33 protein-coding genes, 2 tRNA genes and 2 pseudogenes are annotated in these 40,525 nt (G+C 73.5%); 23 read left to right on the top strand and 14 right to left on the bottom strand.

All coding sequences use genetic code 11. The annotated features are described in order from the left end of the window. Positions 1-422 precede the first annotated feature (422 nt). Positions 423-2,951, top strand: a complete 2,529-nt coding sequence (locus tag D450_RS0121665) for an alpha-L-arabinofuranosidase C-terminal domain-containing protein (protein WP_026128696.1) — start codon at positions 423-425, stop codon at positions 2,949-2,951. Between the two features lie 60 nt (positions 2,952-3,011). On the opposite strand, the gene D450_RS0121660 is transcribed toward D450_RS0121665, so the two are convergent. After that, positions 3,012-3,824: a hypothetical protein gene (locus tag D450_RS0121660; RefSeq protein ID WP_017540740.1), complete on the bottom strand. Its 813-nt coding sequence runs from the start codon at positions 3,822-3,824 to the stop codon at positions 3,012-3,014. A gap of 208 nt (positions 3,825-4,032) precedes the next feature. Between D450_RS0121660 and D450_RS0121655 the strand changes: the two genes are divergently transcribed. Then, on the top strand, positions 4,033-4,596 hold the full coding sequence (locus D450_RS0121655; RefSeq protein ID WP_017540739.1) for a dihydrofolate reductase family protein: 564 nt from the start codon (positions 4,033-4,035) through the stop codon (positions 4,594-4,596). Positions 4,597-4,661: 65 nt separating this feature from the next. On the opposite strand, the gene D450_RS0121650 is transcribed toward D450_RS0121655, so the two are convergent. Then, positions 4,662-4,737, bottom strand: a tRNA-Arg gene (locus tag D450_RS0121650). A gap of 441 nt (positions 4,738-5,178) precedes the next feature. On the opposite strand from D450_RS0121650, the gene D450_RS0121645 reads away from it, so the two are divergent. Beyond that, on the top strand, positions 5,179-6,255 hold the full coding sequence (locus D450_RS0121645; RefSeq protein ID WP_017540738.1) for a M15 family metallopeptidase: 1,077 nt from the start codon (positions 5,179-5,181) through the stop codon (positions 6,253-6,255). Between the two features lie 60 nt (positions 6,256-6,315). Here D450_RS0121645 and D450_RS0121640 read toward each other — a convergent pair whose 3' ends face one another. From D450_RS0121640 to D450_RS0121620, 4 genes are all read right to left on the bottom strand, one after another. Then, complete coding sequence (locus D450_RS0121640) at positions 6,316-6,744, bottom strand: MscL family protein (protein ID WP_017540737.1); 429 nt, start codon at positions 6,742-6,744, stop codon at positions 6,316-6,318. A 107-nt stretch (positions 6,745-6,851) separates the two neighbouring features. Further along, the gene (locus D450_RS0121635; RefSeq protein ID WP_017540736.1) at positions 6,852-7,502 is read right to left on the bottom strand and encodes an SAF domain-containing protein; all 651 of its coding nucleotides are present in this window, start codon (positions 7,500-7,502) and stop codon (positions 6,852-6,854) included. Between the two features lie 184 nt (positions 7,503-7,686). Beyond that, positions 7,687-8,085, bottom strand: coding sequence for an FmdB family zinc ribbon protein (locus D450_RS32715; RefSeq protein ID WP_083932736.1), 399 nt, complete (start codon positions 8,083-8,085; stop codon positions 7,687-7,689). A gap of 163 nt (positions 8,086-8,248) precedes the next feature. Next, positions 8,249-8,833 (bottom strand): 5-formyltetrahydrofolate cyclo-ligase, encoded by a 585-nt coding sequence (locus tag D450_RS0121620; protein WP_026128695.1) that lies wholly within the window; start codon positions 8,831-8,833, stop codon positions 8,249-8,251. 160 nt (positions 8,834-8,993) lie between these two features. Here D450_RS0121620 and galU point away from each other — a divergent pair, with 160 nt between their 5' ends. The 9 genes and pseudogenes from galU (at position 8,994) to D450_RS0121575 (ending at position 16,298) form a co-directional block, all read left to right on the top strand. Beyond that, complete coding sequence (gene galU, locus D450_RS0121615; RefSeq protein ID WP_026124460.1) at positions 8,994-9,926, top strand: UTP--glucose-1-phosphate uridylyltransferase GalU; 933 nt, start codon at positions 8,994-8,996, stop codon at positions 9,924-9,926. Positions 9,927-9,948: 22 nt separating this feature from the next. Then, positions 9,949-11,156, top strand: a pseudogene (gene glp, locus D450_RS30880) (molybdotransferase-like divisome protein Glp). Positions 11,157-11,286: 130 nt separating this feature from the next. After that, entirely contained in the window at positions 11,287-11,841 is a 555-nt protein-coding gene (moaC, locus tag D450_RS0121605) for a cyclic pyranopterin monophosphate synthase MoaC (RefSeq protein ID WP_017540730.1), read from the top strand. After that, the gene (locus tag D450_RS0121600) at positions 11,838-12,362 is read left to right on the top strand and encodes a MogA/MoaB family molybdenum cofactor biosynthesis protein (RefSeq protein ID WP_017540729.1); all 525 of its coding nucleotides are present in this window, start codon (positions 11,838-11,840) and stop codon (positions 12,360-12,362) included. The genes moaC and D450_RS0121600 overlap by 4 nt, the downstream gene beginning before the upstream one ends. Before the next feature lie 141 nt (positions 12,363-12,503). Further along, on the top strand, positions 12,504-13,139 hold the full coding sequence (locus D450_RS0121595; RefSeq protein ID WP_026124461.1) for a GNAT family N-acetyltransferase: 636 nt from the start codon (positions 12,504-12,506) through the stop codon (positions 13,137-13,139). 622 nt (positions 13,140-13,761) lie between these two features. Further along, entirely contained in the window at positions 13,762-14,547 is a 786-nt protein-coding gene (sepX, locus tag D450_RS0121590) for a divisome protein SepX/GlpR (RefSeq protein WP_026128694.1), read from the top strand. A 77-nt stretch (positions 14,548-14,624) separates the two neighbouring features. Further along, positions 14,625-14,698: transfer RNA gene (locus D450_RS0121585), tRNA-Ala, on the top strand. A 574-nt stretch (positions 14,699-15,272) separates the two neighbouring features. Further along, a complete protein-coding gene (locus D450_RS0121580; RefSeq protein WP_017540726.1) occupies positions 15,273-15,494 on the top strand; it encodes a hypothetical protein in 222 nt (73 codons plus the stop codon). A gap of 237 nt (positions 15,495-15,731) precedes the next feature. Continuing rightward, complete coding sequence (locus D450_RS0121575; protein WP_017540725.1) at positions 15,732-16,298, top strand: hypothetical protein; 567 nt, start codon at positions 15,732-15,734, stop codon at positions 16,296-16,298. 90 nt (positions 16,299-16,388) lie between these two features. Here the strand turns inward: D450_RS0121575 and D450_RS0121570 are convergent, their stop codons facing one another. Next, the gene (locus D450_RS0121570) at positions 16,389-16,697 is read right to left on the bottom strand and encodes a sec-independent translocase (RefSeq protein ID WP_026128693.1); all 309 of its coding nucleotides are present in this window, start codon (positions 16,695-16,697) and stop codon (positions 16,389-16,391) included. Positions 16,698-16,939: 242 nt separating this feature from the next. Between D450_RS0121570 and D450_RS0121565 the strand changes: the two genes are divergently transcribed. Further along, positions 16,940-17,830, top strand: a complete 891-nt coding sequence (locus tag D450_RS0121565) for an ion transporter (protein WP_017540723.1) — start codon at positions 16,940-16,942, stop codon at positions 17,828-17,830. Here the strand turns inward: D450_RS0121565 and D450_RS0121560 are convergent. Further along, positions 17,827-18,030 carry a cold-shock protein gene (locus D450_RS0121560; protein ID WP_017540722.1) on the bottom strand — a complete coding sequence of 68 codons (204 nt, stop codon included), beginning with the start codon at positions 18,028-18,030 and terminating at the stop codon, positions 17,827-17,829. The two genes, D450_RS0121565 and D450_RS0121560, sit on opposite strands and share 4 nt — an antisense overlap. 330 nt (positions 18,031-18,360) lie before the next feature. After that, positions 18,361-19,992, bottom strand: a complete 1,632-nt coding sequence (locus D450_RS0121555) for a dolichyl-phosphate-mannose--protein mannosyltransferase (protein WP_017540721.1) — start codon at positions 19,990-19,992, stop codon at positions 18,361-18,363. A 163-nt stretch (positions 19,993-20,155) separates the two neighbouring features. On the opposite strand from D450_RS0121555, the gene rsmI reads away from it, so the two are divergent. Next, positions 20,156-20,983: a 16S rRNA (cytidine(1402)-2'-O)-methyltransferase gene (rsmI, locus tag D450_RS0121550; RefSeq protein ID WP_017540720.1), complete on the top strand. Its 828-nt coding sequence runs from the start codon at positions 20,156-20,158 to the stop codon at positions 20,981-20,983. A gap of 347 nt (positions 20,984-21,330) precedes the next feature. Here rsmI and secD read toward each other — a convergent pair whose 3' ends face one another. Both secD and D450_RS0121540 read right to left on the bottom strand, forming a co-directional pair. Further along, on the bottom strand, positions 21,331-23,979 hold the full coding sequence (gene secD, locus D450_RS0121545) for a protein translocase subunit SecD (protein WP_026128692.1): 2,649 nt from the start codon (positions 23,977-23,979) through the stop codon (positions 21,331-21,333). Between the two features lie 97 nt (positions 23,980-24,076). Further along, on the bottom strand, positions 24,077-24,502 hold the full coding sequence (locus tag D450_RS0121540; protein WP_241483237.1) for a hypothetical protein: 426 nt from the start codon (positions 24,500-24,502) through the stop codon (positions 24,077-24,079). A 138-nt stretch (positions 24,503-24,640) separates the two neighbouring features. Here D450_RS0121540 and metG point away from each other — a divergent pair, with 138 nt between their 5' ends. Both metG and D450_RS0121530 read left to right on the top strand, forming a co-directional pair. Then, positions 24,641-26,458, top strand: a complete 1,818-nt coding sequence (metG, locus tag D450_RS0121535) for a methionine--tRNA ligase (protein ID WP_017540717.1) — start codon at positions 24,641-24,643, stop codon at positions 26,456-26,458. Between the two features lie 124 nt (positions 26,459-26,582). Then, the gene (locus D450_RS0121530; RefSeq protein WP_017540716.1) at positions 26,583-27,509 is read left to right on the top strand and encodes a TatD family hydrolase; all 927 of its coding nucleotides are present in this window, start codon (positions 26,583-26,585) and stop codon (positions 27,507-27,509) included. Positions 27,510-27,850: 341 nt separating this feature from the next. Here D450_RS0121530 and D450_RS0121525 read toward each other — a convergent pair whose 3' ends face one another. Beyond that, positions 27,851-28,951 (bottom strand): CaiB/BaiF CoA transferase family protein, encoded by a 1,101-nt coding sequence (locus tag D450_RS0121525; RefSeq protein WP_017540715.1) that lies wholly within the window; start codon positions 28,949-28,951, stop codon positions 27,851-27,853. 394 nt (positions 28,952-29,345) lie between these two features. Here D450_RS0121525 and D450_RS0121520 point away from each other — a divergent pair, with 394 nt between their 5' ends. The 3 genes from D450_RS0121520 (at position 29,346) to D450_RS0121510 (ending at position 32,421) form a co-directional block, all read left to right on the top strand. Further along, positions 29,346-30,596 (top strand): ubiquitin-like domain-containing protein, encoded by a 1,251-nt coding sequence (locus D450_RS0121520; protein WP_449289478.1) that lies wholly within the window; start codon positions 29,346-29,348, stop codon positions 30,594-30,596. A 185-nt stretch (positions 30,597-30,781) separates the two neighbouring features. After that, a complete protein-coding gene (gene rsmA / locus D450_RS0121515) occupies positions 30,782-31,660 on the top strand; it encodes a 16S rRNA (adenine(1518)-N(6)/adenine(1519)-N(6))-dimethyltransferase RsmA (protein WP_017540713.1) in 879 nt (292 codons plus the stop codon). 164 nt (positions 31,661-31,824) lie between these two features. After that, positions 31,825-32,421, top strand: a complete 597-nt coding sequence (locus D450_RS0121510) for an HDIG domain-containing metalloprotein (protein ID WP_017540712.1) — start codon at positions 31,825-31,827, stop codon at positions 32,419-32,421. A 452-nt stretch (positions 32,422-32,873) separates the two neighbouring features. On the opposite strand, the pseudogene D450_RS35280 reads toward D450_RS0121510, so the two are convergent. Continuing rightward, a pseudogene (locus D450_RS35280) lies at positions 32,874-34,864 on the bottom strand (serine/threonine-protein kinase). Between the two features lie 231 nt (positions 34,865-35,095). Here D450_RS35280 and D450_RS0121500 point away from each other — a divergent pair. Then, positions 35,096-36,085 (top strand): 4-(cytidine 5'-diphospho)-2-C-methyl-D-erythritol kinase, encoded by a 990-nt coding sequence (locus D450_RS0121500; RefSeq protein WP_083932735.1) that lies wholly within the window; start codon positions 35,096-35,098, stop codon positions 36,083-36,085. A 336-nt stretch (positions 36,086-36,421) separates the two neighbouring features. Here the strand turns inward: D450_RS0121500 and soxR are convergent, their stop codons facing one another. Continuing rightward, positions 36,422-36,883: a redox-sensitive transcriptional activator SoxR gene (soxR, locus tag D450_RS0121495; protein ID WP_026128691.1), complete on the bottom strand. Its 462-nt coding sequence runs from the start codon at positions 36,881-36,883 to the stop codon at positions 36,422-36,424. Between the two features lie 76 nt (positions 36,884-36,959). On the opposite strand from soxR, the gene D450_RS0121490 reads away from it, so the two are divergent. From D450_RS0121490 to D450_RS0121480, 3 genes are all read left to right on the top strand, one after another. Continuing rightward, positions 36,960-37,652 (top strand): hypothetical protein, encoded by a 693-nt coding sequence (locus tag D450_RS0121490; protein ID WP_017540709.1) that lies wholly within the window; start codon positions 36,960-36,962, stop codon positions 37,650-37,652. Positions 37,653-37,741: 89 nt separating this feature from the next. After that, positions 37,742-38,641 carry a transketolase family protein gene (locus D450_RS0121485; RefSeq protein ID WP_026128690.1) on the top strand — a complete coding sequence of 300 codons (900 nt, stop codon included), beginning with the start codon at positions 37,742-37,744 and terminating at the stop codon, positions 38,639-38,641. A 107-nt stretch (positions 38,642-38,748) separates the two neighbouring features. After that, the coding region (locus D450_RS0121480) for an ABC-F family ATP-binding cassette domain-containing protein (protein WP_017540707.1) at positions 38,749-40,525 on the top strand (1,777 nt) is incomplete at its 3' end.

The raw sequence follows: 40,525 nt of genomic DNA, 5'->3' as shown, positions 1-40,525 counted from the left end.
TATTACCCCGACTTTCCCGAGATCAACGGCAAGGAGGGGGCGCGCACCCGGTGCGGCGCCCCCGTGGCTCACTCGCGCACCACCTCTTGACACCCCCCGCGCTCGGTCGGCAATCTCGAGGAAATGTCCCCGATCGGCCGGCCCGTTCAACGACGACGCAGAATGTTAGCGCTAACATCCAAATAGTGGAAAACTGGAGCACTGGGGTGGTGGGCCTTTCCGTCCCCGCGAAGGAATGGTGGCGGGCGGCGCCGCGGATCGGAACGCGGTGACGCTCCCGCCGTTCGCTCGAATTCCGTGCTCCGTTGTGCGCGCACTCGGATGCGTACGGAAACCCTCTGGCCACCGTACGCATCGCCCGGTCCCGTCCGATCCCCTCCCCGGAACCCCCACCGGCGGAACACCCCCCAATCGGAGGAGACGTGCCAGCGAACGCGAACCGAAGGAGACCGGCCGCCGCGAGCGCCCTGCTCGCCGGGGTCCTGTGCATGACGACGGCGGCGCCCGCATCGGCCGCGGCCGACTACACCATCGACGTCGACACCGCCGCCTCCGGGCCGCAGATCAGCGACCGCATGTACGGCATCTTCCTGGAGGACATCAACCACGCCGCCGACGGCGGGCTGTACGCCGAACTCGTGCAGAACCGGTCCTTCGAGTACAGCACCGCCGACAATGAGGACTACACCCCGATGACCGCCTGGGAAGAGGTCGCGACCGGCAACGCCGACGGAAACGCGGAAGTGGTCGACGACGACGGCCGGCTCAACGAGCGGAACCGCAACTACCTGCGGTTGGCCCTTCCCGCCGACGGCGGTGAATACGGTGTGGCCAACAGCGGGTATTCCACCGGAATCACCGTCGAGGAGGGGAAGGGGTACGACTTCTCGGTCTGGGCCGAGGCGCCCGGGAACCGGTCGACGCCCCTCACCGTCCGCCTCCGGGACGAGCAGGGCGAACCCCTGGCCGAGCCGCTGAGGATCGAGACCGAGAGGGGCGGCTGGAAGAAGTACACCGGCACGCTCACCGCCACCGCCTCCAGCACCACGGGCAGGCTCGCGGTCACCGGCAGCGGCGGCGGCTCGCTGAGCCTGGACATGGTCTCGCTGTTCCCGCGCGACACTTTCAAGGGACGTGAGAACGGCTTGCGCGCGGACATCGCTGAGAAGGTCGCCGCCCTCGACCCCGGCTTCGTGCGCTTTCCCGGGGGCTGCCTGGTCAACACCGGCAGCCACGAGGCCTACGAAGGGCCCGACTGGCCGCGCGAGCGCTCCTACCAGTGGAAGGACACCGTCGGCCCGGTCGAGGAGCGCGCGACCAACCACAACTTCTGGGGCTACAACCAGTCCTACGGCCTGGGGTACTACGAGTACTTCCAGTTCGCCGAGGACCTGGGCGCCATGCCGCTGCCCGTCGTCCCGGCCCTGGTCACCGGCTGCGGTGAGGACGAGGCCACGGACGACCCGGAGCTGCTGGAGCGGCACGTCCAGGACACCCTCGACCTGATCGAGTTCGCCAACGGGCCGGCCGACTCCGAGTGGGGCGGCCTGCGCGCGGAGATGGGGCACCCCGAGCCCTTCGGGCTGACCCACGTGCAGGTCGGCAACGAGGAGAACCTGCCCGAGGAGTTCTTCGAGCGCTTCGTGCGGTTCCGCGACGCGATCGAGGCCGAGTACCCGGACATCACGGTGGTCGGCAACTCCGGCCCGGCCTCCGGGGGCGCCGTCTTCGAGCGCGCCTGGGAGCTGAACCGCGAGCACGGCGTGGAGCTGGTCGACGAGCACTACTACAACTCGCCCGCCTGGTTCCTGGCCAACAACGAGCGCTACGACTCCTACGACCGCCAGGGCCCCGACGTCTACCTGGGCGAGTTCGCCTCCCAGGGCAACCGCTTCTCCAACGCCCTGGCCGAGGCCGCCTACATGACGGGGCTGGAGCGCAACGCCGGCGTGGTGAGGATGGCCTCCTATGCGCCGCTGCTGGCGGCCGAGTGGGACGCCCAGTGGACCCCCGACATGATCTGGTTCGACAACGCCCGCAGCTGGGGGTCGGCCAACTACGAGGTCCAGCGGCTGTTCGCGCGCAACACCGGCGACGCCGTGGTGCCCAGTACCGCCTCCGGCACCCCCGGGGTCGGCGGGCCGATCACCGGGGCGGTGGGGCTGTCCACCTGGAACACCAGCGCCGAGTACGACGACGTGCGGGTGACCTCCGCCGGCGGCACGCCCCTGTTCAGCGACGACTTCTCCTCCGGCGCCGACCGGTGGACCCACGTCACCGACGCCGGGAACTGGGCGGTGGAGGACGGCGCCTACGTCCAGACCGCGACCTCGGGCGAGAACACGATGGTCACCGCAGGCGACCCCGGTTGGACCGACTACGACCTGGAGGTGACCGCGACCAAGCGCGAGGGGGACGAAGGCTTCCTCATCGGGTTCGGGGTCCAGGGGAGCGACGACCACTACTGGTGGAACCTGGGCGGCTGGGGCAACACCCGGTCGGCCGTGGAGCACACCTCCGAGGGGGCGAAGAGCACGGTGGTCTCGGACGGGACCACGATCGAGGCCGGGCGCGAGTACGACGTCCGCATCGAGGTGCGCGGACGCGACGTCGCCCTCTACCTCGACGGGGAGGAGTGGAACCGCTTCACCGCGCCCGCACCGGAGCCGTTCCGCCAGGTGGTGACCCGCGACGAGCGGACCGGCGAGTACATCGTGAAGGTCGTCAACGCCCAGGGCGAGGCGGCCCGCACGTCGATCGGCCTGGGAGGCGCCCGGGTCGCGCCGACCGCCGAGGCGACGGTCCTCGCGGCCGACCCGGACGCCGAGAACACCGCGGACGACCGCCCCGTCGAGCCCGAGACCTCGACCATCGACGGGGTGGACTCCTCGTTCACCCACACGTTCCCGGCGCACTCGGTCACCTTCATGCGGATCAAGCCGCAGGGCTGATCCCCGAGTTCCCCGATCACCCTCCGGGCGCCGGCACAGGGGCCGGTGCCCGGAGGGCCCTCACGCCGACTTCTCGCCTCCCGGGCCTTCGCTTCCCGGCCCGTCGACCAAGGGCCCCAGCCGCTCCACGATCAGGGCGCCCAGGGCCTCCGGGGCCTCGAGCCAGGGGTACGCGGTCCTGGTGGAGCCCTGCACGACGCGCGTCTGCGGGGCATCGTGCGCCAGCACGGTGCGCAGCGACTCGCCCAGGGCGGGGAGGTCCCCGGAGTAGACCGTGAACCGCTCTGGGGCCGCGCGCAGGCGGGCGAACCAGTCGGGGCCCTCGGCCTCGCCGCTGAGGGCGTCGGAGATGTCCAGGGGCATCGCTTCGGTGAGCCTCTTGGAAGCGATGCCGCGCAGCAGGTCCCGGTCCTGCTCGTCCAAGGAAGTGTTGCGGCCCACGGAATGGTCGACCATGACGGCGATCCCCTCCTCGGACAGCATCCCGGTCTCGCGGAACCGTTCATCGAAGGGGGCCATCGCGAGCAGGAAGTCGGCGGTCTCCTCGCCCAGCTCGGGCATGTGGAAGTCGGGATGGCCGACCAGGACGGCGGTGTCGGGGTCGACGAGCAGGGCGTGCGCGGCGGTGCCGTCGGCGGCCAGCTCCGCGGCGGCCCGGGCGGCGATGCCGGCGCCGACCACCAGGTCCACCCCGGTTTCGGGGAGGAGGGGCCGGGCGGAGGCCTCGATGTGCTCGGCCACACGGGCCGGAGCCAGCCGGCCGGTGGGCGGCTGCTCCACCACGATCGCGCGGACGCGGGGAGGCAGCACATCGATCAGGCGCTGCCACACCCGTCTGTCCCCGAGATCATGGACGAAGCACACGGTGGGCATGCGGATCCCGACCTTCCTTCGGCTGGGGAGAGAGGACACGCTGATCCTTGCCCGAAGCGATGCCGCTCACACGAACCCCAGGTCGGCACGGCTTAAGGCGCCGATACCTCCGGCAGGGGCGTCCGCGCCCTCGGCGCGGCCCGACCGATGATTTCTGCGCGCCGTGCCGGTCTGTACGCCGAGTACCGACTCACGGGAGGCCGACGCCATGCGGAAACTGACCTACGGCATGAACCTGAGCCTGGACGGCTACATCGCCGCGCCCGGCGGGGACCTCGACTGGAGCGTGCCGAGCGGCGAGCTGTTCCAGTGGTGGTCCGACCGGGTGGCCGCGACGGGCCTGGCGCTGTACGGGCGCCGACTGTGGGAGACGATGAGCTCTTACTGGCCGACCGCCGACGAGCAGCCGGGCGCCACACCGGCGGAGATCGAGTTCGCCGGGCGCTGGCGGGAGATGCCGAAGGCGGTCTTCTCCTCGACGGCCGGAGCGGTCGACGGGAACGCCCGTCTGGTCACCGGCGACGCGGTCACCGAGATCACCAGGCTCAAGGCCGAGGACGGCGGTCCCATGGACATCGGCGGTGCCACACTCGCCGCGGCGGCCATGCGGGCCGGGCTGATCGACGAGTACGCGGTCGTCACCCACCCGGTCCTGGTGGGCGGCGGCACGCCGTTCTTCACCGCCTTGGACGACCGGGTGAGCCTGAGCCTGGTGGAGACCCGGACGTTCCCCGACGGCGTGGTGCTGAACAGGTACGAGACCAAGCGCTGAGTTCCCGACGAGCACCATCGATCCGGGATCGCTCCTTGGCAAGGCCGAATTTTCGCCCGTTTGCCTGGCGGCCCCAGCAGGATTCGAACCTGCGACACCGGCTTTAGGAGAGCCGTGCTCTGTCCCCTGAGCTATGAGGCCTTGCGTGCCCCAGGGTAGCGGAGGGTGCGGCGTGTTCGGGTGGTGGATGCGGGAGGAGGGGCCGATGCGGCCCTGTGGGCGGTGGTCAGGGGTTCCCGGCTTCTGGGTTGAGTACTCTTCTCTCTATAGGGTTGTCACGCCTTCTGTGTGACATGCGCCACATCCCGCGTGTGGTCCTTCCCGGTCGTGGTCCGCCGTTGTGGCGGCGGCCAGGGGTGACGGCGCGGTCCGGCCCAGGGGCGGGATCGCCGATCGCTGGCCGGATGTGGACTTTGCAGTACCCTGCCATGCGGCCACATCCACGGCCCGTGCACGACCGTGACCGAAAAAGGTAGCCGGAGGACTCACGTGCCGTTCTCTCTCGCATCGACGCGGCGGACGTCCCGCGCCCGGAGAAGCGGATCGGCGCCCGGCTCTTCCCCGGCGGCGGGCCTGTCGGCGGTGTCGCTGCCGCGCCCCCTGCGGTCGCGGCTGGCCCAGGGCATGGTGACCGTGCTGCTGCTGGGCGGTGTGCTCCTGCCCGCCGGAGAGGCGGCCGTCGCGCCCGTCACCGCCCCCGCCCACGCCGACGAGGACCTGGACGCCCTGGCCGAGAAGGCGGAGGAGGCCAAGGAGGAGTTGGAGAAGGCCACCGAGGACTACACCGACCGGGAGAAGGACCTCGACGCCGCCCAGGAGGAGCTCGTCTCCACGCTGCACGAGCTGCAGCAGACCGAGCTCGAGCTCAGCGACATGCGCGAGCCGCTGTCCCAGATGGCCAGCACCCTCTACCAGCAGCCCGACGCCGGTGCCATGGGGATGATGGCCTCCGGGAGCATCCAGCAGGACCTGCGCGTCGACTCCTACGTCAGCAAGCTCTCCGAGGACAAGGACTCCCTCATCGAGGAGGCCAACGAGCTGCGCGACCGGCAGGTGGAGCTCACCAACGAGGCCCAGGGCCTGCAGGCCGAGACCCAGCTCGCCCGCGTCGAGCTCAAGGGCGACCTGGAGGACCTCAAGAAGCAGTCCGAGGAGAGCTCTGAGGCGCTCACCAAGGAGCTGGAGGACCGCGGCCTGGACGTCGACGCCTACATGGCCGGCGTGGAGTGCGACCCCAGCAAGGGCGAGGAGGCCTCCGGCTACCCCAACGGCCTGCTCCCGCAGGGGGCGCTGTGCGAGCTGCCGCAGGGCGGCGAGTTCCTGCGGGCCGACGCGGCCGTGGACTTCATGGAGATGAACAAGGCCTACACCGAGCAGTTCGGCAGCCAGATGTGCCTCACCAGCTCCTACCGCGACTACCCGAACCAGCAGCGCGTCTACGCCGAGCAGCCGCCCGGCAACGCGGCCGTCCCCGGCACCTCCAACCACGGCTGGGGCCTGGCGATCGACATCTGCGGCGGGGTGCAGAACCAGGGATCGCCCCAGTTCAACTGGCTGGAGGAGAACTCCCGGCAGTGGGGCTGGTTCCACCCGCAGTGGGCCTACTCCAACCCGTTCGAGCCCTGGCACTGGGAGTACGAGGCCGAGTTCGCGGGATAGGCGCGATGGTGGGCCCGGGAGGGCCCGGAGGGCGGGGCCGTGTGGACCCCGCCCCTCCGCTCAGGTGGCGGCGGGCTGCTCCGGCCCGAGCGTGTCGGGGGTGACCTGCGAGGTGCACTGCGGGCAGCGCTCGGCCTTGCGGCTGATCTCGCTGAAGCAGTGCGGGCAGTCGCGCGTGGTCGCCTCTTCGGCCTTGCTCATCCGCTCCATGAGCTTGGCGACCGGCATCACGACGAAGAAGTACAGGATCGCCGCGGTCAGCAGGAAGCTGATCAGCGCGTCGATGAACCTGCCGTACAGGAACCGGCTGCCGTTGATCTCGAAGTAGAGCTCGCCGAAGGCGGGGATGCCTCCGAAGATCCCCAGCAGCGGGGTGATGAAGCCTTCGGTGAAGGCCGTGATCAGTTCGGAGAAGACGGCGCCGATCACCACGGCGACCGCCAGCTGCACCAGGTTGCCCTGGAGCAGGAACTTCTTGAAACCATCCATCGGTCGGTCGTCCCATCCCGTTCACATCTGCGGCCCTCGTCTGCGGCGCCCGGGGGCTCGGGGCGCCGGAACCGCGCGGAACAGGATTCACTACGCCAGGTCATCGGTCAACTGCGGATCGTCAGGGCCACCCCGCCGCGCGCGGACGCCGCCGCCAGCCCCGCGGCCTCGTCCTCGGCGGCGGCGACCACGATGAGCGCCCCGCCCGCGGCGTCCGGGCCGCCCTCGGGGACGGCGACCACCGGCCGGTCCTCGGCCAGTACGGCGGCCTCGGGCGGGGGCCCACCGCCAGAAGCCGCCCAGCCCTGGTCCGGTGCCGTGGCGGCCGGCTCAGCGGCGACCAGGTCGACCCGGCTGCCGGGGGCGACCAGCGCCGCCGCCTGCGCGTCGGCGACACGCACCGGCACCGCCACCGTGCCGGGCCCGTACCCGGCGGCGGGCGGGCCGGACAGCCGCGCGTCGGTGAGCACCTCCCCGCGCCGGACCGGACCGGTCAGTGCGCCGCCCACCGGTTCCTCGCCTGGCCGCAGCGCCCCTGCGGGCACGGCCGAGGAGGGCAGCGCGCCGACCTCCACGTCGGAGGCGGAGACCGGGTCGAGCGGCGACAGGTCGCGTGCGGCGACGACCACCGCGGTCGCGTCGTCGGGGACCGGGCGGAGCAGCAGGACGGCCCCCGCCAGTGCGAGGGCGGCGCACAGCGTCCCGAGGGCGCCGCGGTGGCGGGCCAGGGCGAGGGCGGTCCGTCGCCGGAGCGTCATGCGGGCACCCTAGGCCGCCCGCCGGGGCGGCGGGGGAGCGCCCACAGGGCTGTGGACGGCCGGGCCTGAGGGGGCGGGGCGGGGGAGACGGCGAAGGCCGGGACCCGCGAGCGGGTCCCGGCCTTCGGAGCCGTGGGCGGCGCGGCGTACCGGTCGGGACGTGGCCGCCGGGCCGCGCGGCGGATCAGGTCGAGGCGGCCTTGGCGGGCGCGCTGCTCGACGACGAGGAGGTGCCGGAGCCCGCGGAGGAGCCCGAGGAGCCGTTCGGCGACGAGCCGTTCGACGAGGGCGAGGACGGGGCGGACGACGTGCTCGGCGCCGCGCTCTCGGAGGAGGATTCGTTCGAGGAGGACGACGCCTCGCCGTTCGAGGACGAGGATCCCGTGATCGCCGAGCTGTCGGAGGTCTTGGCGCTGTCGGTGCGGTAGAAGCCCGAGCCCTTGAAGACGATGCCCACCGCCGAGTACACCTTGCGGAGGCGCCCCTCGCACGAGGGGCAGGTGGTCAGCGAATCGTCGCTGAACTTCTGCACGACCTCCAGCGGTTCGTCGCACTCGGTGCAGACGTACTGGTATGTAGGCACGTGATCCTCCTTGCTGGCACTCTCGCCCGTCGACTGCTAAATAGTACGCGGTTGATCAGCACGCCCGCGACCTCGGGGGCCGACACGCCCGGCTCCGTGTCGCCGGTGGATGCAACGCGGCCCCGCCTCCGGGTGTTCCGCTCCCCGCCTGCGTCCCGCCAGGTCACAGTCGGCGGAGGCCGTCCTGCGGGGTGAGGATCCCGTCCACGGGCCGGTCGTGGGGCTCGGCCGGAACCGCGTCCACGAACTCTGTGTCGTAAATCACCCCGAGCGTGAGGGTGTTCGGCCCGACCAGGGAGAGCGCGCGGTCGTAGCATCCCGCCCCGCGCCCCAGCCGCAGCCCCGCCCGGTCGACCGCCAGCGCCGGCGCCAGCACCACCGAGGCCCGGGCGATCGCGTCCGTGCCGTACCGGGGCCCTGTCGGCTCCAGCAGCCCGAAGCGCGCGGGGGCCACGCTCTCGGGCCCGTCATAGGCGGCCCAGTCGAGCGAGCGGTCGGGGAGGAAGACCGGCAGCAGCACATAGGCGCCGCGCTTCCACAGCATCGTCACCAGCTTGCGGGTGTCCGGTTCGTCCTCCACCGAGTAGTACACCGCCACCGTCCCCGCGGTGGCGAGCTCGGGCACCTCGGCCGCCGCGTCGCGCAGCTCCGACCCCGCGCGGTCCCGCCGCTCCGGGGACAGGCCCGCGCGCGCGTCGAGCAACCGCCTGCGCAGCCGCTCCTTCTCCGCCTTCGCATCAGCGTCCATGCCCGCAAGTCTGGCAGGAAGCGCCGGTGTGAGAAGGGGGGAAAGGGGCGGTGAACGCCGTACGGCCGACACCCGCACGACCGGGCGTTTCGCCCGGATCCCCAGGTCAGCCCGCGCGCTGCGGCCCGGGAGCGGCCTTTCGGTGTCCTAGAGTGCGCTCATGACGGATACGCGACACTCCCTGCCCCGGGTGACCAAGGCCGTGGTCCCGGCCGCGGGACTCGGCACGAGGTTCCTTCCGGCGACCAAGGCCACCCCCAAGGAAATGCTGCCGATCGTCGACAAGCCCGCGATCCAGTACGTCGTCGAGGAGGCGGTCGACGCCGGCCTGAACGACGTCCTGATGGTCACCGGCCGCAGCAAGCGCTCCATCGAGGACCACTTCGACCGCGCCTACGAGCTGGAGGAGGCGCTGCGGGCCAAGGACGACGCCGAGCGGCTGCGCTCGGTGCGCGAGTCCAGCGAGCTGGCCCAGGTGCACTACGTCCGCCAGGGCGAGCCGCGCGGGCTGGGCCACGCGGTGCTGTGCGCCGACGCGCACGTGGCCGGGGAGCCCTTCGCCGTCCTGCTCGGCGACGACCTCATCGGCGCCAGCGAGGGCCTGCTCAAGCGGATGATCGACGTGCAGGCCGAGCGCGGGGGCAGCGTCGTGGCCCTCATGGAGGTCGAGCCCGAACAGGTCTCCCTCTACGGCTGCGCGGCGATCGAGCCCACCGAGGACCCCGACGTGGTGCACGTGACCGACCTGGTGGAGAAGCCGCCGCAGGAGTCGGCCCCCAGCCGCTGGGCGATCATCGGCCGCTACGTGTGCGCCCCGGAGGTCTTCGGCGTCCTGCGCGACACCCCGCCCGGGCGCGGCGGCGAGATCCAGCTCACCGACGCCCTGCGGGAGCTGGCCCGGCGCAAGCCGGACGAGGGCGGCCCGGTGCACGGCGTGCTCTTCCGGGGCCAGCGCTACGACACCGGAAACAAGGTCGACTACCTTCGCACTGTGGTGGAATTCGCGTGTGCGCGGCCCGACCTCGCCGCGGAGTTCGTTCCGTGGCTGCGGGAGTTCGCGGCCGCGCAGGACCCCGGCGCGCAGCCGGGGTGACACCGGTGGCGAAAGGGGACCGATGAAGAGCGTCGAGCGGCACATATCCGACATCCTCGGGCTGGTGCGACCGGTCCCGCCGATCGAGCTGGACCTGCTGCGCGCCCAGGGCGCGGTGCTCGCCGAGGACGTGACGGCCCCGGTCTCGCTGCCGCCGTTCGACAACTCCGGCATGGACGGCTACGCCGTGGTCGCCGNCCCGCGGGGGGGGGGGAGCCGGTGCGGCTGCCCGTGGTCGGCGACATCGCCGCCGGGGACCCCGGGGCGTACGCGGTGCGCAGCGGGTACTGCGCCCGCATCATGACCGGCGCCCCGATGCCCGCCGGCGCCGACGCCGTGGTGCCGGTGGAGTGGACCGACGGGGGCCGCGCCGAGGTGGCCGTGCGCCGCCCCGCCACGGCCGGCGACGCGGTCCGCCGGGCCGGTGGGGACGTGCGCGAGGGGGACACGGTGCTGCGCGCCGGCGCCCGCCTGGGCGCCGCCGAGCTGGGGGTGCTCGCCTCGGTCGGGCGGCGCACGGTCCCGGTGCGGCCGCGGCCGAGGGTGGCGGTGCTCTCCACCGGCGAGGAGCTGGTCGAGCCGGGCAAGCCGCTGGCGCCAGGCCAGATCTGGGAGTCCAACGGCTACATGCTCACCGCGGCGGCGATCGAGGCCGGCTGCGAGGGCCACCGGCACGCCTTCGTGGGCGACGAGCCGTCCGCCGTCCTGGACGCCATCGACGACGTCCTGCTCCAGGCCGACATCGTGGTCACCACGGGCGGGGTGAGCATGGGCGCCTACGACCCGGTCAAGGAGTCGCTGTCCGCCCTGGGCACGGTCCGCTTCGAGCAGGTGGCGATGCAGCCGGGCAAGCCGCAGGGGTTCGGAACCGTGGGCGAGGACGCCGTGCCGATCGTGACCCTGCCGGGCAACCCGGTGAGCGCGTTCGTCTCCTTCCACGTGCTGCTGCTCCCGGCGCTGCACCGCATGCAGGGACGGGACCCCGACCCGCTGCCCTCGGTCGCCGCGCGCCTGACCGCGCCGGTCTCCTCGCCCCCCGGCCGCCGCTCCTATCTGCGGGTGCGCCTGGAGGAGGGGGAGGAGGGCCTGCTCGCGGTCCCCGCCTCGCGCCAGGCCTCCCACCAGCTGTCGGCCCTGGCCGACGCCGACGGCCTGGCCGTCGTCCCGGAGGACGAGGAGGGCCTGCCCGAGGGGGCGCGGGTCGAGGTCCTGCGGCTGCCGCGGCCCTGAGGGCCGCCGCGCCGGTTTCCGGGTCCTGCCCCAGGGCGGTGCGGGGCCGGGGCGCGCCGCCTGCCGGGGCCTGCCGCTCCGCCGACCGCGGGACCTGCACGGCGGGCACCGGTGGGATACCTTCGGACCCATGTCCGCATCGACTCCCCACCCCTCCGGGTTCACCCACCTCGACTCGGCGGGCGCCGCCCGCATGGTGGACGTGACCGCCAAGGACGTCTCCGCCCGGTCCGCCACCGCCACCGGCCGGGTCCGAGTCTCGGCCGAGGTGATCGAGGCCCTGCGCGGCGGCACCGTCCCCAAGGGCGATGCGCTGGCGGTGGCCCGCATCGCCGGGATCCAGGCGGCCAAGCGCACCCCCGACCTGGTGCCGCTGTGCCACCCGATCGCGATCCACGGGGCCGACGTGGACCTGCGGGTCCGCGAGGACGACGTGCTCATCACCGCCACCGTGCGCACCGCCGACCGCACCGGCGTGGAGATGGAGGCCCTCACCTGCGTGACGGCCGCCGCCCTGGGCCTGGTCGACATGGTCAAGGCGATCGACCCGGCGGCCGTGGTCACCGACGTGCGGGTGGAGGAGAAGACCGGCGGCAAGACCGGCCACTGGACCCGCCCCGCGGACGGCCCCGCCGACGGCCCGGCGTCCGCCCCCGGGGAGGCCGAGGGCGAGGGGCGCCGGTGAGCGGGGAGGCCTACCGCGCCGTGGTGGTGACCGCCTCCAACCGCGCCGCCGCGGGCGTCTACCCCGACCGCTCCGGGCCGGTGCTGGCCGAGGCGCTGCGCTCGGCCGGGCTGGAGGCCGACGGCCCCTGGGTGGTCCCCGACGGCGAACCCGTGGCCCAGGCCCTGCGGCGGGCCCTGGACGCCGGGTACGACGCCGCCCTCACCACCGGGGGGACCGGTCTGACCCCCGGCGACGCGACCCCCGAGGCCACCCGGCCGCTGCTGGCCCGCGAGATCCCCGGCATCCCCGAGGCGATGCGCGCCGCGGGCCGGGAGAAGGGGGTGCCCTCGGCGATCCTGTCGCGCGGGCTGGCGGGCATCGCCGAGCGCCCCGGGGACGGCCACCGGATGCTGGTCGTGAACCTGCCCGGCTCCAGCGGCGGGGTCCGTGACGGCATGGAGGTGCTCGCCCCGGTGCTGGCCCACGCCATCGAGCAGATGCGCGGCGGCGACCACCCGCGGTCCGCCACGGGGGCGTGAGCGGCGGCGCGCCGCTCCGGGGCCGGGGTGGAATACTGGGACGTGTCGCCCGGGACCGACCGGGGACCCCAGGCCCGGGGGCGGCCGGCGCGGCGCCCGGAACCGGACAGGCCCGCGAGGCGCCGGAAAGGACGAGCGACGTTGAGTCGGATTCGCGGCTGGCCCGTCACGCTCGCTGAGGGGCCCGTAGGGCTTCGGCCGCTGCGCGTGCGGGACGCGCGCGCCCTCAGGGAGACGCGGGTGCGCAACGCCGACTGGCTGCGCCCGTGGGAGCCCACCCACCCCGAGATGCCGCTGCAGACCTCCTCGCTCACCCCTTACGTGGCCATGCTCCAGGCGATCCGGCGTGAGGCCCGTCAGGGGCTGTCCATGCCCTGGGCCGTCACCTACGAGGGGCGGTTCGCCGGGCAGCTGACGGTGAGCGCCATCGTGTGGGGGTCGGCGCGGTCGGCGCAGGTGGGCTACTGGATCGACCGGGAGGTCGCCGGCCGCGGGGTCACCCCCACGGCGGTCGCCCTGGCCGTCGACCACTCCTTCTTCACCGTCGGACTGCACCGCATCGAGGCCAACATCCGCCCGGAGAACCGGGCGAGCCGCCGGGTCGCCGAGAAGCTGGGCTTCCGCGAGGAGGGCGTGCGCCGCCGCCAGCTGCACATCGACGGGGCCTGGCGGGACCACATCTGCTACGCGCTGACCGTCGAGGACGTCCCGAACGGGCTGCTCACGCGCTGGCGCAGCCGGGACGGCGGAATGACCTCCGAGGGCCGCTCCTCCTGACAGGGGCGGCGGCCCCGGGAGGCGGCGCCGGTCCGGCGCCCGAAAGGGTGCCGACGGGCGGCTCCCGGCCGGGCACCGGGCGCGAAACGTGGCCGGAAACCCCTGGCATGTGCCGAACGGCTCGCCCGCAGCGGTGCCGGGAACCGGAAGCGTCCGCGCTGTGCGACCATGGCGACGCCCCGCGTAGCCGGGGGCGGTGGACGACCTCCCGGCCGCCTCGCCGAAGCCCTGTCGGCGGCGGGCCGGGCGCGGGATAATCACCGGAACCGGCGCCGCGGTCCCTCGACGGGCCGGGCGCGGGGCGCCGGGGGCGCGGCGGCCGCCGCGCCCGCTTTCGTTTCTCCTCGCGGAGGAGGTGGCCGAGGAAGAGGAAGACTGCAATCTCACGACACTCCGGTCCGAATATTGCGCATTTACGGACACTCGGTCGTACCGTGCGGAACGTAGACGCATCAACGATGTCGGTAACACGTGCATACGGCGCATGGGGGACGGCGCATGGAACGCTGAGCCGCGCAGCCGGCTGCGGACGGGCCGCGGTGCCGGAGCCCGGCCGTATGCGGGGAGCGGCGTCGCCGGGGCGTCTGGGAGTGTCCGGTGACCGGCGGTGCAAGGAGGGGCCATGAACAGCTCTGCCTTGTACTTGGCCATTGTCCTCGTCTGGCTGATCGTCCTGGTCCCCATGCTGCTGCGGCGCGACGGCGCCGGCCCCGAGCCTGGCGCCGAACCCGACACCGACCTGGGCGCCGACCCCGGCGAGGAGGACGGCGGCCGCGAGGACGCCGACGACGACGAGGACCCCGACCGCACCCGGGTCCTGTCCTACGACGAGTACCTCCCGGGGCCGCGCGACGGTGACGACGGCGACGCGGACGGTCCCGCCCCCGGTCGCGGCGGCCGTGACGGCGGCGGGGGGGCCGACGACGCCGACGGCGCCGGTGCCGGGGACCCCGACGGCGACTCCGGCGGCGAGGGCGCGGACCGCGTCGGCCGGCGGGAGCGCAGGGCCGGTCCCCGCGGCGCACCGGCCCGCCGGGGGGCCTACCCCGCGGCCGGGCCCTCCCGGGCACGGGTGATCGCCCGGCGCCGCCGCCGCACGCTCGCGCTGTGCACCCTCCTGGCGGGGACCGGGACCGCCGTCGCGATGGGGCTGGGCCCGTGGTGGGTGCTGGCCCCTCCGGTGCTGCTGCTCGCCGGGCACCTGGTGCTGCTGCGCGAGGCCGCCAAGGCCGACGCCGAGCGCCGCGCTGCCGAGCGGGATCGCCGCAGGCGCCGGGCCGCCGCGCTCCGCCGCGCGGAGGAGGCCCGCAGGGCCCGCACGGCCGAGGTCATCGACATGCCCGCCCCTCGGGAGCAGGAGGTCTACGACCAGTACGCCGACGCCCACCAGCGCGCCGTCGGCGACTGAGGGCGCGCGGCGCCCCGCGCGCCCCCGAAGGCGTTCGGAGCACTCCTGCGGAGCTGCTAAGGTTGAGAACGTCTTGAGGGGCTGTAGCGCAGTCCGGTAGCGCACCTCGTTCGCATCGAGGGGGTCAGGGGTTCAAATCCCCTCAGCTCCACAGCAGGTGAAAGCCTGGTTTCCGAATCCCGGGGACCAGGCTTTCGTCGCATCCGGGGCCGCCCGCGTGTCGGCGGAGCGGTTCCGGTGCGCGCAGGGGACGATGGTCCCGCACCGGGCGCCTCCGCAGGCCCTCCGGGCCGATAAGAGGGATCTTTCCCGGTGAGCACCCCTCCCGAACGCCGCGGGTGCGATAAGTTCGGGACATGCGCTGAATTTACCCCGGGAAGCGGGGGAATTCACCGTCCGCCGGTCACCGGCGCCGGTCGACGAAAGTCCCGGCACCGACGGGCCGGCACCACGCGCGGACGGTCTTCAGGGGTGGCGGAGTTTCCCACCCTCCGGCGGGTCCGGATCCGTGCGAAACGCTGTTCATGCCGGTCACAGAGGTGATCGAGGGTCCAGAGGCGCCCACGCGGCCGACCGGGAGCCATTGTCGTTCCGGACTATTCGCCACATGGTCTGAAATAGGGCCTAGGTCGACATTAATATTTGCATCTGGGTCTTGTGCGTGCTGTGACCGATAGGTCATCTTATTTACGGGGATGGATGACGAGACGAGTGAAAGGTGTGTTGTGCTCAAGAAGATCTGCGTGATCGCGGCCATAGCCGGAGCCGCCGTCACGGGCGCCTCACTCCCCGCGTCCGCGGACGAGGCCGCCTCCTCGGAGGTCGGCGTCACCCGGTACGCGGCGGCCGGCTGGAGCTGGTGGTCGGGGTGGAGCTGGTGGAGCACCGACACCATCGGTGACGCCTCCATCGACATCGTCGAAAGGCTCCTGTCGGACGAGGAGTGACCCGGACGGCGCAGGGGACGCGGCGGCGCGCGCGCACGACCGACCGGCGGAGGCCGTGAACGGCGCCCCGATCCCCGTGTCGGAGCCCGGCCCGGACCAACCGGGCCGGGCTCGGCCGTTTCCGGGCCCGGTTGCCCCCCGCGCCCCGGGGGTAGGGAGCAGACGAGGACGCCCGCGGCCGACCGCCGATCGGAGTCGGGCCGCCGCAGACCGCGTGAGCCGTCAGAGGAAGGCACCGTGACCGATCGCCCCCACCCCGCGGGCGGTGCGGACCGCCCGGAACGCCCGCAGTACCCGGGCGGGACCGAGTACCCCGAGACCGAGGCCCTCCCCGGCGGCTACCACCTCCCGGGCGCCGACGCGCCCCGGTGGCGGGCCGTGCCGGAGCCGGCCGGGGACGGAACCGCCGAGGAGCCGGTGGCCGGCACCCCGTTCCGCCGCAGCACACCGGCCCGCCGCAAGCGCATCCCGGAGCTGCGCGGCGGCGGCCACGCGCGGCTGGTCGCGGTGACGGTGCTGTTCGTGATGGCGGCCGGCAGTGCGGCGGACTACATCGACCCGGCCACCCGGGCCTTCTGGCACCTGCTGTTCTGGGCGGGCGTGGGCACCGCGGCGGCGGTCTCCCTGGCCCGGGAGCGGCGCAACGGCTGGGAGCCCGGCCCGCGGTGGGTGTGGCCGGCGGCGGCGCTGGGCGGGACCCTGCTGGCCGAACTACTCATCGCACTGTTCGGCTCCCCGGTGATCCTGGTGGCCTCGGTCGTGCTGGGCGGCCTGTTCCTGTTCATCGTGCTGCTTTTCGGCTGACCGCCGGCCGAGCCTGTGACGGCCCCCGCGCGGAGGCCTGAGCGGAGGTCCGGTGGATCAGAGGAATCGGGGGAACCGGAGAATTCGCCCTCAGGTCGCCTCGTCGTCGAACGGGGGGCGCCGCCCGTTCAGCTGGGAGACGGGGCGGCGGTTCTCCTCCTCGTCGTCCTCGGCCTCCCAGAAGTGCTTCTGCACGAAGCGCTTGGGGTTGAGGTCCTGCACGTCGAAGTCCTTGAACTCCGGGCCCAGGCCCTCCTGGATGTCGCTCTTGGCGCTGTCGGCCATCCGGCGCAGCTGCCTGAGGACCCGTCCGACCTGCTGGGCCGCCTTGGGGAGCTGTTCGGGGCCGAAGACCAGGATCGCGAGCAGGCCGAGGACGAGGAACTCCCCCGCTCCGATGTTGNAACATGCCCTTCCTTCCGTCGGNCCCCCCGGCTCCCCTGCCGGTACCCCATGCAGGTTAGCCCCTCTGAGAGAGAGGTGTTACGGCCCACCCCCCTGCCTCCGACCCCGCCCCGAGTGTTGCGGTCGGTCCGGTAAGGGCGGAATCGTCGTCCTCGCACCGCTCGGCTCCCGCCGGACGGCTAGGGTGGTGCCCCGTCCGGTGAAGCCGAAGGCGCCTCGGGGCGGGGGAGACAAGGGTGAGCGAGCCGACACTGGGCGAGCCGACACTGCGCGACCGCGCGGCCGGGATCGTGGACGCCGCGTGGTTCCAGAACACGGTCATCGTCCTCATCGTCCTCAACGCCGTCTCCCTGGGGCTGGAGACCTACGACGGGCTGTTCCGCGCCTGGGAGCCCTGGTTCCGGGCCGCCGAGACCGCGTTCGTCGGCCTGTTCGCGGCCGAGCTGCTGCTGAAGGGGTACGCGCGGGGCGCGCGGTTCTTCCGCGACCCGTGGAACTGGTTCGACATGCTCGTGGTCGGCATCGCGCTGGTCCCCGCCACGGGAGGCTTCTCGGTGCTGCGCCTGCTGCGGATCCTGCGCATCCTGCGGCTGGTCAGCGTGGTGCCGCAGATGCGCCACATCGTCAGTGCGCTGTTCCGCGCGGTGCCGGGCATGGGCACGGTGATCGGGCTGCTGCTGATCACCGTCTACACCTCGGCGGTGCTGGCCGAGAAGCTGTTCTCCCGCACCGCCCCGGAGTACTTCGGCGACCTGGGCACGTCACTGTTCACCCTGTTCATGGTGATGACCACGGAGGACTGGCCGGACGTCGCCGACGCGGTGATGGCCGAGCACCCCGCGGCCTGGGTGTTCTTCGTCGGCTACATGGTGGTCACCGCGTTCGTCATCCTCAACCTGGTCATCGGCGTGGTCGTGACCGCGCTGGAGCAGGAGGTCAACGCCGAGCGGTGGCGCGAGGACCAGGAGCTGGAGCTGGAGCAGCACCAGGACGTGGTGGCCCGCCTGGACGCGCTCACCGAGCAGGTCGCCCTGCTGCGGGCGCAGGTGGCGGGGGAGGCACAGCAGAAGCCCTCCGCCCGGAGACCGGGCGAAGGGCCGAGTTCAGGAGCGTTCGGGAGCTCTTAGAGCGACCGCACGTTGGAGGCCTGCGGCCCCTTCGGCCCCTGGGTGATCTCGAACTCGACCGACTGGTTCTCTTCCAGGTTCCGGAAGCCGGTACCCGCGATCGCCGAGTAGTGCACGAACACGTCCGGGCCGCCGCCCTCGACGGCGATGAACCCGAAACCCTTCTCAGAGTTGAACCACTTCACGGTGCCCTGAGCCATTATTTGCTCTCCCTTTGGGGACTACAAACGGGACCGCACCCTGCTGGTCCCGGGTTGCTGGGCGCCCGCCCCCGGGAGTCTCCTGCCCAAACGACCGGCGCCCGCGCGAAGTTCCGCGAGGCGCCGAAGCTAACCGTGGAAACCGCATCCGCAACCGGGCCTGAGACTACCAGTCGCCCCCGTCCGTGCCGAGAGCTTTCCGTGTGAAAATCCCGAGGACAGAATTGGAATTTTCACCGTTCGTCGGACGTTGTTTCCTGTCCTGTCATGCGGCCGCCCCCGGTGCCCGCCCGGGCACCGGGGGCGGCCGCCGCGCGCCGCTCCCGGCGGTCAGCCGCCCCCGCCGCTGCCGAAGATCCAGGTGTCGAACCACATCCGCTCGGCCCACTGCTCATAGGGGATGCTCTCCGCGCTGAGGACGGGATACAGGAAAGCGAAGTTGGCGATCACCAGCAGCAGCACCACGCCGAACAGAACGCCGCCCAGGGCCCGGCGGGCGGGCAGGTAGGCGGCGCCCTTCTCACCGTCGCCCATCGCCAGTCCGAGCATCAGAACGATGGCCAGAACGATGAACGGCAGGAACGGCAGGGCATAGAAGACGAACATGGTGCGGTCGGGGTAGGCGAACCAGGGGAGCCAGCCGGCGGCCGTGCACAGCAGTACCGCCCCCGCCCTCCAGTCGCGGTAGGTCGCCCACCATCCGACCATGACGGCCAGCGCGATCAGGCCGATCCACCACAGCGCCGGGGTGCCGATGCTCAGAATGGCCGAGGAGCACTTCTCGCTTCCGCAGCCCCCGGACTCCCCGTCGTAGAAGAACGCCACCGGAATGCGCATGACGACCCACTCCCAGGGCCGCGACGCGTAGTCGTGCGGTTCGGAGAGCCCGTTGTGGAACTCCATCATCTGCGCGTGGTAGTGGATCAGGCTCCGCACCGCGTTGACGGGGCCCTCCAGCCACCCGGGGAGGGCGGAGACCCCGGGACCGGCGTTCTCGGCCCCCCAGTGGCGGCCGTAGCCGTCGGAGGAGGCGAACCAGCCCGCCCAGGAGGCGGTGTAGACCACCGCTCCGACGACCACCGTCTGCACGAAGGCGGGGATCGCGTCGAACAGCAGCCAGGTCAGGCGCAGGTCGCGCAGGCCCCCGCCGCGGCGCTGCCCCGCGCTGCGCCGCGCACCGTAGTCCCAGGCCACGGTGAGCAGCCCGAAGGCGGCCATGAAGAACAGCGCGTTCCACTTGGTGCCCACCGCCAGGCCCAGGCAGACGCCGGCCGCCAGCCGCCACCACCGCAGGCCCAGCCAGGTCGCGCCGGGCGCGGCGGCCAGCCGGTCCCGCATCCGGTCCCGGTCGATCAGCAGGCAGGCGAAGGCGGCCAGCACCCAGAAGGTGACGAACACGTCCACCATCGCCAGCCGGCTCATGGTGAAGTGCAGCCCGTCCAGGGCCAGCAGCAGCCCCGCGGCCGCCGCCAGCATCCACGACCGGGTCATGCGCAGGGCGACGCGCACCATCAGCAGCACGGTCAGCGCCCCCACGAGCGCCGAGGCCGCCCGCCATCCCTCCGGGCTCATCGAGGTGCCGAAGGGCAGCAGCCCCCACGCCTGGTCGCCCAGCGCGATCATCCACTTGCCGACCGGCGGGTGGACCACGAAGTCCGGCCCCCCGGACCAGATGGAGTGCACCCCCTGGGCCAGCAGCTCGTCCGCGTTGTCGAGCGTCTCGTGCTCGTAGCCGAACCGCCACAGGGCGAAGGCGTCCTTGGCGTAGTAGGTCTCGTCGAAGTAGATCTCGGCCGGCTGGCCGAGGCGGACGAACCGCAGCACCCCCGCGAACAGGGCGAGCGCGACCGCGGCGGCCCAGCCGGGCCACGAGGGCCGGGGCATCGGGGGCTGCGGTCGCGCCTGCACGCGCGCGGTGGAGGGAGCGGGGTCCGCCGCGTCGGGCGGTGCAGTGGTGGTCATCGCGGCTCTTATAGTCGGGTCGGGGACGGGTGGCCGTGCCGGACCGGCGGCCCTGGGGCAGTGCCAACCGGGCAGTGCCAACCGTAGCGTCAAACACCGGGGGCGATAAGTGACCGACGGGCCTGCAGCGGCGCCAGGCGCCGCACCGGCGGAAGGGGCCGGCGTGCTGACGCTGGCCGGCATCCCCATCGGCAACGGGGAGGACGCCCAGCCGCGGCTGCTGGCGGCCATCGAGGAGGCGCCGCTGATCGCCGCCGAGGACACCCGGCGGCTGCGGCGGTTCACCGAGCGGATGGGCATCCGGCCCGGAGGCGAGGCCGGGGCGCGCATCGTCTCCTACTACGACGCCAACGAGGCGCGGCGCTCCGAGGAGCTGCTGGCCGAGCTGCGTGCGGGTCGGGACGTGCTGCTGGTGACCGACGCCGGCATGCCCGGCGTGTCGGACCCTGGCTACCGGCTGGTGGCCGCCTGCGCCGAGGCCGGGGTGCGGGTGACCGCGATCCCGGGGCCCTCAGCGGTGACGACCGCGCTGGTGCTCTCCGGCCTGCCCACCGACCGGTTCTGCTTCGAGGGGTTCCCGCCGCGCAAGGGGCAGGACCGCGCCTTCGGGGAGCTGGCCTCCGAGCGGCGCACCCTGGTGTTCTTCGAGAGCCCGCACCGGCTGGCCGGGACCCTGGCGGCGATGGCGCGCGCGTTCGGCGGCGACCGGCGGGCGGCGGTGTGCCGGGAGCTGACCAAGACCTACGAGGAGGTCCGCCGGGGGACGCTGGCCGACCTGGCCGAATGGGCACAGGGCGGGGTCAAGGGCGAGATCACCGTGGTGGTCGGGGGCGCCCCGCAGCGGCGCGAGGCGCTGGGCGCGGACGACCTGGTGGCGGCCGTCGCCGAGCTGGAGGCCCGCGGGGTGCCGCGCAAGCAGGCCGTCCAGGAGGCCGCACGCGAGCTGGGGGTGCCCAAGCGCGAGGTGTACGCGGCCGTGCACGGGATCTGAGGGCCGCACGGGCGCGCCCGGGGCAGCCGGTCGCTCTCCGTCAGGCCGTGCGCTTCTCCCGACCCGGGCGCCTTCGACCGGTGCCGCTCGCGCACCGGTCGGTTCGACGGGCGGCAGTGGTGTTCGAAAGGCCTGGTTCCGGCTTCGGGGTCCGCGTTCGTGCGGGTCTCCGCGGATGCACCGTTCAGCGCCCGGGGTGACCGGGGCGGCCGTGACGGCCGGGCGGCCGACGGTCGTCGGTGTCCCGTGGCCAGGGCACGCGGTCCCCGACGACGAGGAAGGGGGGCGCCCTCCGGGGCGCCCCCCTTCGCCGTGCGCGGCGGCGGCGCGGGGCCGCCGCCGGCCTGTCACACCACGGCGCCGTCGCTGTTGTCGCGGGCGGCGCGCTGGTCCTTGCGCTGCTTGGCCTTCTTCTCCTTGACCACGTGCGGCGGCGGGGTCTTGTCGAAGCGCTGCAGCCACTCCGCCAGCGGAGAGGCCACGAACACCGTCGAGAAGACGCCGGTCACCAGGCCGACGAGCATCGCGATGGAGAAGTCCTGCAGCGTGGAGCCGCCGAACAGGGCCAGCGTCGCCAGGATGAACACACCGCCGATGGTGGTGTTCACCGTCCGCGGGATGGTGTTCAGGATCGCGGTGTTGGCGATCCGGCGGAACCGGGACTCGCTGTCGCGGGCCCATTCATCGCGGATCCGGTCGAAGACCACGACCGTGTCGTTGACCGAGAACCCGATGACGCTCAGCATGGCCGCGAGGAAGACCCCGTCGATCGGCTTGCCCAGCCAGATGAACGTCCCGATGACCACCATCAGCGTGAAGGCCAGGGACAGCATCGCCGCCACACCGAACGACCACCGGAACCGCCAGGCCAGGTAGATCATCTGCAGCACCAGCGCGGCCACCAGCGCCAGTAGCGCCTTGTTGCGCAGCTCGTCGCCGAGGCTGGGCCCGATCTTCTCGTCGCTGACCTTCTCCGCGCCTCCGGAGGCGTCGGCCAGCGCGTCCTGGACCTGCTGGGCCTCGGCGTCGTCGATCGGTCCGGTGCGCACCGCGATGTCGCCGTCGCCGGACTCCTGCACCACCGCGTTGGGCTGGCCGCCCTCCTCGGCGACGATCTGCCGCGCCTCGGTGGGGCTGATCTGCTCGGTGGTGGTGAAGTCCATGACCCGGCCGCCGGTGAACTCCACGCCGAAGTTGGGCGGGCGCACCACCATGCCGGCCACGGCCACGGCCACGATGAGCCCGGCGATGGTCAGCCACAGCCGGCCGCGCTTCATCAGGTCCGGGCCGTGGTCGAGCAGCCACTGGCGGACCCGGCTGATCTTGCCCAGGCCGCTGAAGGCCGGGTGGTTGCGGACGACCTTGCGGCGCACCGCCCACTCGACCAGCACGCGGGCGATGACCAGCGCGGAGACCATCGAGGCGACGGTGCCCAGGCCCAGCGTGACGCCGAAGCCCTGGACGGTGCCCGAGGCCAGGAAGAACAGCAGGGCGGCGGCGATGAGCGTGGTGATGTTGGTGTCCAGCACCGCGCTCCAGGCCTTCTGCGTGCCCTGGACGAACGCCTTCTGCAGGTTGGGCGGGATCGCCCGGCGCCGTCGCCGGGACAGCACCCCGGCCTCGGCCTGCCGGGTCTCGGCGTCGGTCGCGTCGGCCATGCCGGCGGACTTGTTGGCCTCGTAGACCTTCTTCTGCTGCTGGTACTCCTCGCGGGCGCGTTCGAATATCAGCACGTTGGCGTCGATCGCCATGCCGATCGCGAGCACGAACCCGGCCAGGCCCGGCAGGGTGAGGGTGGCCCCCAGCGCCACCAGCGCCGCGTAGGCGATGAGCGTGTAGCAGGCCAGCGCCAGCGAGGCGAGGAAGCCGACCAGGCGGTAGGACACGGTGATGTAGAGCGCGGTCAGCGCGATGCCCACCGCGCCGGCGATGAAGCTGGCCTTGATGGCGTCGGCGCCCAGGGTCGGGCCCACGGTCTGGCGCTGGATCTCGGTGACCGGCAGCGGCAGCGAGCCGCCCTCGATCAGAACGGCCAGCTCCTCGGCCGACTCCGAGTCGAAGGTGGAGCTGGTGATCGTGGTCTGGCCGGTGGTCTGGCCGACGTCGCAGGCGGTGTCGGTGGTGACCTCGGGCGCGGAGATGATCCGGTCGTCCAGGACGATCGCGATCCGCCGCTGCGGGGAGCCCTGCGGGTTGCAGGCCGCCTCGCCGGTGATCTCCTTCCAGGCGTCCTTGCCCGAGCCCTGGAAGGAGACGTTGACCTGCCACTGGCTCTGCGTGGTCTGGTCGAGCACCGCCTCGGCGCTGGAGATCTGCTCGCCCTGGAGGGCGGCGTCGCCGAGCTGGAGCATCTGGCCCTGGTCGTCGGGCAGGGTCTCCTCGACCTTGTCGGGGTCGGGGGCGGACATGTCCTGCGGCTGGCCGCCCTGCCCCTGCTGGCCCTGGTCGAACTGGGAGAGGTCCTCCTCCTCGGAGCCCTCCTCGGAACCGTCCTCAGAGCCCTCGCCGGAACCCTCCTCCTCGGGGGCGTCCTGGGGCGCGCGGGCGCTGTCGCCGCCGCCACCGGGGACGGCGCCCCCGCCGCCGGCGCCGGGCATGCCCATGCCCATGCCGCCCTGGGAGGCCTCGACGCCGAGCACCGGGCGCACGGTCAGCTGGGCGGTCTGGCCGATGATCTCGGCGGCCTCGGTCGGGTCCTGGACCCCCGGGAGCTCGACGATGATCCGGTCGTCGCCCGAGCGCGACATCGTCGCCTCGCTGACGCCCAGGCGGTCGATGCGCTGGCGGAGCACCTCGATCACCTTGTCGGTGTTCTCGGCGCTGGCCTCGGTGCCGTCCTCGCCCTCCTGGGTCTGCAGCACGATCTGGGTGCCGCCGCTGAGGTCGAGCCCCAGCTTCGGCGGAATGAACCACGCGGCGCCGAAGGCGCCGAGCACGATGATCAGGGAGATGATCCCGCGCAACCAGCGCGAGCCCGCTCCCGCTTGTGTGGACAATGCACTCCCTCTTCAGGTGCGTCTTCGTTTCCCGGTCCGTTCCGGGCCGTCCGGGCCCGGGCGCACGAGGACCCCGCCGACCGCGGTCGAACGGTCGTCAAGCGGTCGATGGGGCCGCGGAGGGAGGCGGGGCACGGCCCAGGGGGAGCGCCGACACCTCCGCGGCCCCGCGCGCGTTCTGGTCGCGGGTCGGCACCACCGTCCCCCGGAAGCCCAGCGGGGAGGGGAGGTGCGGGGTGGGGACCGCGTAGGCCTCGGGCAGATCGCGAAGGGTGCGGTGGTCCCCCTTGCCGGCCGGGAGGGCGGCCGTCGACGGATGGCCGTCCCGGGCCCACGTCCGGGCGTCGCGGTCGTGCGCACGATCGCGCGGTCCGCCGGGGGCGGCGACCTCCACCCCGTCACGGGGCAGCAGGACCGTCGCCGTGCCGGGGCCGAGGGGGGAGGCGGCGGCCTGGGCCGCCGCGGGCGCCCCGGCCAGCAGCAGCGCCGCGCACAGCAGGGCCGCCAGCGCACGTGCGAGCACCGGGACCACCACCTTCGGACTGCGATGGCGACCACCCTACCGACGGCCCGGGCGGGTGTCGCTCCCGGAGCGTCCCGCCCCGGCCGCCGCGGGAAGAACGGTGCGAAGCCGGGGGGCCGCGGGCTTTAGTCTTGAGGCATGTCGTCGAAACGCCACATCCTGACCGCGGTGGCCTGGCCCTACACCAACGGGCCGCGCCACATTGGGCACGTATCCGGGTTCGGGGTCCCCTCGGACGTCTTCTCGCGCTTCCAGCGAATGCGCGGCCACGACGTGCTCATGGTCAGCGGCACCGACGAGCACGGCACCCCGATCCAGGTGCTGGCCGACCAGGAGGGCGTGAGCGCCCGCGAGCTGGCCGACCGCTACAACAGGATCATCGTGGAGGACCTGGTCGCCCTGGGCCTGTCCTACGACCTGTTCACCCGCACCACCACCGGCAACCACTACGCGGTGGTGCAGGAGCTGTTCCGGGGCCTGTACGACAACGGCTACATCTTCGCCCGCACCACCAAGGGCGCGGTGTCGCCCTCGACCGGGCGCACCCTTCCCGACCGCTACATCGAGGGCACCTGCCCCATCTGCGGCTACGACGGCGCCCGCGGCGACCAGTGCGACAACTGCGGCAACCAGCTCGACCCGGTCGACCTGATCGGTCCGCGCTCGCGGATCAACGGGGAGGCCCCCGACTTCGTCGACACCGAGCACTTCATGCTGGACCTGCCCGCCTTCGCCGAGGTCCTGGGCACGTGGATGCGCTCCAAGTCGGGCCAGTGGCGGCCCAACGTCCTGAAGTTCTCCCTGAACCTGCTGGACGACCTGCAGCCGCGGGCCATCAGCCGGGACCTGGACTGGGGCGTGCCCATCCCGCTGGAGGGCTGGAGCGACCAGGCCAACAAGCGCCTGTACGTGTGGTTCGACGCCGTCATCGGGTACCTGTCGGCGGCCGTGGAGTGGGCCCGGCGCACCGGCGACCCGGAGGCCTGGCGCCGCTACTGGCAGGGCGGGGACGCCGAGTCCTACTACTTCATGGGCAAGGACAACATCGTCTTCCACTCCGAGATCTGGCCGGCGATGCTGCTCGGCTACAACGGGGAGGGCGACCGCGGCGGCGACGCGGGCGCGCTGGGCCGGATGAACCTGCCCACCGAGGTGGTCTCCAGCGAGTTCCTCACCATGGAGGGGCGGAAGTTCTCGTCCTCGCGGCGCGTGGTCATCTACGTCCGCGACTTCCTCGAGCGCTACTCGGCCGACCCGCTGCGCTACTACATCATCGCCGCCGGGCCCGAGACCCAGGACACCGACTTCACCTGGGCGGAGTTCGTGCGCCGCAACAACGACGAGCTGGTGGCGGCCTGGGGCAACCTGGTCAACCGCTCGCTGAACATGGCGGCCAAGAACTTCGGGGAGATCCCCGAGGCGGGGGAGCTCACCGACGAGGACCGGGCCGTGCTGGAGGGCTCGCGCGCGGCGTTCGCGGCGGTCGCCGAGCACCTGGAGTCCTCCCGGTTCAAGGCGGGCCTCCAGGAGGCGATGCGCACCGTCGCCGAGGCCAACAAGTACATCTCCGACCAGGCGCCCTGGGCGCTGAAGAAGACCGACCCGGAGCGGATGAAGACCGTGCTGCACGTGGCGCTGCAGCTGGTCGACGACGCCAAGACGCTGCTCACGCCGTTCCTTCCGGAGTCGTCCAACAAGGTGCATGCGATGCTCGGGGGCACCGGCCAGTGGTCGGGCATGCCGCGGATCGACACCGCCCGCGACTCCATCGGCGGCGAGGAGGGCACGTCGGAGTACCCGGTCATCACCGGTGACTACGGCGACGACGAGGCGGTGTGGGAGTCCCGCCCGATCCGGCCCGGGACCCCGCTGTCCAAGCCCGAGCCGCTCTTCGCCAAGCTCGACCAGAGCGTCGTCGACGAGGAGCTGGCGCGCCTGGAGGCCGAGGCGGGCTGAGGCCCGGGGAATACCGGACGCGGCGGACCGTTGTACCCCACGGTCCGCCGCGCGCGTGCGGGCGCCCGCCGGGGCGGCCCGGGCGCGCACGTGTGTCGAGAGCAGTGAGCGAGGAGCAGAACCCATGGGCAAGCGCAGTGGAGCGGCCGTGCGGAACCGCAACGCGCAGACGCCTCCGCCGGCCCCCGAGCCGCTGCGCGTGGCGGTCGCCGACAGCCACACCCACATGGACATGCAGGAGCCCGAGCCGGAGGCGATCATCGCCGCCGCCGAGGCGGTGGGCGTGACCCCGCTCATGCAGGTCGGCGTCGACCTGGAGTCGTCGCGCTGGGCGGCCGACCTGGCCGCGGCGCACCCGTCCGTGTACGCGGCCGTGGCCCTGCATCCCAACGAGGCGCCGCGCATCGTGCACGGCGACGGCGCCCCGGGCGTGGAGGTGGACGGGACCGACTGGGCGGGCAAGCGCCGCGAGGCCGGCGGCGAGCGCGCGCTGGAGGAGGCGGTCGCCGAGATCGACCGCCTGGCCGCCCTGCCCCGGGTGCGGGCCGTGGGGGAGACCGGCCTGGACTACTTCCGCACCGGCGAGGAGGGCAAGGCGGCCCAGCAGGACTCCTTCCGGCGGCACATCGACGTGGCCGGGCGGCACGGCAAGGCGCTGATGATCCACGACCGGGAGGCCCACGAGGACGTCCTGCGCATCCTGGAGGAGGAGGGTGCGCCGGAGCGCGTGGTGTTCCACTGCTACTCGGGCGACGCCGAGATGGCGAAGGTGTGCGCCGAGCACGGCTACTTCATGAGCTTCGCGGGGAACGTGACCTTCGCGTCCGCGCACCACCTGCGGGAGGCGGCGGCGGTGGCCCCGGCCGAGCTGCTGCTGGTGGAGACCGACGCCCCGTTCCTGACCCCCAAGCCCTACCGGGGGCGGCCGAACGCGCCGTACCTGGTCCCGCTCACGCTGCGGGCCCTGGCCGAGGCGCGCGGCGAGGAGGAGGACGCGCTGGCGGCCCGGGTCGCCGAGAACGGCCGGCGGGCGTTCGGGCTGGAGGACTGACCGGGCACCCGGTGCCGCAGCGCGGGGACCCGCGGTCCGGCCCCAGGGTGTGCTTCTCGGAACGGGGCCGTAGCCGGCGGTGTCCGGATGCGGTCATCGCACGGCCGCTGTGCTCCCCCAGGTGTTGGAAGGGTCGGCCTGGCTACGCCGTCGACCGGTGAGAACGCAGTGGAGGCCCCGCCTTCGTCGCGGTGGCGGCGGGCCCGTTGACAGGCGCCCGGTCGGGGGCACGGCCTGCCGATCGGCGCGTTGCGCCGATCGGCCCGGCCTCTGCGCAGGGGCGGACACGGAGCAAGGCATCCGCTCCGAACCCACCGGACCGCCCGATAGAGCAGTGGGCCTCAGGGGAGCTCCACGCCCCACTCCTTGAGGGCCTCCTCGGGCGTCGGCGCGGGGTACCCGGGGTCGCGGGTGGCGCGCCCGGGGGTGCGGCCGAAGCGCGGCGCGGGTCCGGGGAAGGTGGTGCCGTCCTTGCGCACGACGGTGCCGCGCGCCGCGATGTGCGGGTGGTCGGCGGCCTCGGCCATCGACAGCACCGGCTGCACGCAGGCGTCCTCGGTGCCGAAGACCTCCGCCCACTCGTCGCGGGTCCGGGTGGCCAGCACGGCGGCGAACCGCTCGCGCAGCTCCGGCCAGCGCTCCTTGTCCCACTGGTCGGGCAGGTCGGCGCCGGCGAGCCCGGTCCCCTCGAGGAAGGCCGCGTAGAACTGCGGCTCGATGCAGGCCACCGAGACGTGCCGCCCGTCGGCGCAGGTGTACACGTCGTACCAGGGCGCCCCGGTGTCGAGGAAGTTGTCGCCGCGCTCGTCGGTCCACCCGCCGCGCTCGCGCTGCTCGTAGATCATCGACATCAGGAAGGCGCTGCCGTCGACCATCGCGGCGTCCACCGTCTGCCCGCGGCCCGAGACCGACCGCTCGACCAGCGCCGCCAGGATGCCGGTGACCACCAGCATCGTCCCGCCCCCGAAGTCGCCGACCAGGTTGAGCGGGGGGACGGGGGCCCCGCCCCGGCGGCCGATGCTGTGCAGGGCGCCGTTGAGCGATATGTAGTTCATGTCGTGGCCGGCGACGGAGGCCAGCGGGCCGTCCTGGCCCCATCCGGTCATCCGGGCGTAGACCAGCCGCGGGTTGAGGGCGGCGCAGTCCTCGGGGCCCAGCCCCCGCCGCTCCATGACGCCGGGTCGGAACCCCTCCAGCAGCACGTCGGCCGCCCCGGCCAGGCGGCGCGCGGTCCGCAGGCCCTCCTCGGTCTTCAGGTCGGCGCCGACCACCGGGCGGCCGTGGTCGAGGTGGCCGGGGACCCCGGCCGCCGCGGCCTGCGCCGCCTGGGGGCGGTCCAGCCGGATCACGCTCGCGCCCAGGTCGGCCAGGAGCATGGCGGCCAGCGGGCCGGGGCCGATGCCCGCGAACTCCAGCACCCGCACGCCCTTCAGGGGTCCCATCGATCGACCTCCGCTCGGAATCGAACCTCGTTCGGTTTCCTATTGTGCCGGTCGCGCGGCGGCGGGCGGCGCACGGGGCGCGCACGGCAGGCCTCCGAGGGGGCGGGGGAGGGCGGGGAGGAAACGGGCATCCCCTCGTCAAAGGGATTCGGCGCGCCGCGGAATTCGGTCGATGAATGTGCTCGGAAAGTGTGCGGTGATAATGTCCGGGTGTCGGCGCGGCCGCCGACATTCCCGCGGAGCCCGGGCCCGGGCGCCCCCGCGACGAGCGCGTTCGCGCACGTCACCACCTGCGGCCCGCGCCGTTCGGAATCGCGCGCCGTGAATGCGCGAATTCCCCGCTACCGCATTCTTTGTCCATTTTCCTGTCACAGGTCGGAGGATCGGAAGAACCGTGCGCAATCCACCACCACGAGCGGGGCACCGGAGCCGCGGCGGCCGGCGCCGGACCCGCGGGGGCGCGGCCCCCCTCTCCCCGCCCGCCCTGCCCCCGCTGGCCGTCGTTCCCCCCTTCGCCGCGCGGGTGCCGAGCTGGGCCCTGGCCGTGGCCGCCGGCGTGCTGGCGCTGCTGCTCGCCGGCGGGGGCACCGCCTACGCCGTGGACCGGCGGGTGCTGCTGGACGTGGACGGCGGCCGGCGCGTCGTGCACACTTACGCCGACACCGTGGAGGAGGTCCTGGACGCGGCCGGGGTGCGGCTGCGGGAGGGCGACGCGGTGGCGCCCGGTCTCGGCGAGGAGGTCGCCCGGGGCGGCGCCGTCGTGGTGCGCTCGGCCCGTGAGCTGACCGTGGCCATCGACGGAGGGGAGCCCGAGACGCACAGGGTGGCCGCGCTGACGGTCGGCCAGGCGCTGGACCAGATCGGGCTGTCAGGGGAGCCGCTGGAGCTGTCCGAGAAGCGCTCGGCGCCCATCCCCGAGGAGGGGCTGGAGGTCACCGGCGAGCGGGCGCGCGGGGTCGTGGTCCTGCGCGACCGCGTGCGCCGGGAGGTCGCCACCACCGCCGCGACGGTCGGGCAGGTGCTGGCCGAGAACGGGATCGAGGTCGGTGAGCACGACATCGTCGTGCCCGAGGTGGACGAGCCCGCCGAGGAGGGGGCGGTGGTCCGGGTCACCGAGGCGCTGGCCGGGCCGCGGACCGACGAGGTCGCGATCGAGGCCGAGACCCAGGAGCGGGAGACCGACGAGCTGGAGAAGGGCGAGGAGCGCGTCGTCCGGGAGCCCGAGGACGGGGTGAAGCGGGTGACCGTGCTGCCGGTCCTCAAGGAGGGCCGGGAGAGCGAGCACGTCCTGGAGGAAGAGGTCGTGGAGGAGCCGGTCGACGGGATCGTGGAGGTCGGCACGGCGGAGCCCGGCGGGCAGGAGCAGGCCGCACCGGCCGAGGCGGGCGGGGAGGCGGGCGGCCTGAACTGGCCGGCGCTGGCCCAGTGCGAATCGGGAGGGGACCCGTCGGCGGTGAACTCGGCGGGCGGGTACTACGGGCTGTACCAGTTCTCCCAGCCGACCTGGGAGGCGGCGGGCGGCTCGGGCTCCCCGGCCGCGGCCCCGCCGGGCGAGCAGACCATGCGGGCGCAGCGCCTCTACGACATGGTCGGCGGGAACTGGCAGGGCCAGTGGCCCGAATGCGGCCGCCACCTGTTCGACTGAGGCGCCGCCGAGGCGCGGAGGCCCCGGGGCGCCCCACGGGCGCACGCGGCGTGCCGGACGTGCGGTGACGGAGCCGGTGACGGCGTGGGCGACGGGCCGGGACGGGCGTCGTAGGGCGCTCCCCGGGAGGCGCACCTCCCGCACGTCCGACCCGGGGTGCCTCCGCCGCCTGGCAAAATGTCGGAGTGACCGACTCTGGAAGCTCCGACAGCGCCCGCCTGCTCACCCCCGCCGACGTGCGGCGGCTCGCCCACCGGTTCGGTGTGCGGCCCACCAAGTCCCTGGGGCAGAACTTCGTGATCGACGGCGGGACCGTGCGCCGCATCGTCCGGGTGTCCGGGGTCGGGGCCGGGGACACCGTGCTGGAGGTGGGGCCCGGGCTGGGGTCGCTCACCCTCGCCCTGCTGCCGCACGTCGCCGGGGTGACCGCGGTCGAGGTCGACCCGGTCCTGGCCGAGGCCCTTCCGGGGACCGTCGCCGAGCACGCGCCCGACCTGGCCGACCGGCTGCGGGTGGTGGCCGCCGACGCGATGCGCGTCGCCGAGCTGCCCGGCCCGGCGCCGACCGCGCTGGTGGCCAACCTGCCCTACAACGTGGCGGTCCCGGTGGTGCTGTACCTGCTGGAGCTGCTGCCCTCGCTGCGCCGCGGCCTGGTGATGGTCCAGGCCGAGGTCGCCGACCGGCTGGCGGCCGAACCGGGGAGCCGCACCTACGGGGTGCCCTCGGCCAAGGCGGCCTGGTACGCCGACGTGCGCCGTGCCGGCGCGGTGGGGCGCAACGTGTTCTGGCCGGCGCCGAACGTCGACTCGGGCCTGGTGGCGCTGGAGCGCCGGGACGCGCCGGTGGCCGACGCGGACCGCCGCGAGGTGTTCGCCGTCATCGACGCGGCGTTCGCCCAGCGCCGCAAGACCCTGCGTGCGGCCCTGTCCTCCTGGGCGGGCTCGGCGGCCCGGGCCGAAGAGGCCCTGCGGGCCGCCGGCGTCGACCCCACGGCGCGGGGAGAGGCTCTCGGCATCGAGGACTTCGCCAGGATCGCCCGCCACACCCCGCACAAGTCGGACTGAGCGCGCCCTCCTGCCGCCGTCGCGCCTTGGTCGCGTCCGCCGCTCCAGGCCCCCGGGGCCTTCGTGCCCCACAGAATGGGCGCCTTCGACGGCTCGGGGCCGTGTCGGACCCCCGGTGGGGCTCGGGTGCGGCCGGGCCGGGAAACGCGTTTAGGGTTGCGGGCATGCGCCTTCCCGACGACCAGGACATCCGTGCCCTCCATGAGAAGTACGCGCCCACCCTTGAGGCGTTCGAGTCGGTCTACACCCACTGCACGATCGTCAGGGACATCGCGGACCAGCTCCTCGCCCGGGGCGGGAACGGCCTGGACGCCGAAATGGTGCGGGCGGGAAGCCTCCTCCACGACATCGGCGTCTATCTCCTCTACACCCCCTCCGGGGAGCTCGACCATGAGCGCTACGTGAGCCACGGACACCTGGGCCACCGTCTCCTGGCCGAGGAGGGGTTCCCCGAAGAGCTGTGCAGGTTCTGCTCCCACCACACGGGGGTCGGCATCGGCTGCGACGACATCCGTTCCCAAGGCCTGCCGATGCCCCTCGGCGACTACTTCGCCGAGTCGGCGGAGGAGGAGCTGGTCATGTACGCCGACAAGTTCCACAGCAAGAGCGCACCGCCGTCCTTCGTCTCCGCCGAGACCTTCACCCGCTCCGTCGGGCGCTTCGGCGCGGACAAGGCGGCCCGCTTCATGGAGATGCGCGACCGCTTCGGGGAACCGGACCTGGCGCCCCTCATGGCGTCCTACGGGCACGCGCTCCGCTAGACGTGCTGTTCCGGGGCGTCGGTATCGGCCGGCACGCCCGCGGGCGCGGTGGCGGGCGTCCATGGCCGGGCCCCGGCCCTTCATATCGGTGATGTGCTCGGGCGGCCCGCGGCGCCGCGGGCCGCGGCGAACGGAAGGCTCAGCACTGAGGCTTTCGGAAGCCGCATGGGAAAAGCGTCCGGAGACCGGTTGGGATCCGGTGAGCATTCGCCCCCTCACCGGCGGCCTGCCCGTCGGAGGACCGAGGCAGCCGGACACCGCACCGCTCCGGCGGACGCGATCGTCGACGGAGGCGTACCACGGTGCCACGGCCTGCGATGGGGCCGGGGCGCGTCGGTCATCGAAAGTGGTGATTCCACCACGGTCGATGCGTGCCGGTGAGCCGTCGGCCGTCCCGACGGGCCGAGCGCGCCCCCGGTGGCCGGGGGCGGCTCTCCCGCAGAGGGCGGGGGTCAGCCCCTCTCGGTGAACTCCTCGACGGGGAGGTCGGCCGCGGGGGCGCGGTCGTCGGCGGTCAGCTCCAGCACGCCGTCGTGGACCGGTCCGGGGTCGCGGACGATGAAGACCAGGTCGCCGCCGACGCTCTCACCCGGGGCCACCGGTTCCCACAAGGGGGCCTCGGCCTCCAGGTCGGACGGGCGCTCGGCGGTGATGTCGCCCATGCCCGGCGCGCCCAGGNGTCGTGCCCCAGCCGCAGCGGCTCGTCGCCGCCGTTGTGCAGCTCGACCTCGAAGACGCAGTAGGCGCCGTTCTCGACCTGCAGGCGCCCGTCGAGCCGGTCGGTGCAGTCGTACTCCCCGGCGGTGAACACCGAGTCGCCGTTGCCGGCCGCGCCCGGGGCACCCGGGTCGGGGAGGTCCTGCGCCCCCTCGTCCTGCCGGTCCTCCCGCTCCTGGCCGCCGTCGTCGCCCTGCTCCTCCTGCGCGGAGGCGGCGTCGGCGTCGTCGCGGCCCGAGTTCCACGGCAGCGGCAGCCCGGAGCCGCTGAGCAGCGTCAGCACCACGACCAGCAGTACCGCCAGCACCACCGCGACCGCGGCGGTCACCGCCACCCACTTCATCCGGTTCCGGGCCGGCTGCAGCGGGCGGTGCGGCGGTGGCGGTGCCGGGGGCACGTAGGGCTGGGCCTGCTGCTCCTGCGGGGGCAGCGGGATCGGACCGGTCTGCTGCGGGCCGGGAGGCCCGTGCGGCCCTTGCGGGGGCGGCGGACCCTGCCGGGCGAACTGGCCGGTCTGCCCCGTCGGCGCCTGCTGGGCCACGCCCGCCGGACGCTGGACCGGCTGGCTGGTGTGCGGCCCCTGCGGGGGCGGCGGCGGGCCCTGCGGGCCCTGCAGCCCCTGTGGGCCCTGTTGCGGTCCGCCCGGGTGCGGCCCGGGCGGGCCCGCCGGGGGGCCGCCCGGCGGCGGGTAGGGGCCGGGCCCCGGCGGCGGCCCCTGCGGGGGCGGGCCGGGGTGCGCCATGCCGCCGTTGGTCATGTTCGGGTTGGGGCCCGGGCCCAGGGGCGGCAGCGGCGGCCCCGGGGGCATCGGCGGCAGGTTGGGCCGCCACGACTGGTGCAGGGCGTGGCTGACCATGTCGTTGGGGTCGTTGGTGCCGGCGCCGCCGGTGTCCTCGCCCCCGGCCAGCTCCAGCAGTAGGTCCTGCGCCTTGGGGCGGCGCTCGGGCTCCTTGGCCAGCGCGCGGGCCACCAGGCGGTCCAGAGGGCTGTCGAGGTCGCCGATCTGCGGCTCGGCGAAGAGCACCCGCTTGCCGAGGGTCATGGCGTCGCCGTTGCCGAAGGGGTGCGTCCCGTTCCCCGCGAAGGCGACCAGGCACCCCCAGGCGAAGATGTCGGCGGCGGTGGTCACCTTCTCTTCGAGCAGCTGCTCGGGGGCCATCCAACCGGGACTGCCCATGACGATGCCGGTCTGGGTGTGGTTGGTGGAGGTGTTGATCGCCCGCGCGATGCCGAAGTCGATCACCCGCGGCCCCGACAGGGAGAGCAGCACGTTGGCGGGCTTGAGGTCGCGGTGGACCAGCCCGGCCCGGTGGATGGCGGCCAGGGCGGCGGCCACCCCGAGGGCGAAGCCGTGCAGGGTGCTGGAGTCCAGCGGGCCGTGCTGGGAGATGTGCTCGGCCAGGGCGGTCCCCGAGATGTACTCGGTGACCATGTAGGGCCGGTTCTCGAAGGTCCCGTGGTCCAGGATCTTGGCCGTGCAGAAGGAGGCGACCCGCCGGGCGTTCTCCATCTCGTCGTGGAAGCGGGCCCGGGTGGCCTCGTCGAAGGCCAGCTCCGGCCGGATCACCTTGATCGCGACTTGGGCACCCTTCTCAGGGGCGCGGCCCAGGTAGACCGTGCCCATTCCTCCGCTGCCCAGCCGTCCGGCCAGCACATAGGGACCGATGGTCGCCGGATCTCCGGCGGCCAGCGGTTCCAGGTCCTTTGGGAGCCCATCCGACGGCAAGCGACCCTCCCCGACGGTGTCCACACTCCGTCCGGCCCCAAGGTAGCGGGGATCTCGGCCCTATACCCACCCGCGCAGGCCAGAGCGGCCCGGAGCCGATCACTCCGAGTGACCTGTGCGCATGGGGTCGTGAGGCACCGCCCCGTGTTCCGGGGCGCGTGCGGGGCGATCTGGGCCCCGCTTCGGCGTCCGGGCTCACTGGCAGGGGGGTTCCTTTATGATCTAGGGCTCATGACCGCTGATACCGCCGTGACCGTAAGGGCGCCCGCGAAGGTCAACCTGCAGCTGGCGGTGGGACCGGTACGCGAGGATGGATACCACGATCTCGTGAACGTCTTCCACGCTGTCTCACTGTTCGACGAGGTTACCGTCCGATGGGCCCGGCCCGACCCGGCAGGGGCCGCTCCCGGCCGGATCCGCGTGCGCGCGGCCGCCGAAGGCCTGGACGCGCACCTGGCCGAGGTGCCGCTCGACGGGACCAACCTGGCGGCCCGGGCGGCCCGCCTGGTGGCCCGGGAGGCCGGCCTGGACGAGGAGCGGTCGCGCGTGGACATCCGGATCGACAAGGCGATCCCGGTGGCGGGCGGTATGGCCGGGGGCAGCGCCGACGCGGCGGCCGCCCTGCTCGCCTGCGACGCGCTGTTCGGCGCCGGGCTGGACGCGGAGGCGCTCCGCCGCCTCGCCGCCGACCTGGGCAGCGACGTCCCGTTCCCGCTGCTGGGCAGGACCGCGGTGGGCACCGGGCGCGGCGAGGTGCTGGAGCCCTTGGCGGCTCCGGGGCGCTTCCACTGGGTGTTCGCGCTGTCCGCGCGCGGCCTGTCCACCCCGGCGGTGTTCGCCGAGTACGACCGGCTCCGCCCGGACGCGCCTGAGCCCCGCGGAGACGACGCTCTGGTGCAGGCCCTGGGCGACGGCGACCCCGCGGCCCTCGCCGGGGCCCTCAGCAACGATCTGGAGCGGGCGGCCCTGTCCCTGCGCCCGGACCTGGACCGCACCGTTCGGGCGGGGCGCGACGCGGGAGCGCTCGCGGGCATCGTCTCGGGCTCCGGGCCCACGTGCGCGTTCCTGGCCGCCGACGCGCACGCGGCGGAGGAGGTGGCCCGGTCCCTGGAGGAGTCCGGCGCCTGTGAGCGCGCCCTGACCGCCCACGGCGACGTCCCGGGGGCACGGATCGTCGAGGGCGCCGAGAAGGATGCGGAGGGCGCACCGGCGGGCCGCTGACGGCCTGCGCGGTACCCGTCCCGGAGGCGTCGGAGGCACCGCCTGGTCTTCGCGTAGCGCGCGGCCGACGGTGTCCGCTGCGCCGACCTGGCGTAGTGCCGGCGGGCTTCCGGGGGCGGTAGCGGCAGACCGGCCGTGCATGCCCACTGCCGCGCCCGGCGGTCCCCGGGAAACCCGCATCACCGATCAAGGCGCGGCAAGGCCTGCGACGAACGCGACCGGTGGAGCGGTGTGGATTCCGTCCGCCGGGTGCGCCGCCGCGGGCGGTCACGCCCGCGGGAACACACCGACTCCAGCGGACACGTCCCTCGGAACGCCCTACCGCGGTCCCACGGGTCAGAGTCCGCCCTCCCGGGCGGGCTTGAGCCCCGGGGCCCCTGGCCCCTGAGACGCCAGCACGTCGTCGTGGTTGTTCAGGTGGCAGTCCTTCAGGGACAGGCAGCCGCACCCGATGCACGACGTCAGGCGGTCCCTGAGGCGCTGCAGCGCGTCGATCCGGGCGTCCAGCTCGGTCCGCCACTCCTCGGAGAGCCGCGTCCAGTCGCCCACGGTCGGGGTGCGGCTGTCGGGCAGGGTGCTCAGCGCCTCCTGGATCTGCGACAGCGACAGCCCCACCCGCTGCGCCGTGGAGATGAACGCCAGGCGCCGCAGCGTGTTGCGGTGGTAGCGGCGCTGGTTGCCCGATGTCCTCTCCGACTGGATCAGGCCCCGCTCCTCGTAGAAGCGGAGCGTGGTGCGGGCGATCCCGCTGCGCTCGGAGACCTGGCCGATGGTGAGCCTGACCGGCAAGTGAGCCATGTCACATCCCTGTGTGCGTCGACGGCGGTCGCGGACGGTTGACCTCAAGTTAACTCGAGCTTACAGACTGAGCGCCATGACGACGACAGCACTCAGCCGGTACGCCGACCTCCCCGCGCTGGTCGGCCTCATGACCGGGGACGAGAAGCACCGCGCGGCCGCCGAGTCCACGCTGGACGTGCTCTGGGTCCTCTACGACCGCGTCCTGCGCGTCTCGCCGGAGACCGCCGACCACCCCGACCGCGACCGCTTCCTGCTCTCCAAGGGGCACGGCCCCGCCGCCTACTACGCCGTCCTCGCCGCGAAGGGCTTCCTGAGCGTGGCCGACCTGCGCGCCTGGACCGCCTACGACTCCCCGCTGGGCCACCACCCCGACCGGGTCCTGGTCCCCGGCGCCGAGATCGGCAGCGGCTCGCTCGGCCACGGCCTGGGCCTGGGCGTCGGCACCGCCCTCGGGCTGCGCGCCCGGGGCCGCACCGGGCCCCGCGTGGTGGTCCTGGTCGGCGACGCCGAGCTCGACGAGGGCAGCAACCACGAGGCCATCGCCGCCGCCGCGCGGCTGGGCCTGGGCGCGGTCACCGCCGTCGTGATCGACAACCGGTCGGCCAGCCACGGCTGGCCCGGCGGCATCGCCGCCCGGTTCGAGCAGGAGGGCTGGTCCGCGCAGACCGTGTGGGGCCGCGACCACGACGCCCTGGAGGCCGCCTTCGCGGTCCGCGACCCCCGTACCCCGCACGCCGTGATCGCCCGCGTCCAGCCCAAGGAGTGAGGAACATGACCGCCACCGTCGAGACCGCCCGCACCGATACCCGTACCTCCGGGCGCGCCGCCCGGCCCGGGGCCGTCGTCCCGCAGCCGATGCGCGACGCCTTCGCCCGGGCCGTCGACGAGGCCATGGACACCGACCCGCGGATCGCCGTGGTCCTGGCCGACATCTCCACCGACCGCTTCGCCGGGGCGGCGGCCCGCCACCCCGGGCGGGTCGTCAACGTCGGCATCCGCGAACAGCTCCAGATCGGCGTCGCCGGCGGGCTGGCCCTGACCGGCGCGCGCCCGGTCGTGCACACCTTCTCCTCGTTCCTCGTGGAGCGCCCCTTCGAACAGGTCAAACTCGACCTGGGGCACCAGGGGGCCGGCGCCGTGCTGGCCGGTATCGGCGCCTCCTACGACTACGCCGGGGCCGGGCGCACCCACATGGCCCCGGGCGACGTCGCGCTGCTGGACACGCTGCCCGGCTGGACCGTGCACGTGCCCGGCCACGCTGAGGAGGCCGACCGCCTGGTGCGCGCCTCCCTGCCCGGCGACGACCGCGTCTACGTCCGCCTCAGCGAGTACGGGAACGCGGCCCCCGGGCCGGCCGGCTCCGGGCTGGTCCCGGTGCGCACCGGATCGCCCCGCTCGGCCGGGGTCGTGGTCGCGGTCGGGCCGATGCTGGACCGGGTCCTGGCCGCCACAGAGGGGCTGGACGTGACCGTCGCCTACACCGCCACCCCGCGCCCCTTCGACCGCGCCGGGCTGAACCGGCTGGTCGCCGCCGCCGGCGGCGCGGACGTCCTGCTGGTCGAGCCCTACCTGGCGGGGACCTCCGCGCACGAGGTCGCCGCGGCCCTGGAGGACCGGCGCCACCGCCAGCGCGCGCTCGGCGTCTCCCGCGAGGCCGAACTGCGCAAGTACGGGAGCCCGGCCGACCACGACCGCGCCCACGGCCTGGACGTGGAGGGCATCGCGCGCTCCGCCCGCGACTTCTTCCTGCTCTGAAGGGCCCGCGGCGGTGCGGAACGGGACGGGCGCCGACCCGCGATCGGAGGGGCCGGCGCCCGAGGTGTGTCATTCCACTGGGGCGGAGCCCACAGAATGGGAAGACGATGAACCTCGTCAATCTTCAGGAAGTCTCGCTCGCCTTCGGCCCGCTCGTCCTGCTGGACGGTGTCTCGCTCGGGATCGACGAGGGCGACCGGATCGGCGTCGTCGGCCGCAACGGCGGCGGCAAGTCGACCCTGGTCTCCGTCCTCGCCCAGTCCACCGAGCCCGACTCCGGCCGCGTGATCCACAACCGCGGGCTCCGGGTGGGCTTCCTGCACCAGCGCGACAGCTTTCCCGATACCACCGTCGGCGCCTTCGTCCTGGGCGACCGCGCCGAACACGAGTGGGCCGGCGATCCGCGCGTCCGCGACGTGCTGCGCGGCCTGCTCGGCGGGTGGGACCTGGGTGCCGGGATGTCCACCCTGTCCGGCGGCGAGCGCCGCCGTGCCGCCCTGGCCCGCCTGCTCACCGCCGAGCACGACCTGATCGTGCTGGACGAGCCCACCAACCACCTCGACATCGAGGGCATCGCCTGGCTGGCCGACCACCTCAACGCGCGCAAGGAGGCCCTGGTGGTGGTCACCCACGACCGGTGGTTCCTCGACGCGGTGACCAACCGCACCTGGGAGGTGGTGGACGGCCGGGTCGAGCGCTACGAGGGCGGGTACGCCGCCTACGTGCTGGCCAAGGCCGAGCGCGAGCGACTGGCCGCCGCGGCCGAGGAGCGCCGGCAGAACCTGATGCGCAAGGAGCTGGCCTGGCTGCGGCGCGGTCCCCAGGCGCGCTCCTCCAAGCCCAAGTTCCGGGTGGACGCCGCCAACGCGCTCATCGCCGACGTCCCCCCGCTGCGCAACACGGTGGAACTGGTCACCTTCGCCAGCGCGCGGCTGGGCAAGACCGTCATCGACCTGGAGAACGTGCGCCTGGAGGCCGGGGAGCACACCCTTCTGGAGGACCTGACCTGGCAGCTGGGCCCGGGCGACCGGATCGGGCTGGTCGGGGTGAACGGCGCCGGCAAGTCCAGCCTGCTGCGCCTGCTGGCCGACGAGCGCGCGGCCGACGCCGGCCGGGTGCGCCGCGGCCGCACGGTCAAGCTCGCCCACCTGTCGCAGAACCTGGCCGAGCTGGACCCCGCGACGCGCCCGCTGGAGGCGGTCAACGAGGTCCGCCAGTTCGTGACCATCGGCAAGCGCGAGTACACGGCCGGGCAGATGCTGGAGCGCTTCGGTTTCCGGGGCGACCGCCAGTGGACGCCCATCGGCGACCTGTCCGGCGGTGAGCGGCGCCGCCTCCAGCTGCTGTGCCTGCTCATGGACGAGCCCAACGTACTGCTGCTGGACGAGCCCACCAACGACCTCGACATCGAGACCCTGAACGAGCTCGAGGACCTCCTCGACGGCTGGCCCGGCTCGCTGGTGGTGGTCAGCCACGACCGCTACTTCCTGGAGCGCGTCACCGACCGCACGCTGGCCTTGATGGGCGACCGGTCGCTCGCCTTCCTGCCAGGGGGCGTGGACGAGTACCTGTCCCGGCGCGCGAACCAGGAGGGGAGCGACGCGGTCCCCGGCGTCGCCGCGTCCGAGGGCAAGGGTGCTTCGGAGTCCCGGGAGGGGGCGCCGACGCTCTCGGCGGCCGAGCAGCGCGCGGTGCACAAGGAGATGCAGCGCCTGGAGCGCCGCATGGACCGGATCGGCACGCGTGAGGAGGAGCTGCACGCCCTCATGGCCGAGGCGGCCGAGGACTACACCCGACTGGCCGAACTCGACGCCGAGCTCAAGACCCTCCAGGCCGAGAAGGAGGACCTGGAGGAGCGCTGGCTCGCCGAGGCCGAGCGGATCG

Source organism: Nocardiopsis halophila DSM 44494 (genome assembly GCF_000341245.1).
GTDB lineage: Bacteria > Actinomycetota > Actinomycetes > Streptosporangiales > Streptosporangiaceae > Nocardiopsis_A > Nocardiopsis_A halophila.
Note: the sequence above shows the minus strand (reverse complement) of the source record. Positions and strands in the feature narration are given on the sequence as shown.

Bases quoted from the DNA above. Each gene is read 5' to 3' on its own strand.
- D450_RS0121660 (WP_017540740.1), bottom strand. From the start codon at position 3,824: ATGCCCACCGTGTGCTTCGTCCATGATCTCGGGGACAGACGGGTGTGG.
- D450_RS0121655 (WP_017540739.1), top strand. From the start codon at position 4,033: ATGCGGAAACTGACCTACGGCATGAACCTGAGCCTGGACGGCTACATC.
- D450_RS0121640 (WP_017540737.1), bottom strand. From the start codon at position 6,744: ATGGATGGTTTCAAGAAGTTCCTGCTCCAGGGCAACCTGGTGCAGCTG.
- D450_RS0121635 (WP_017540736.1), bottom strand. From the start codon at position 7,502: ATGACGCTCCGGCGACGGACCGCCCTCGCCCTGGCCCGCCACCGCGGC.
- D450_RS0121620 (WP_026128695.1), bottom strand. From the start codon at position 8,833: ATGGACGCTGATGCGAAGGCGGAGAAGGAGCGGCTGCGCAGGCGGTTG.
- galU (WP_026124460.1), top strand. From the start codon at position 8,994: ATGACGGATACGCGACACTCCCTGCCCCGGGTGACCAAGGCCGTGGTC.
- moaC (WP_017540730.1), top strand. From the start codon at position 11,287: ATGTCCGCATCGACTCCCCACCCCTCCGGGTTCACCCACCTCGACTCG.
- sepX (WP_026128694.1), top strand. From the start codon at position 13,762: ATGAACAGCTCTGCCTTGTACTTGGCCATTGTCCTCGTCTGGCTGATC.
- D450_RS0121560 (WP_017540722.1), bottom strand. From the start codon at position 18,030: ATGGCTCAGGGCACCGTGAAGTGGTTCAACTCTGAGAAGGGTTTCGGG.
- D450_RS0121555 (WP_017540721.1), bottom strand. From the start codon at position 19,992: ATGACCACCACTGCACCGCCCGACGCGGCGGACCCCGCTCCCTCCACC.
- metG (WP_017540717.1), top strand. From the start codon at position 24,641: ATGTCGTCGAAACGCCACATCCTGACCGCGGTGGCCTGGCCCTACACC.
- D450_RS0121530 (WP_017540716.1), top strand. From the start codon at position 26,583: ATGGGCAAGCGCAGTGGAGCGGCCGTGCGGAACCGCAACGCGCAGACG.
- D450_RS0121525 (WP_017540715.1), bottom strand. From the start codon at position 28,951: ATGGGACCCCTGAAGGGCGTGCGGGTGCTGGAGTTCGCGGGCATCGGC.
- D450_RS0121510 (WP_017540712.1), top strand. From the start codon at position 31,825: ATGCGCCTTCCCGACGACCAGGACATCCGTGCCCTCCATGAGAAGTAC.
- D450_RS0121500 (WP_083932735.1), top strand. From the start codon at position 35,096: ATGACCGCTGATACCGCCGTGACCGTAAGGGCGCCCGCGAAGGTCAAC.
- soxR (WP_026128691.1), bottom strand. From the start codon at position 36,883: ATGGCTCACTTGCCGGTCAGGCTCACCATCGGCCAGGTCTCCGAGCGC.
- D450_RS0121490 (WP_017540709.1), top strand. From the start codon at position 36,960: ATGACGACGACAGCACTCAGCCGGTACGCCGACCTCCCCGCGCTGGTC.
- D450_RS0121485 (WP_026128690.1), top strand. From the start codon at position 37,742: ATGCGCGACGCCTTCGCCCGGGCCGTCGACGAGGCCATGGACACCGAC.